We start from the raw sequence: 56,338 nt of genomic DNA on the forward strand, positions 1-56,338 counted from the left end.
CCTTACGGGCGTCTGACGCCCGTAAGGTGACCTTGACGGCGCTTCGGAGTGAGTCAGCGGTCGGCGATCGCGGCCTCCGCCGCCTGCAGCCACTCGCGCCACTGCGTCGCCTGCTCGTCGGCCTTCTTCGCGCGGCGCTCGTCGCCCGCCGCGCGGGCCTTGGCCGCCTGGCTCTCGAACTGCTCGAGGCGCTCGCGGAACTGCGCGGCCCGGGCCTGCGCCTCCGGGTCGGTGCGGCGCCAGCGGGTGTCCTCGGCCGACTTGACCGCGTCCTGGACGGCCTTCAGCCGGCCGTCGAGCTCGCGGATCCGCTCGCGCGGGACCTTGCCGATCTCGTCCCACTGCTCCTGGATCTTGCGCAGCGCGTTCTTCGCCGCCTCCAGGTTCGCCGCCGCGTCGATCTTCTCCGCCTCGACCAGCAGCTCTTCCTTGCGCGCGGCGTTCTGCGAGAACTCCGCGTCGCGCTCGGAGAACACCGAGGAGCGGCGGGCGAAGAACTTGTCCTGCGCCGCGCGGAACCGCTGCCACAGCGCCTCGTCGCTGTCCTTGGGCGCGCGACCGGCGGCCTTCCACTCCGTCATCAGGTCCTTGTAGCGGCCCGCGGTCTCGCCCCAGTCCTCGGACTCGCTGATGGCCTCGGCCTCGGCGATGAGCTCTTCTTTGCGCGTCTTGGCCGAGGCGCGCTGCTTGTCGAGTTCGGCGAAGTGCGACCCGCGACGCCGGTTGAACCCCTCGCGGGCCTTGGAGAACCGCTTCCACAGCTCGTCGTCGGTCTTGCGATCGACGCCCTTGACCGTCTTCCACTCGTCGAGGATCGTGCGCAGCCGGTCGCCCGCCGCCTTCCACTGGGTGGAGTCGGCGGCGATCTTCTCGGCTTCTTCGGCCAGCTCCTGCTTCCGGGCGACGGCGGCCGCGCGGGCCACCTCACGCTCCTGCTTCGCGCTGGCCAGCGCCTTCTCGGCGTGCCCGATGACGTACTCCAGCCGCGCGGCGAGCGCGGCCAGGTCGCCGACCACGGCGGCCTCGGCCAGCCCGTCCCGGATCTGCGTGGCGCTCGACAGCGCGTGCTTCGGGTCGCCGGCGCCGGAGGCCAGCCGGGTCTCCAGCAGCTCGACCTCGGTGCGCACGTCGTCGAAGCGGCGGGCGTAGTGGACCAGGCCCTCGTCGGGGCTGCCTGCCTGCCAGACGCCGATGGCGCGCTCGCCCTCGGCGGTGATGACGTAGACGGTGCCTTCGTCGTCGATGCGGCCCCAGGTGGACGGGGTGGACTCGGCGAGCGGCACGGGCGGGGCGGCGTGCCCGGCGTGCAGCGCGTGCGGCACCGGGTGCGGGGCCGGGGTACCGGTGGAAGTGTTCTCCTGGGCCATCGCAGGCTCCTTATCGCCTGTACGCCCGCTGGTGCGGGCGCCCCGCCGCGGAAGCGGGGCCGGGTAGTGCGGTCGTCACGGGCCGTGCTCGGATGCTACGGCCCCACGCGGCATTCAAGCAGCTCAGCGCGCACCGTGGTACTGGATGGGCCACTCGAAGCTCGTGATCCTACTTCCGGTGGACGCTCCGTGGCGGTCCGCCGGTATCGTCAGCCGCCGTGACCAGCCCCGCCGCACCGCCCGAGACCCGTCCCGTGGCGGTGGTCGGGCCGACGGCCACCGGCAAGACCGCGCTGGCCGTGGAGCTGGCCCTGGAGCTGGGCGGCGAGGTCGTCAACGCCGACGCGCTGCAGCTCTACCGGGGGATGGACATCGGCACCGCCAAGGCCACCGAGGCCGAGCGGCGCGGCGTCCCGCACCACCTGCTCGACGTCCTGGACGTCACCGAGACGGCGTCCGTCGCGGCCTACCAGCGCGACGCGCGGGCCGAGATCGAGCGGCTCCTGGCCGCCGGCAAGGTCCCGGTGCTGGCCGGCGGGTCGGGGCTCTACGTCCAGGCCGTGCTCGACGACCTGCGGTTCCCGGGCACCGACCCGGCCGTGCGCGCCCGGCTGGACGCGGAGGCGGTTTCCTTCGGCACGCCCGCGCTCTACACCCGGTTGAGTGAACGCGACCCGGCCGCCGCGGCCGCGATCCTGCCGACCAACACGCGCCGGATCGTGCGCGCCCTCGAAGTCATCGAGATCACCGGCGAGCCGTTCTCGGCGAACCTGCCCAAGCCCGGCCCGGCCCGCTACGGCACCGTCGTGGTCGGCGTCGACCGGTCGCCGGAGGAGCTCGACGAGCGCGTGAACGAGCGCGTCCGGCGGATGTTCGCCGCCGGGCTGGTCGACGAAGTCGGCGCGCTTCTGGAGCGCGGTCTGCGCGAAGGCAAGACGGCGTCGCGGGCGCTGGGCTACCAGCAGGTGCTCGCCGAGCTGGACGGCGAAGGCGACTTCGAGGCGGCCGCCGCGGCGACGGCGCAGGCCACGCGGCGCTTCGTCCGGAAGCAACGGTCCTGGTTCCGGCGCGACAAGCGGATCCACTGGTACGACGGCGCGGAGACCGGGCTGGCCGCACGCGTCCTGGATACCCTGGGCCGGTAATCTTGCCCCCATGGGCGGAATCGAGTTCTTGAAGGGGCACGGCACGCAGAACGACTTCGTGCTGCTCCCCGACCCGGCGGGACGCCTCGAGCTGACCGAGGCGAGGGTCGCCGCGCTGTGCGACCGCCACCGCGGCCTCGGCGCCGACGGCGTGCTGCGCATCGTCCGGGCCGCCGCGCTGGACGTCGAGTCCGCGGGCGAGTGGTTCATGGACTACCGCAACGCCGACGGGTCGATCGCCGAGATGTGCGGCAACGGCACCCGCGTCTTCGCCCGCTACCTCGTCGAAGCGGGGCTGGCGACCGAGGGCGAGTTCGTCATCGGCACCCGCGCCGGCGACCGCCCGCTGGTCGTGCACCCGGACCGCTCCGTGACGGTGGGGATGGGACCGGCGACGATCACCGGGACGTCGGTGACGGTGGTGGCCGGGCGGCCGTTTTCGGGCGTGGCGGTGAACGTCGGCAACCCGCACCTGGTGTCGCTGCTCGACGACGACGTCGCGGGCCTCGACCTGCGCGACCAGCCCGACTTCGACCACGACGTCTTCCCGCACGGGGTCAACCTGGAGTTCGTCAACCGCCTCGGCGAGGGCGCGCTGCGGATGCGCGTGCACGAGCGCGGGGTGGGGGAGACCCGGGCGTGCGGAACGGGCACGGTGGCCGCGGTGGCGGCGGCGCTGCACCTGGCGGGCACGGACACGGGAGCGTCCACGGTGGACATTCCCGGCGGCCGCGTCGAGGTGACGGTGTCGCGGGGTGATTCGACGCTGTCGGGCCCCGCGGAGATCGTGGCGCGCGGCGAAATCGACGAAGCCTGGTGGGCCGCCGCCGGTTCGTGACGGCGACCCACCGGCGTCAGCCGCCGATTTTCACTTCGAGCGCGAACTCGCCTTCGCGCGTCTCCACTGACGCGATCGCACCCGCGCTGCGGATGTCCGGCTCGATGCCGGCGAACCGCGCCAGCACGTCGGCCGGGCCGGTCACCGTCAGCGTTTCCACCGCCGAGCGCATCGACACCTTCGCGTCCGTCTTCGCCCGGCGCACCGCCGCGATCACCGCGCCCGCCAGCGTCAGCAGCTCCGGATCACCGTCGGACGCCGACGCGGTGGGCCAGGACGCCCGGTGCACCGAACCGTCGCGCCACCACGACCAGACCTCCTCGGTCGCGAACGGCAGGAACGGCGCGAACAACCGCAGCACCGCCGACAACGCCGTCACCAGCGCCGCCTGCGCCGAAGACGCTCCCGCGGGACCGCTGTCGCCGTACGCGCGGCCCTTCACCAGCTCGACGTAGTCGTCGCAGAACGTCCAGAAGAAGGTCTCCGTCACCTGCAGCGCCCGCGCGTAGTCCAGCGCCTCCAACGCCGCCGTCGCCTGCTCGATGACGACAGCCAGCGAAGCCAGCAGCGCCCGGTCCAGCGGCTCCACCGCCACCGCGGAAGGAGAAGGCACGCCCAGGCCCAGCACGAACCGGCTCGCGTTGAGCAGTTTCGTCGCCAGGCGGCGGCCGACCTTCATCTGGCCTTCGTCCACCGCCGTGTCGACGCCGGGGCGCGCGCTCGCCGCCCAATACCGCACCGCGTCCGAACCGAACCGCTCCAGCAGGTCCACCGGCGTCGTGACGTTGCCCTTGGACTTCGACATCTTCTTGCGGTCCGGGTCGAGCACCCAACCGGCGATCGACGTCTCCCGCCACGGCAGCACGCCGTGCTCCAGCTCCGCGCGCACCGCCGTCGAGAACAGCCAGGTGCGGATGATCTCGTGCGCCTGCGGCCGCAGGTCCATCGGGAAGACCCGCGAGAACAGGTCGTCGTCGAGGCTCCAGCGCCCGACGATCTGCGGCGTGAGCGACGACGTCGCCCACGTGTCCATCACGTCGGCCTCGGCGACGAACCCGCCCGGGACCCCCCGTTGCGCGGAGGTGAAACCCGGCGGGACGTCGCTGCTCGGATCCACCGGCAGGGAGTCCGGCAGCAGGCGCGCGTCGTAGTCCGGCTCGCCGGCGGGATCGAGCCGGTACCACAAGGGGATCGGCACGCCGAAGAACCGCTGACGGCTGACCAGCCAGTCGCCGGCCAGGTTCTCGACCCACGACGAGTAGCGCACCTTCATGTGCTTCGGCACCCAGTTCAGTTCCTCGCCACGCGCCAGCATCTTCTCCCGGAAGGAGGAGTCGTTGCCGCCGTTGCGCAGGTACCACTGCCGGCTCGCGACGATCTCCAGCGGCTTGTCGCCCTTTTCGTAGAACTTCACCGAGTGCGTGATCGGCCGCGGTTCCCCGTGCAGGGCACCGGCTTCGCGCAGCAGGCGCACCATGATCTCGCGTCCCGTGTGGACGGTCTTGCCCACCAGCGGCGCGTACGCCTCGGCCGGCACGCCGTGCGGCGCGTCGGGCAGGAACCGGCCGTCGCGGCCCAGCACCACCCGCGTCGCGAGCCGCAGCTCGCGCCACCAGGTGACGTCGGCGGTGTCGCCGAAGGTGCACACCATCGCGATGCCGCGGCCCTTCTCCGGGTCCGCCAAGTGGTGCGCCACGACGGGCACTTCGACGCCGAACACCGGCGTCCGCACCGTTTTCCCGAAGAGCGGCTTGAACCGCTCGTCGTCCGGGTGCGCCACCAGCGCGACGCACGCGGGCAGCAGCTCCGGCCGCGTCGTCGCGATCACGACGTCGCCGTCGGGACCGGTGAACGCGAGGTCGTGGAACGCGCCCGGGCGTTCGCGGTCCTCCAGCTCGGCCTGCGCCACCGCCGTCCGGAAGGTGACGTCCCAGAGCGTCGGCGCTTCGGCCTGGTACGCCTCGCCGCGGGCGAGGTTGCGCAGGAACGCGCGCTGCGAGATCAGCCGCGAGTCGTGCCCGATCGTCTGGTAGGTCATCGTCCAGTCGACCGACAGCCCGAGCCGCCGCCACAGCTGTTCGAAGACCTGCTCGTCGGTCTCGGTCAGCGTTTCGCAAAGCTCGACGAAGTTCCGGCGCGAGATCGCCACGACGTCCTTGCCCGGCTTTTCGGGCGGCCGGAAGCCCGGGTCGTAGGGCAGCGAAGGCTCGCAGCGGACGCCGAAGTGGTTCTGCACCCGGCGTTCGGTCGGCAGGCCGTTGTCGTCCCAGCCCATCGGGTAGAACACCTCGAGCCCGCGCATCCGCTTGAACCGCGCGAGGACGTCCGTGTGGGTGAAGGAGAAGACGTGCCCGATGTGCAGCGACCCGCTGACCGTCGGCGGCGGGGTGTCGATCGAGTAGATCTCGTCCCGCGTCTTCGTGCGGTCGAAGCGGTAGGCGCCGGTGGATTCCCATACGGGTACCCACTTGGCCTCCAGACCGTCGACACCGACCTTGTCCGGGACTTTCGGGCGCTCGAATGGGGTACTCATGAACCAACTCTAGGCGGCGCCGGAACCCGTTTTCGCCTCGGTCGGCAGATCGCGCATGTGCCGCAACGGAGAGAACAGCACCCACAACATCGCGGCGGTCTCCCCGGCGACGGCGACCCAGACCGCGCCGCGCAGGCCGAGCCACTCGCCGAGCCCGCCACCCAGCAGGCCGCCGAGCGGGATCGTGCCCCAGACGACGAACCGCACGCTCGCGTTCATCCGGCCGAGCAGCCGGTCGGGGCAGATCGCCTGCCGGTAGGAGACCTGCGCGACGTTGTAGACGATGAGCCCGAAGCCGCTGACGACCAGGCCGCACCCGGCGAGCCAGACCCGCCAGCCCGGCGCGGCGGGCGGCACCAGCAAGCTCGCCGGCATGGTGACCAGCGGGACGAGCCAGATCGCGCGCGACTGGCCGAGCCGCCGGGTGAGCGCGCCGGAGCACAGCGCTCCGAGGATCCCGCCCGCGCCGCCGGTGGACAGCAGCGCGCCGACCGCGACCGGCTGCAGGCCGATCGTCCGCGTCAGGAACAGCACCAGCACCGCGTTCAACGCGGCGTTGAAGAGGTTGGCCGTCGACGTGCACGCGACGATCGCGCGCAACGGCTTGTCCGAGAAGACGAACCGCAGTCCCTCGGCGATCCGGGGGAGGAGCCGGGACTGCCCCGCGGGTTCCGGCTCGGGTTCGACCGCGCGGATGCGGAGCAGGCACAGCGCCGAGGTGAGGTAGCCGAAGCCGGTGAGGAGCACGGTGCTGGCCGCGCTGACCAGCTGGACCAGCACGCCGGCGCCACTCGGCCCGGCGATCTGCGCGACCGACTGGACGGCCTGCAGCTTCGCGTTGCCCTCCAGCAGGCGCTCCCGGCCGACGAGCGAGGGCAGGTACGACTGGTAGGCGATGTCGAAGAACACCGTCGCGACGCCGGTGAACAGCACGACCAGCAGCAGCTGCACGAGGGTCAGCACCCCGGCCCACCAGGCAAGCGGCACGGTGAGCAGCAGCGCGAAGCGGGCGAAGTCGGCGGTCAGCATGACCCGGCGGCGGCGCAGCCGGTCGACCCACACCCCGGCGGGCAGGCCGAGCACCAGGAACGCCAGGGTCTCGGCGGCGGTCAGCAGGCCCATCTCGAACGGGGTCGCCGCCAGGGTGACCGCGGCGAGCAGCGGGATGGCGGTGTAGCCGATGCTCGTGCCGAACTGGCTGGCCGTGTCGCCGGCCCAGAGCCGCCTGAAGTCGGCGTGGAAGAAGAGGGACCCCCTGCGCATGGCCCGAGTGTGCCGCGAGTGATTGGAAAGTGTCAATCACTGTTCGCTCTAGGCTGTGCGCGTGCCCTCTGAGAAACGACGCGTCGCGACCGAAACCGAGGCTGCCGCCCTGGCCTCCGGAATACGGCTGCGCATCATCCGGTTGACTTTCTCGGAGGCGTTGACGAACAAGGAGCTCGCCGAGCGGCTCGGGCGGGACCCCGCGACGACCCTGCACCACGTGCGCAGGCTCGTCGAGACCGGGTTCCTGGTCGCGCAGCCGCCGCGCCGCGGAGCCCGGGGCGCCAAGGAAATCCCGTATCTTTCGACGGGGCTTTCGTGGACACTCGACTCATGCGGTGACAAGGACGTGGAGCAGGCGGTGCTCGAGGCCTATCTGGCCGAGATCGCCGAAACCGGATTCGAGGGCGTGCACCAGTCGCGCCTGGTCGTCCAGGTGTCCCCCGAGGAGCGGGCGGAGCTGCAGTCGCGGCTCAACGCCCTGCTCGAGGAGTTCCGCGCGCGCCCGCGCCGTCCCGGCGCCGAGCGCACCGCGATCTACCTCGCCACCTATCCCAGCACGTAAAAGTTCGGTTCCCGCGGCGAATCGTGGGAACATGGAGGCACGATGACAGAACAGACACACAACGAAGGCCACGACGACGACCTGTACGACGGAGACCCGTCGACCGGCGAAATGGAGCTCGAGGACCGGGCGTCGCTCCGCCGGGTCGCGGGGCTGTCCACCGAGCTCGACGACGTCACCGAGGTCGAGTACCGGCAACTGCGGCTCGAACGCGTCGTGTTGGTCGGCGTGTGGACCGAGGGCACCGCCCTGCAGTCCGAGGCGTCGCTGGCCGAGCTGGCGCGCCTGGCCGAGACGGCGGGCTCGGAGGTCCTCGAAGGGCTCATCCAGCGGCGGACCAAGCCGGACCCGGCCACCTACATCGGCTCGGGCAAGGTACGGGAAGTGCGCGAAATCGTCGGGTCCACCGGCGCCGACACCGTGATCTGCGACGGCGAGCTCTCGCCGGGCCAGCTGCGGCAGCTCGAAGAGAAGGTCAAGGTCAAGGTCATCGACCGGACCGCCCTGATCCTCGACATCTTCGCCCAGCACGCCCGGTCCAAGGAGGGCAAGGCGCAGGTCGAGCTGGCCCAGCTGCAGTACCTGATCCCGCGGCTGCGCGGGTGGGGTGCTTCGCTGTCCCGGCAGGCCGGTGGCCGCGCCGGTGGCGCGAACGGCGGCGTGGGCCTGCGTGGTCCCGGTGAGACCAAGCTCGAGACCGACCGGCGGCGGATCAACAAGCGCGTGGCGAAGCTGCGCCGGGAGATCGCCGCCATGGACACGATCCGCGAGACCAAGCGCGGGCGGCGGCTGGCCAACGAGGTGCCCAGCGTGGCGATCGTCGGCTACACCAACGCCGGCAAGTCGAGCCTGCTCAACGCGCTGACCGGGGCCGGGGTGCTGGTGGAGGACGCGCTGTTCGCCACCCTCGACCCGACCACGCGGCGCACGCAGACCGCGGACGGGCGCACCTACACGCTGACCGACACCGTCGGGTTCGTGCGGCACCTGCCGCACCAGCTGGTGGACGCGTTCCGCTCGACGCTCGAAGAGGCGGCGGACGCCGACCTGCTGGTGCACGTGGTGGACGGGTCCGACCCGGCGCCGGAGGAGCAGGTCAGCGCCGTGCGCGAGGTGCTCGGCGAGATCACGCGCAAACGCAAGGAACCGCTCCCGCCGGAGCTGCTGGTGATCAACAAGATCGACGCGTCCGACGAGGTCAGCCTCGCCCGGCTGCGGCACGCGCTGGCCGGCTCGGTGCCGGTCTCGGCGCGGACCGGGGCGGGCATCCCGGAGCTCGTCGAGGTGATCACCGAGCGCCTGCCGCGGCCGGAGGTCACCGTCGAGGTCCTCGTGCCCTACACGCGCGGCGAGCTGGTCGCGCGGGCGCACGCGGAGGGCGAGGTCCTCGAAGAGGAGCACGCCGAGGACGGCACGCGGCTGCTGGTGCGGGTCCGCCCGGACTTCGCCGCGGCTTTGCGCGAGTTCGAGACCAACTCGACCAGGGCCTGAGACGTCTACATTCCAGTGTGCGGACAGCGGGTTCGCACACTGGAATGTTTTCGGAGGTGGCTGGGTGCGCTGGGTGGTCGCTTTCGCGGCGGTTTTCTTGGCTCTGCTGAGCGGGCCGGTCCCGGCTTCCGCGGCTCCGGCTCCGGAGCCGTTGTGCACGATGAAGGACTCTCGGATCGGTGAACTGTCCGGCCTCGTCTCCGACGGCTCCCGGTTGTACGCGATCAACGACGGCGGCACGAAGGTCCAGGTGTTCGTCCTGGGGCGGGACTGCAAGGTCCAGAAGGTCCTCACGGACAAGACCGACCCCTTCGACGTCGAGGACCTGGCCCGGACGCCCGACGGCCGGCTGTGGCTGTCCGACACGGGTGACAACCAGAAGGGCCGGCTGACGGTCGCCCTGCTGGAGATGACTCCGCAGGGCAAGGTCACGGTGCACCGGCTCACCTACCCGGACGGCCAGCACGACACCGAAGCGTTGATCATGGACAAGGCGGGGACGCCGTACCTGATCACCAAGGACATCCTCGGCGAGGCTCGCGTGTACCGGCCCTCGGGACCGTTGGCCAGCCCCGGGCCGACCAACCTGGAGAAGGTCGGCACGGTGAAGATCTCGGAGACCGACACCCAGGGCGGCCCGGTGGGCTCGTTCGGCTCGGTCCTGGTGACCGGCGGCGCGTCTTCGGCCGACGGAAGCGTCGTGGCCTTGCGGACCTACACGGATGCTTACGTGTATTCGGCTCCGGACGGCGACGTGCCGGCGGCGTTGCAGCGGACGCCGGTCCGGATCCCGCTGCCGGGGGAGAAGCAGGGCGAGGCGATCGCGTTCGACCCGGACGGGACTCTGTTGTCGGGAAGCGAAGGGGTCGGCGAGCCGATCCGCGCGGTTCACGGAGCGGCCGCGTCGGCGCCTTCGGCTTCGGCGGCCGGGAATCCCGCTTCGAGCGCGAGCGGCGACGGGTCGTCCGACGGCGGGGGAGTGCCGATCCTGCCGGCGGCGGGGATCGCGGTCGCCGCGGTGGGGCTCGGGTGGTTCGGGTTCAGCCGGCTGCGCCGCCGCCGCGGCTGAGCGCCGGCTACCGGTTCCGGCCGTCCTTCGCGCGGTGCGGGGCGCGGCTGCTCGAGCCGCGCAGTCCTGCGCACCGCGCGAAGGGAAACCTCGACCGGCGCGGCGGCGGACAGGGCCGGGCTTCCCGTCCACCCGCCGCACCGCGGTCGGGCCGGCTACCGGATCTCGGCTCCCCACGGCCGAAGATCATCCGATCCAGTGAACCTTTCGAGCCGTGCGACAGCCCGAAAGGGACCGGTCAAAGGCGGCGCAGGACAGCGACCACCTTGCCGAGCACCGTCGCGTCGTCGCCGGGGATCGGCTCGTACGCCTCGTTGTGCGGCATCAGCCAGATGTGGCCGCCCTTGCGCTTGAACGTCTTGACCGTCGCCTCGCCGTCGATCATCGCCGCGACGATCTCGCCGTTGTCGGCGTCCGGCTGCTGCCGGACCACGACCCAGTCGCCGTCGGTGATGGCCGCGTCGATCATCGAGTCGCCCGTGACCTTCAGCAGGAACAGCTCGCCCTCGCCGACGATCTCCCGCGGCAGCGGGAACACGTCCTCGATGGCCTGCTCGGCCAGCACCGGGCCACCGGCGGCGATCCGGCCGACCAGCGGCACGTACGCCGCCTTCGGCATGACCGGCTGCTGGTCCATCTCGATGCCCATGGGGTTGTCGTCGGTCGCCGAAAGCACGCCGACCGCGCGGGGACGGTTCGCGTCCCGCCGCAGGTAACCCTTGCGCTGCAAGGCCCGCAGCTGGTGCGAGACCGACGACGTCGACGTCAGCCCGACCGCCTCGCCGATCTCCCGGACGCTCGGCGGGTAGCCGAACCGGCTCACCCAGCCGCGGATCACGTCGAGGACCTGCTGCTGGCGGACGGTGAGGGTCTCGTCGACGTCGTACACCTCCGGCATGGAGTGCACGCCGCCCCCGGGGGACCCACTGGTCCTGCCCGCCTTGTTCTCCTTCGCCACTGCGTCGCCTCCCAGACGTTCGCTGCACGTATCGCGCGCCGGCCGCCGCCCGCCGGGTGCGGGCAGCCTCGCCGGCGGCATCTGCCCGGCAGATGCCCTGGTCACCGACGTTAGCCCCCGGGCACGACGATTTCAAACATCTGTTCGATCGACACGCCGTGTCCGCTCGATTTTGTCGGTGGCAGGTGGTAGACCTTCGCACGGGCGTTCGATAGAACGCTTGTTCGACCTTGATCCACGGGCCGGCCCCGGCTCCGGATACGGGCGGACACCAGGGTTTCGAGGAGGTTCGGATGTCCATTCTGGCCGAACGCGGGCACGCCCGCCCGGCGACTCCGGTCCCGGCGCCACCCCGTCCCGTGCGCGTCCTGCGCGGTCGCCGCGGCGAGGTGCGGCGCCCGCCGACACGCGCACGCGTCGTCGCGGGCCGCCGCCCGGCCGGTGCCCCGTGCGCGGCGCCCCGCCGGGTGCCGGTGCGGTGGCCGTGGCTGGCCGGGCTCGCCGTCGCGACCTGCCTCGTGGTCGCCGGGCTGGGGCTTTTCGGTGGTGGCGCGGCCGCGAACGCGCCGGTGCCGGAGCAGACGGCCACGGTGTCGGTCGCCCAGGGCGACACCCTTTCTTCGCTGGCCGCGCGGTTCGCGCCGGGCAGCGACGCGAGCGCGGTCGTCGCCCGGATCAAGGAGCTCAACCGCCTGGACGAGGCCGTCCTGGTGCCCGGGCTGCCGCTGACGGTCCCGGTCGCCGACGCCGTTCCCGCGCCGTGACGCCGCCCCGCGCATGACCGCCCGGCGAGAATCACCCGCTCCGGTGAATCCGCCGATCGGGCGGGAAGTGGGTGTCGTGGCGGCGGTTCCGAGGTCCTCGGCGTGGCGGTCACGCTGCTCCACCAGGGTGACGCCGCCCCGGCCGCCGTGCCGCCGCGGTCCGATCTCGGTCGAAGCGCACCCGAGCCTCCGGCTCGTCCTCACCCGGGCGGGTCCCGCACCCGCTGTGTCGCTTGCGCACACCCCCTCCGAGTTCTACGCTCGCCCGCTATATGTAGTAGTTACACCGCTGTAGTTGGTCCACAGGTTGGGGTAGACTGGGCAGCAGTTGTCCACAGCTGGTCGGCTCTTACCCACCGGATGTCCACAAAACGATCACCAGGCGCAGGGGTGCGTGGTGGCCGCGTGGGCGTCGACCGGGGCGGCCGGCGACGAGGGGAAGGTGTTCGGCGGATGAGGTGCCCGTTCTGCCGGCATGCGGACTCCCGGGTCGTCGACTCCCGAGAGGTGGATGAAGGCCAGGCGATCCGCAGGCGGCGCTCGTGCGCGTCCTGCGGACGGCGGTTCACGACGTCGGAGACGATGGTGCTCGCCGTCGTCAAGCGGTCCGGGGTCACCGAACAGTTCAGCCGGGACAAGGTGGTGAGCGGCGTCCGCCGCGCCTGCCAGGGCAGGCCGGTCGACGACGACGCGCTGCAGCAGCTCGCGCAGCGCGTGGAGGAGTCGATCCGCTCCGCCGGTCTGGCGGAGATCCCGAGTCACGAGGTCGGCCTGGCCATCCTGGGCCCGCTGCGTGAGCTCGACGGGGTCGCCTACCTCCGGTTCGCCAGCGTCTACCGCTCGTTCTCCTCGGTCGAGGACTTCGAGAAGGAGATCGCCGATCTTCGTGAGGCCATTGCGGGTTCTGCTGCCCCGGAGGACAGCGATCAGCGAGCAGACGGCGATTGACCGTCCCGCTGCGGGAGTGAGGGTTCGACCGATGACCGAAACCGTGGGAACCGGCGCGGCCGCCGGCAAGAAGAGCAAGGCGGCCGGCGGGCTGAGCGTGAAGCGCGTCTTCACCACCGAGGGGAAGCACCCGTACGACCAGGTGACCTGGGAACAGCGCGACGTCGTGATGACGAACTGGCGCGACGGCTCGGTCAACTTCGAACAGCGCGGCGTGGAGTTCCCGTCGTCCTGGTCGGTCAACGCCACCAACATCGTCACCAGCAAGTACTTCCGCGGCGCCGTCGGCAGCCCCCAGCGCGAGCGCAGCCTCAAGCAGCTCATCGACCGCGTGGTGAAGTCCTACGTCAAGGGCGCGCGCGACCACGGATACTTCGCGACACCGCAGGACCTCGAAATCTTCGAGCACGAGCTCACCTGGATGCTGCTGCACCAGGTCTTCAGCTTCAACTCCCCGGTCTGGTTCAACGTCGGTACGGCGTCAAAGCAGCAGGTCAGCGCGTGTCAGCCGTACGACGCCCTGGTGAGCACGCCCGGCGGCGCCGTGCCGATCGGCCGTTTCGTCGAGCTGGACGCCGTGGGCGCCAAGGTCTACGACGCCCACGGGCTGACCAAGGTCGTCGCCACGAAGGCGAACGGCGTCAAGGAAGTCCTGCGGGTCACCACGAAGTCGGGTCACGTCCTGGACGTCACGGCCGACCACCTGGTGTGGCGGGCGAGGTCGGGCGGCGGCAAGTTCGTGCTGGCCGGAGACCTGCGGGTCGGCGACCAGCTCGAATGGCACCGCCGTAGCGCTTTCGGCGAAGAGGAGATCCGGGAAGCTGACATCGCCGAAGCCGCCCTCGCGGGCTGGCTGCAGTCGGATGGCTTCGTCGGTCAGTACCAGGGAACGAACCGCTCGCTCACGATCGAAGCGATGACCGTGAACGACGCCGAGCCGGCCTGGGTGCGCGACGCGCTCGACCAGGTCTTCCCGGACGTCCACCGCCACGAACGTCCCGTCGAGACCCAGGGCGAGACGCTCGACTGCCGCCGCACCCGGCTGTACGGCAAGGTTCTCGAGAGCTTCGTCGACGCATGGGGGCTGCGTGCCCGGGGGACCGACATGGAGGTGCCGGCGCACCTGCACACGGCGCCCCTCCCGGTCGTGGCCGCCTACCTGCGGAGCATCTTCCAGGCCGAGGGCTACGTCTCGGCGCGGGAACGGTCCACTTTGGTCGCGCTGGACATGATCGGCGAGGAGCTGGTGCGGGGCCTCCAGCAGCTGCTGGCCAGGTTCGGCATCTTCGCTCGCGTAGGCCGCAAGAAGGAGAGCCGCCCGGACCGGCACGACCTCTGGGGCATCCGGATCCAGAACGCCGGCGACCGGCGCATCTTCGCGGACGAGATCGGCTTCATCGATCCCGTGAAGACCGCGAAACTGGAGGCGTCGTTCGAGAAGCCCGGCCTGGCCGCCCACGAGACGAAGCGGCTGGAGATCGCCGCGATCGAAAGCCGCGGCGAGCTGCCGGTCTACGACATCCAGACCGAATCCGGTGAGTACCTGTCCGGGAACCTCCGCGTCCACAACTGTTTCATCCTCGCCGTCGACGACACGATGGAGTCGATCCTCAACTGGTACCGCGAGGAGGGCCTGATCTTCAAGGGCGGCTCCGGCGCCGGCCTGAACCTCTCCCGCATCCGCTCCTCGAAGGAGCTGCTGACCTCCGGCGGCACCGCGTCCGGCCCGGTCTCGTTCATGCGCGGCGCCGACGCGTCCGCGGGCACCATCAAGTCCGGCGGCGCCACCCGGCGCGCGGCGAAGATGGTCGTGCTCGACATCGACCACCCGGACATCGAGGAGTTCGTCCAGACCAAGGCGCGCGAAGAGGAGAAGATCAAGGTCCTGCGCGACGCCGGGTTCGACATGGACCTCTCCGGCGCGGACATCTCCTCGGTGCAGTACCAGAACGCGAACAACTCGGTCCGCGTGTCGGACGAGTTCATGCAGGCGGTCGAGAACGGCACCGAGTTCGGCCTGCGCGCCCGGCTCACCGGCGAGGTGATCGACCGGACCGACGCGAAGAAGCTGTTCCGCAGCGTGGCCCAGGCCGCGTGGGAGTGCGCCGACCCCGGCATCCAGTACGACGGCACGATCAACGACTGGCACACCTGCCCGGAGTCCGGCCGGATCACCGCGTCGAACCCGTGCAGCGAGTACATGCACCTCGACAACTCGAGCTGCAACCTCGCCTCGCTGAACCTGCTCAAGTTCGTCACGCCCGAGGGCACGTTCGACGCGCCGCTGTTCGCGCGCGCCGTCGAGTTCGTCATCACGGCGATGGACGTCTCGATCTGCTTCGCGGACTTCCCGACCGAGCCGATCGCCGACACCACGCGGAAGTTCCGCCAGCTCGGCATCGGCTACGCGAACCTGGGTGCGCTGCTGATGGCGCTGGGCCACGCGTACGACTCCGACGGCGGCCGCGCGCTCGCCGCGGCGATCACGTCGCTGATGACCGGCGTTTCGTACCGGCGCTCGGCCGAAATGGCCCAGGTCGTCGGCGCGTACGAGGGTTACGCGCGCAACGCCGAGTCACACCAGCGCGTGATGCGCAAGCACGCGGCGGCGAACGAGCTCGTCCGCACCTACCACGCCAACGACGCCGCGGTCCGCGCGCTGGCGACGCAGGAGTGGAAGAAGGGCATCGACATCGGCACGAAGCACGGCTGGCGCAACGCGCAGGCGTCCGTGCTCGCGCCGACCGGATGCCTGACGGCGGACACCCTGGTCACCACCGATCGTGGACTGGCGCGGCTGTCCGAACTCGGCGAGCTGTACGGCGATCGCTGGCAGGACGTCGGATTCACGGTCGCGACCGATGAGGGTCCGCGCCGCGCGACCCAGTTTTTCGTCAACGGCGAGGAGCCGACGCGCCGGATCGAAACCAAGGGTGGCTACCGGGTCCAGGGCACCCTCGCCCACCGGGTCAAGGCGGTGGATCCGGACACCGGGGCCTGGGCGTGGAAACGGCTCGCCGACATCCGGCCCGGCGATGTGCTGCCGATGCAGCTGGGCGGCCTGTTCGGTGAGCCGCGCATGGTGCCGCTGCCGGTGCTCGACCAGGCGTACTACGCCGGTGATCGCGATATCCGGGTGCCGGACGTGGTCGATGCCGAGCTCGCGGAACTCGTCGGCTACTTCGAAGGTGATGGCAGCCTGCACGCCAAGGGCATCCGGCTCTGCGTCGCCGACACCGATCTCGACGTCGTCGACCGCCTCCGGATCCTGGGCAAGGGACTTTTCGGGCTCGAACCCGTGGTCCGGCAGTGCGAGGGGTACCAGGAGGTGACCCTTCAGTCGGTCCGGCTGGCCCGCTGGTGGCAGGCCGCCGGGTTCGCGAAGGACCTGCCCGGCGCCGACCACACGGGCAAGGGATGGACGCCGCGCGTGCCGGCGACCATCCGGGAGACCAACGACCCGGAGATCTACGCGGCTTTCCTGCGCGGGGTGTTCGAGGCGGACGGCACAGTGCTCGAAGGGGTCCCGAGCGTCTCCACGTCGTCGGAACTCTTCGCCGAGGACCTTCGCACGCTGCTGCTCGCGGTCGGCATGGCGACCACGACGCGCCGGACGACCAGCGGTTTCGGCAGCCCGATGCTGCAGGTCCGGCTGCGCAACGTCGATCACGCGATGATGTTCGACGAGGTCGTCGGCTTCATGGGCGAACGCAAGGCGCGGCTGCTGGTCTGCCTCGAGCCGAAGGGATCGGCCAAGGGCGACCGGGTTCACCTGCCTCGCGAAGTGTGGGACGAGCTTGTGCCCTCCGGTCACGAATCTCGCGACGCCGTGGTGCATTCTCTGCGGAAGACCGGTGGTGTGGCCAGGATGCTGGCGCACCGGATCCACTCCGAGACCGGCGATCCGCGACTCGGCCGGGCGCTCAGGTACCTGTTCGAGCCCGTCGAAGCCAATGTGGACGGTGGTGTCCAGCCGACCTACGACCTGTCGGTGCCGGACAACGTCACCTACGTCGCCAACGGTTTTGTCAGTCACAACACCATCGGCTTCATGATGGACTGCGACACCACCGGCATCGAGCCGGACTTCTCGCTGGTGAAGTTCAAGAAGCTCGTCGGCGGCGGCTCGATGCAGATCGTCAACCAGACGGTGCCGCGCGCGCTCGAGGCACTGGGCTACCAGGCCGAGCAGGTCGAGGCGATCGTCGAGTTCGTGGCGCAGAACGGCCACGTCGTCGACGCGCCGGGGCTGCGGCCCGAGCACTACGAGGTGTTCGACTGCGCGGTCGGCGAGCGCTCGATCGCGCCGATGGGCCACGTCCGGATGATGGCCGCCGTGCAGCCGTTCCTCTCCGGCGCCATCTCGAAGACGGTCAACATGCCGGAGTCGGCGACGGTCGAAGAGGTCGAGGAGATCTACTTCCAGGGCTGGAAGCTCGGCCTCAAGGCCCTCGCGATCTACCGCGACAACTGCAAGGTCGGCCAACCGCTGTCCACGGCCAAGAAGGAGAAGGCGGCCGCGGAGCCGGAGAAGGTCGTCGAGTACCGGCCGGTGCGCAAGCGCCTGCCGAAGAAGCGCCCGAGCCAGACGGTGTCGTTCACCGTCGGCGGCGCGGAGGGTTACCTGACGGCGGGTTCGTACCCGGACGACGGCCTCGGCGAGATCTTCGTCAAGCTGGGCAAGCAGGGCTCGACCCTGGCCGGCGTGATGGACGCGTTCTCGATGTCGATCTCGGTGGGCCTGCAGCACGGCATCCCGCTCGAGTTCTACGTCTCGAAGTTCTCGAACCTGCGCTTCGAGCCGGCGGGCATGACCGACGACCCGGACATCCGCATCGCGACGAGCGTGATGGACTACCTGTTCCGCCGCCTGGCGCTGGACTACCTGCCGTACGAGAAGCGCTCGCAGCTGGGCATCCTGTCCGCGGACGAGCGCTCGGCGGAGGTGGAGGCCACCTACGGCGGCGGCGCGGGCGTCGACCTCGAGGCGTTGAGCTCCACGGTGGACTCCTCACCCGAGCCGCACGCGGAGGAGCCGGAGCACCCGCACCGCGAAGCCCAGACGACGACGGAGCTGATGGAGCTGCGCCTCGGCAAGGCGGCGGACGCCCCGCTGTGCATGACGTGCGGAACGAAGATGCGCCCGGCAGGCTCGTGCTACGCGTGCGAAGGCTGCGGCGCGACGTCCGGATGTAGCTGACGGCCGACGCTGACCCGGGTGGGTGCCACCCGGGTCGGCGGCAGGCTTGCCGCATCCTCACCGGCGGGCGAGGATGCGGCCCACCGCCCCGGCGGCCTCGTCCGGGCGCACCAGCACCGCGCTGCCGTCTGCGATTCCCGTGGCGCGCAACCATTCTTCGTCCTCGACGACGTGCACGTCGAAATCGCCCGTCGGTGGCTTTCCGGGACCGGTGAGCAAGGTCAGCCCCCTGCCGACCAGGTCCAAAGTGGACAGGCCGTCGGCGAGCCAGGCGTGGGGGAGCCGCGATCCGGGCGTCCCGTCGAGCACGGCGTCCTCGGTGGAGGGCAGTTCGGGCCGCGCGCCGAGCACCGCCGCCGAGTCGTAGCGGTAGCCGAGGTGGACCACCGGGGCGTTGACGACGCCGGCCGCCGCGTGGGCCGCCGCGGCGGCCGGGCCCTGCTCCCAGTGCAGCCGGGGGTCCGCCAGCCGCCGCAACGCCTGGTCGAGCACCAGCGCCGCCACCGGACGGCGTTCGGCTTCGTAGGTGTCCAGCAGTGCCGGACCGGCGGCGCCGTCGAGGACCGCGGCCATGCCGAGCGCGGCGCGCACCTCGCTGCGGCCGCCGTCGGCGACGACGTTCGGGCTGTTCGGCACGGCGGGCGGCGTGTCGGGCAGGTCGGCGGTGGCCAGGGTGGGGGCGGCGATCTTGCCGAGGGTGGCGGTGCGCCGCACGGCGACCGCTTCGACGGCGTCGGCGATCCCCACCTGCCGGAAGAACTCCAGGGTGCGGAAGCCGAGGCCGGTGGCGCGCGGGTGCGTGGACGGACCGCCGGCGCGTTCGACGACGAGCGCGGGCACGCCGCCGACCTGGCGCGCGTCGGCCGCCAGGTCCGCGCGACGCTGCTGCGGCACCCTGGCTGAGCGGCGAGATCCCCGGCCGTCCGGCCTACGTGTTCGGCACGGTGACGCAGGAGCTGGCGGAGCTGCAGGCCCAGCGCCGGTCGGGGCGGACGAAAGAACAGTGGCAAGCGAGCGTCGGGCCCTACATCCGCGAGGTCATCGCGAGCGGTGCGTTCCCCCAGTTCTCGCGCCGGGTGGTCGAGGGGGCGGACCGGAGCGCGGAAGAGGTCTTCGAGTTCGGCCTGGGCTGCGTGCTGGACGGCGTCGCGGCTCGCGCGCCGCGCTGAGCGGGAAAACACTTCCGGGAGGCACTAAACCAGTTCCCTTCGTGCGGCGTTCTTCGTGCGGAACCGGGGAGGGAACCGCCGATGGCCTCACTTGTCGCCGATCAGCGCGCGCAAGAAACCGAGAGATCTCCACGCGGCAGGCCGATTTCCGCCTGGTGGGTGCTCGGGGTCGTGCTCGCGATCTTCGCGTTCCTGGCCTGGCAACGCCGCTGGGTGTGCGACGACGGCCTGATCGTCCTGCGCACCGTGCAGAACGTGCTCGACGGGAACGGCCCGGTGTTCAACGCCGGCGAGCGGGTGGAAGCCAACACGAGCACGCTGTGGACCTACGTCCTGGCGCTCGGCGGGCTGCAGCCGTGGCTGCGGCTGGAGTGGGTGGCGGTCGTCGCCGGGCTTTTGTCCGCCGTCGGCGGCCTGTTCTTCGGGCTCGACGGCGCTCGGCGCCTGTTCCCGGGCCGGCACATCGGGCCGGCGGGCGCCCTCGTGGTGCTGGCGCTGCCGCCGTTCTGGGACTACGCGACGTCGGGCCTGGAGACCGGGCTCGTCACCCTGTGGCTGTCGCTCGCCTGGTGGCGGCTGGTCCGGCACGCGACCGGCGGCCCGGTCCGGAGCTGGCCCACCCTGCTGCTGCTCGGCTGCGGCCCGCTGGTGCGTCCCGAGTTCGCGCTCGTCTCCGCGATCACGTTCGCCGCGCTGGTGCTCGTGGTGCGCCCGGGATGGCGCCGCGGCCTCGGCTGGCTCGCGCTCACCGGCCTGATCCCCGTGGCGTATCAGGTGTTCCGGATGGGCTACTACGGGCTGATCACGCCCAACACCGCGCTGGCGAAGGAAGCGACGCAGGCCCGCTGGGACCGCGGGTGGCTTTACCTCGTCGAGCTGGTCGACGCCTACTGGCTGCTGATTCCGGTCGCGCTGCTGCTCGTCGTCGCCGTGCTCGCCCTGCGCGACCGTGACCGGACGACGCTCGTGGTCGTGCTCGCCCCGGTGGTCGCCGGCGTCGTGCTCGGGCTGTACGTCACCCGGGTCGGCGGCGACTACATGCACGCCCGGATGCTCCTGCCCGTGCTCACCTGCCTGCTCCTGCCGGTCATGGTCGTCCCGCTGACCCGGTGGACCACGCCGCTCGTGCTGGCCGTCGTGGCCTGGACGGTCACCAGCGCCGTCGGCCTGCGGCCGGTCTCCGCCGAGCAGCACAAGATCGGCGCGTACGGCATCAGCGACGCGCGCGTGTTCTGGGTGGACTCGACCGGCCACGGGCACCCGGTCACCGCCGAGGACGCCGCGCTGATCCCCGGCTACCTGCCCGAGCTCGCGGCGGCGCGCTCGCGGGTGAGCGGGCCGGTCGTCGCGGTCTCGGTGAACGGGGCGTGGGTGGTCTACCCGGCGACGCGAACGGTGATCTCCAGCCCCGGCGCGCTCGGGTTCCCGGGGCTGCTCCTGCCCCGGACCGAAACCGTGGTCGACGACCTGGGGCTCGCCGCCCCGCTCGCCGCGCACAGCCTGCCGGTCGACGGCCGGGCGGCGGGGCACCAGAAGGAGCTGTCGGTGGCGTGGACGATCGCGGACGCCGGGGCCGGCTCTCCCGAAGAGCTCGCGGCCGCGGGGAACGACGTCGTCTCCGCCGGTGAGATCGCGGCGGCGCGGAAGTCGCTCGCCCGGCCGGAGATCCGCGAGGTGCTCGACTCGGTGCGGGCACCCCTGACGTTCGGCCGCTTCTGGGACAACCTCGTCCACGCCTTCGGCCGAAGCCGGCTCCGCTTCGCCCCGGACCCGCTCGACGCCCAGTTCGGACGCTGAACGCGACCGAGCCGGGCCCACGTCGGTGCGGGCCCGGCTCGGTCGCGATCGGAGGGTCAGTCCTCGTCGTAGGAGTCGTAGTCGTTGTCGCCGTCGGACCAGTCGTGGTCGTGGGCGTCGGCGACCGCGGTGGTCGAGTACACCGCCGTCCCGGCCGGGCCGGCCGCCGTGTACCAGTTGTGGTAGCCGGCGTAACCCGGCACCGCGACCGCGTGGACGCCCTCGGACGACGCGCCGTCGGGGCCCGCCGCCAGGTGGCTCGACGCGTAGGCGGCGTGGTCGTCACCGGCGTAGCTCGCGACGTGCGTGGAGGTCGCGCCGTCCGGACCGGCCGAGTGGGACTCGTGGGCGTAGCCGGCGTCGTCGTCATCGTCGTCGTCGGTGTCGGCGACCGGCTGCGTGTAGGTGACGTGGTCCGCGGGCTCGACCGGGTCGGGGTGGGAGACGGCGTGGTGGTGGTTCACCGCCATGTGGTCACCGTCGTGGTCGCCGGTCCAGCCGTGCACGTGGTGCGTGCCGTTCCAGCCGTGGTCGTAGTCGTCGTCGGTGTCGGTAGCGGTCCAGCCGTCGTCGTCCCAGTCGTCGTCGGCATCGGACTGCTCGCTGTGGGTCACGGCCGCGCCGCCGATGCCGGCCACCGCGGTGTCTTCCTCGGACCAGTGGTGGCCCCAGTAGTCGTAGCCCTCTTCGGTGTCGGTGGTGCCCGCGCCACCGATGCCGGCCCAGGTCGCGGAGCTTTCGGAGCTCCCGTAGCTCCAGGGCTCATACGGGCCGTCGAGGGTGCCCGCCGACGAAGGAGCGGCGATGCAGAGCGAAATCGGCAGTGCGAATGCGCCCGCGAAAGCGATTCGTCGCAATGTGGACATGGTTGATCGGGGTTCCTTCCTGGCTGCGGTGCCCAGCGAATTTCGGGGTTTCGGGCACCGGGACAGAACATCTGCCCACTTCGGACCATACCCGGCGTTCCGACCATCTGACCTGCGTGAATACCCGATCGGTGTGGGGAACCCGCCCAGTGGAGGACAACGGTGAAGGGGGGTCGGAACAGCGTAGGCCGGGTGCGCGGAGATGTCGGCGTGAATGGTACCGAATCACTCGCTCAGGTAGTCCGATGTTTATTCGGAAATCGCCCGGGTTCAATTCGGCGGCGGCGAGCATTCCCGGCGAGTGCCGCTCGTCAGCTCCCGGCCTGGAGGATCCACTCCCGTCCGTCGGGGTCGCGGACGGTCATCTCCCGCGTTCCGAAGTGGGTGTCTTCGAAGGGGGAGACGACCTCGACGTCGGGCGGCACGTCGCTGCCGGTCTTGACGACGAGCTTCATCCCGGTGGGCCGGCTTTCGGGAACCTCGGCGACGAAGACGTAGGGCCCGTCGCCGTTGCGCAGCAGCCCCGAGTTGTGGTCGGTCGCGAAGTCGAGTTCGAACCCGAGGGCCTGGAAGAACTTGGCCGCCTTGCCCCAGTTGTGCGTCTCGAGGTACACGGCTTCGATGGTCATGGCTTTTCTCCTTCGGTGGCGAGGTACTGGCGAAGGGCCTCGGTGACGAGCGCCGACAGCGACTGCCCGGTGTCGACGGCGTGGTGCTTGATCTCCCGGACCAGGTCCACGGGGAGGTACACGTTGAACTGCTTGACGTCCTTGTCCGCCATGACAGAATGCTAGCATCCTAACTTGGTAGCGCGTCAACCTTCACCGGATCTCCACCGGAGCCGCTCGGGAAATCCACGGCCGCGCGGCAGGATCGGGCCCGATGAACTGGTTGCGGGAATTCGAGGCGGAAGCGGAGCGGCGACGGCGCGGGGAGGACCCGCCCTGGGCGCGCGGAGCCCGGCTGCACCCCGACGTCGCCAAGAGCGTGCAGCGGTTCCAGGTCGGCGAGGCCGGGGACGGCGCCAACCTCATCGCGAAAGCCGGCGACGGCGACTACCTCGCCGCGGTCAAGCTCTTCGTCGCCGAGGAGCAGAACCACGCGCGGATGCTCGCCGAACTCCTCACCGCCGCCGGAGTGCGCACGATAGCGACGCACTGGTCCGAGACCGTCTTCGTCCGGCTGCGGCGGGCGCTCGGGCTGCGGCTCGAGCTGATGGTGCTGCTCATCGCCGAGGTCGTCGCGCTGCGGTACTACCGCGCCCTGCGCGACGGCGCCGGCGACCCGCTCGTCACGCAGGTCGCCGCCCGGATCCTCGCCGACGAGGAGCGGCACGTGCCCTTCCACTGCCACCGGCTGCGGATCGGGTTCGCGGGCTTCTCCGCGCCGGTGCGCGCCGCGGTGTCCGGGGCCTGGCGGGTGCTGCTGCTCGGCGTCGCGGTCACCGTCGCCGCCGACCACGGCCCGGCGTTGCACCGGCTCGGCGTCGGACGGCTCGTCTTCGTCGCCGACGTCCTCACGGCCTTCGAAGCCGCCCTCGCGCTGATCCGCGGCGAAGAGCCGAAACCGAAGCGGGTGTACGTCCCGAAGCGTGCCCGGCCGCGGGGGCTCGACTAGAGAAGACCGGCCAGCTCTCGCAGCGACGCCGTGATCCGTTCCGGCGACACGCCCCGCCCCCGCTGGTGCAGGTACAGCTCCGGGGCGAGCGGCGCCAGCAGGACGTCGGCCAGCACGTCGGGGTCGGGCGCGCCCGCCGCCAGCACCTTGACGTGCGTGCGCCAGAAGCCGTACGCGCCCGTCGTGAAGCGGGAATGGCCCACCTCCGTGCCCAGCACCAGGTGCGCGTGCCGCTCCAGCAGCTCTACCATCGCCGCGTAGAACGCGGCCAGCCGCTCGGCCGGCGGCGCGCCCGGGCCCAGGGGCGGGTCGCCGCGCAGCAGCGACTCCTGCAGCTGCCGCTCGTGCTCGTCCAGCAGCGCGACGGCGATCGACGCGCGGTCCGGGTAGCGGCGGTAGAGCGTGCCGCGGCCGACGCCGGCCGCGCGGGCGATGTCCTCCATCGTCACGTCGGCCGCGCCGTGGGCGGTGAACAGCTCGTCGGCCGCCGCGAGGATCTTCGCGCGGTTGCGGGCCGCGTCGGCGCGTTCGGGCATGGCGGCAGCCTAGGGAATAAGCGGACGGGGCGTCCAGTTGACCTCAAGCGGACACCGCGTCCACTTGAGGAGGAATCGTGAGCCACCTGCTGCACCTCGACTCCAGTGCCCGCCGCGCGTCGTTCTCCCGAGAACTGTCCGCTCGCTACGCCTCGACCTGGGAGGGCACCCGCACCTACCGCGACCTCGCCGCCGACCCCGTCCCGGTGATCGGCGAAGCGTGGACCGAGATCTGCGACGCCCTGCTCACCGCGAGCATCACCGATCCCGCGCGCTACGCCGACGTCGTCGAGACGCCCGCGCAGAAGCAGGCCTGGGCGGTCGTCGAGCCGCTACTGGCCGAGCTGCTCGAAGCCGACGTCGTCCTGATCGGCGCGCCGATGTACAACTTCTCCGTCCCGGCCGCGCTCAAGACGTGGATCGACCAGGTGACGTTCCCGCGGATGTCTCTGGCGGGCAAGGCGTTCGTCATCGCCGGTGCCCGCGGCGGGACGTACGCGCCGGGGACGCCGAGAGCCCCGTTCGACCACCACGAGCGCTACCTGCGCGACTTCATCGCCGGGCACTACGACGTCGACGACGTCCGGTTCGTGCACGCCGAGCTGACCAACGCCCTGGTCGACCCGCACCTCGCCGCACGCGACGGAGAGCGGGCAGCGTCGCTCGAAGCGGCACTGAGGACGCTCTGATGGGCTGGGTGACGCTCGTCTTCGCCGGGCTCGTCGAGGTCGCCTGGTCGCAGAGCATCAAGCCCACGGAGAACTTCACGAAGCCGTGGCCGACGCTCCTGTGCTTCGTGCTCGGCGCCGCCGCCGTCTACCTGCTCTCGCGCGCGATGGACGCCGTCCCGGTGGGCACCGCCTACGCGGTGTTCACCGGGATCGGCGCCGTCGGCGCGATCGTGCTCGGCGTCGTCGTGACCAAGGACCCGCTGAGCGTCGGCCGGGTGGCCGCGCTGGCCCTGATCGTCGGGGGCGTCGTGCTCGCGCGGGTCACTTCGTGAGCTGCTCCCACAGGAACTCGAACACCAGCGCCCACTTGAACGCCAGCTGTTCGTTGTCGGCCGCGGCGCCGTGGCCGCCTTCGATGTTCTCGTGGTAGCGGACGTCGTGCCCCTGCTCGCGCATGCGCGCCACCATCTTGCGGGCGTGGGCGGGGTGCACGCGGTCGTCGCGCGTGGACGTCACGAACAGCGACGGCGGGTACGCGCGTCCACTGTGGACGTTCTGGTACGGGGAGTACTTCGAGATGTACTCCCATTCCGCGCCTTCGTCCGGATCGCCGTACTCGGCCATCCACGACGCGCCGGCCAGCAGCAGGTGGTACCGGCGCATGTCCAGCAGCGGCACCTGGCTGACGATCGCGCCGAACCGGTCCGGGTAGCGCGTCAGCATGACGCCCATCAGCAGGCCGCCGTTGCTGCCGCCCTGGATGCCGAGCCGCTCCGGCGTCGTGATGCCGCGCTCGACCAGGTCCGCGGCCACGGCGGCGAAGTCCTCGTACACGCGGTGGCGCCGCGCCTTGATCGCCTGCGTGTGCCAGCTCGGCCCGTACTCGCCGCCGCCGCGGATGTTCGCGACGACGTACGTGCCGCCGCGTGCGAGCCAGCCGCGGCCGATCATGCCGCTGTAGGACGGCGTGAGCGAGACCTCGAAGCCGCCGTAGCCGGTCAGCAGCGTCGGCCCGCCTTCGGCGCCGGAGGGCCGGACGACGAAGTACGGGATCTTCGTACCGTCCTCCGACGTCGCGAAGTACTGCGCGACGTCCATGCCCGAAGCGTCGAAGAACGCCGGAGCCTGCTTCAGCACTTCGACCTCTTCGCCGACGTGGCCGTAGCTCAGCGTCGACGGCTGGAGGAAGCCGCTGGAGTTGATCAGGTACTCGTCGCTGACATCGGGGTCGGTGTCGAAGATGTCCGCGCTGCCGAACTCCGGCCCGCCCGACAGCGGTTCCTCGGCCCAGCCGTCCGGGCCCGGCGTCAGGGTGCGCAGCTCGGTGCGGACGTCGCGCAGCGTGCCGAGCAGCAGGTGGTGGCGCGTCCAGGCCCAGTAGTCGAGCGAGGTGTGCTCGTCGGGGGCGAAGAGCGTGGTGAAGGCCCGGTCGCCGGCCATGAAGTCGTCGAACCGGATGCCGATCAGCGAGCCCGCCGGGTGCTCGGTGCCGCCGGTCGTCCACGCCGTCCGCGGCCGCACCAGCAGCCATTCGCGGTGGACCGACGCGCTCGCGTCGTCGGGGACGTCGATCTTGACCAGTCCGCCGGGCGTGCGCAGGTACAGCTCCGAGCGGTAGAAGTCGACGGCGCGGCTGACGAAGTCGCGTTCGAAGCCTTCGGTCGGGTCGTGCGACGCGCCGATCGAGACGTCCTCGGGCTTGCCCTCGTAGACCGTGACAGCCTCGACCAGCGGCGTGCCGCGGCGCCACTCCTTGGCCAGCCGCGGGTAGCCCGAGCTGGTCAGCGTGCCCTCGCCGAAATCGGTACCGACGTAGACGTGGTCTTCGTCGATCCAGCCGATCCGCGTCTTCGCCTCCGGCACGGTGAAGCCGCCCTCGACGAACTCGTGCGCGTCGAGGTCGAACTCGCGCACGACGGTGGCGTCCGCGCCGCCGCGGGACAGCTCGACCAGGCCGCGCCGGTAGCCCGGCCGCAGCACGGTGGCGCCCTGCCAGACCCAGTTCTCGCCCTCGGCCTCGGCCAGCGCGTCGACGTCGAGCAGCAGCTCCCACTCGGGCTCGGCGCGCCGGTAGGACTCCAGCGTCGTGCGCCGCCACAGGCCGCGCGGGTGGCTCGCGTCCTGCCAGAAGTTGTAGAGGAGCGCGCCGCGGCGGCGCACGTACGGGATCCGGTCGTCGGCGTCGAGCACCTGGCGCAATTCGTCGCGCAGCTCGGCGAACCGCGCGCCGCGGGTCAGCTCGGCCAGCGTCTCGTCGTTGCGGGCGCGCACCCAGCCGAGCGCGTCATCGCCGGTCACGTCTTCCAGCCACAGGTACGGGTCCTCGACACTCATGCCGACAGTTTCTCTTGCCAATGGTCCCGGTGGCCACCGGTCGGCGTTTTCGATTCGTGATCCTTCCCTCTTCGGTGGTCCGTATGCTGGTGCCATTGAGCAGGGGGAGAACGTGACCGACACCGACGGACCGGCTCCGCCGGGGCGCTCCGGGCCGCCATCACCGCCGCCGATGGTGGCCCGGTCACCGGAACCCGCGTGGGTGCCCGAGCCGAACCCGTGGGCGCCGAACTGGGCCGCCGCGCCGCCCGTCCCGATCGCCCCGCCGCGCAGCCGCCTCTGGGGCGCCGTCGCCGGGGTCATGATCGTCGTGCTGGCGATCTCGCTGATCGCGGCCACCATCCCGCACCGGGTCGACGGCCACGCGTTCGTGGCGCAGGGCGTCGACACCGGCCGCGCGTACAGCGGCGGCTCGGACGGGAAGCCCGCGAAGCCCGTGCCGGAGCTGGCCCGCAACCCACTGCTGTCCGACGCCATCACGCCCGGGCCCGCCACCTGCGCGCTGCCCGACCTCGGCCGGGCCGCCGCCCAGCTCAAGGCCTACTACGGGGCGCTCGCCGACTGCCTGGAGCAGTCGTGGCGCCCGGCGCTGCAGAAAGCGAACGAGCCGACGCTGACCGCCACCGTCTCGGTGACCCTGCCCGACCACAGCGCGTGCGGCGAAGCGCCGACGGAGAACGAAGCCGTCGCCTACTACTGCGGCGGCGACACCACGATCTACGCCCCGACCGACTGGATGCTGGCGGACGCGGGCCTCAACAAAGCGCGGCACATCGCGACGATCGCCCACGAATACGGCCACCACGTGCAGCGCGAGAGCGGCATCCTGTCCGCGGCGGCGGACAAGATGACCTCGCCGGACGAGGACAGCGCGGCCGACAAGGAGGTCGTCCGCCGGATCGAGCTGCAGGCGAACTGCTTCGGCGCGCTGTTCCTGGCGGCGGTCGCCGGCTCGGGCTCGGTCAGCCGGTCGCTGGCCAACGCCGCCGTCGCCGACTACGGCCGCGCCAACGACAGCGACACCCACGGCTCGCGCGCACACCAGCTGTCCTGGGCGAAGGCGGGCTACGACGTCAAGACGACGAAGGCGTGCGACACGTGGAGCGCCGCGCCCGCCGACATCAGCTGACGGTCCACGCCGGGTCGCGGCCGAGGAGGGCGAGGAACCGGCCGAGTTCGCTCGCCTCAGCCGAGACTTCGACGCGGTGCGCGAACGAGCCGTTCTTCTCGCGGCCTTCGTCCGGGATCCGCTCGGCCAGCTGCAGCGCGGCGCGCACGGCTTCGGCGTCCGGCTCGTAGGGCAGGCCGAGCGTGCGGGCCAGGTCCCAGCCGTGCGCGACGGTGTCGACGAGGTGCATGTGTGCGGCGATCGTGCCGGGGAACGTGCCGAAGTGGTTGATCGTGAGCTGCCGGTCCAGCACGGCGTCGTCGGCCATCGCGTCGAGGAAGTCGTCGACGGACGCCCGGTAGGCGGCGTTGGCGTCGTCGCCGAGGTCGCCGGCGTCCCAGTCCGGCGCCGAGCCTTCGCGGGCCGCGGTGGCGAAGGCGTGGTTCTCGCTGACCTGGTGGCGGAGGAGGTCGGCCAGGGTCCAGCCGGCGCACGGGGTCGGCCGGGCGAGGTCGGCGGGCGTCGCGGCGGCGACGAGCTTGTCGAGCACGAGCAGGCTGCGGCGGTCGAGTTCGCGGAGATCCATGCTTCGCACGCTAGGCGGGGGAGCGGACCACGAACAGTGCCAAATCCGGGCCACTTCAGGTGTGCCAATCTAGAGTGGCTCCGGTGGAGATCCACATCGACCTGACCGGGGAGCGCGGGCACCGGGACGCGATCTACCGGCAGCTGCGCGCGGCGATCCTGGACGGCCGGATCCGGCCCGGCGAGGCGCTGCCGCCGACGCGGGAGCTGGCGCAGCGGCTGGCGGTCTCCCGGACGACGGTCAGCGCGGCCTACGACCGGCTCACCGCCGAGGGGTTCCTCGCCGGGCGCGTCGGCGCGGGCACGTTCGTCACGGCGTCTTCCTTGACCCGCCCCGCGCCGTCCCCGGTATCGGGTGTCCGCCCGCTGCCGGAGTGGGACGCGGTGCCGTCGCCGCCCGCGCCGTTCGCCCCGGCGCCGGAGTTCGACTTCCGGCCCGGCGTCCCGGACCTGACGCGGTTCCCGTTCGACACCTGGCGCCGGCTCGTGACCCAGCGCCTGCGGGCGGGCCAGGCCGGCCTGATGACCTACGGCGACCCGCAGGGCCTCGCTTCGCTGCGCGCCGAGATCGCGCGGCACATCGGCGTCTCGCGGGACGTGCGGGCGAGCGCGGAGCAGGTCGTCGTCACCGCCGGGGCCCAGCAGACGACCGACCTGGTCGGGCGCGTGCTGCTGCGGCCGGGTGACCTGGCCGCCGTCGAGGACCCCGGCTACCCGCCGCCGCGGCTCGTGCTGGCCGCCCGCGGCGTGCGGGTCGCGCCGGTCCCGGTCGACGCGTCCGGAATCGTCGTCAGTGCCATCCCGGCGGGGACGCGGCTGGTGTACGTGACGCCGTCGCACCAGTACCCGCTGGGGCTGTCGATGTCGCTGGAGCGGCGGCTCGAGCTGCTCGACTGGGCCGAGCGCACCGACGCCGTGCTGATCGAGGACGACTACGACACCGAGTTCCGCTACACCGGGCGGCCCCTGGAACCGTTGCACAGCTTGGATTCCCGCGGCCGGGTCGTGTACGTCGGCTCGTTCTCGAAGGTGCTTTCACCCGCGCTGCGGCTGGGGTTCCTCGTCGCGCCGCCGTCGCTGGTGCCGGCGTTGGTGAAGGCCCGGTACCTCACCGACTGGCACGCGCCGAACGTCGAGCAGGCGGCGCTGGCGGCGTTCATGGCCGAGGGTGGTTTCGCGCGGCACGTCCGGCGGATGCGGAAGGTCTACCGCGCGCGGCACGAACTGCTGTCGAGTTCGCTCACCGCGTCGTTCGCGGATTTCCTGACCCCGTTGCCGTCTTCCGCGGGCCTGCACCTGAGCGCCACTTCGTCGTCGGATCCGGGCTTCCTGGTCCGGGCCGCGCGACGCCACGGCGTCCGGCTGTATTCGCTGGGGGACTTCGCCGTGGGCGAGCGGCGGCACGGGCTGGTGTTCGGTTACGGTGCGGTCGCGGCCGAGCGGATCGGCCCGGGACTGGCCCGGCTGCGGGCGCTGGCGGACGGGGGAGCGGCATGACCGACGACGTGATGGTGGCGATCGACGCCGGTCTGCGGCAGCACATCGGCGGCGACCGCGCGGGCGCGTACGCGACGTTCACGGCGTTGTGGGCGTCGATCGGGCCGGCCGGCGACCCGCTGCACCGCGTCGCGCTGGCGCACCACCTGGCCGACGTCTGCGACGACCCGGCGGAGGAGCTGGAGTGGGACCTGCGCGCGCTGGCGGCGGCGGACTCGCTGACCGACTCGCGGGCCCAGGAGTACCACTCGTCGCTGGCCGTGCGCGGGTTCTACCCGTCGCTGCACCTCAACCTGGGTGAGGACTACCGCAAGCTGGGTGATCTCCCGGCGGCGCGCGAGCAGCTGGACCTGGCCCGGCGCCGTCTCGACGCCCTGTGCGACGACGACTACGCGGCCGGCATCCGCCTGGCCCTGGACGGCCTGGCCGAACGCCTCGGCTGAATCTTTTTCATACCACGAATTCGCCCCGTTTGCCGGACTTTCGCGCACGTCCCGGTGCCCTTACCCTGTGGTGATCCAGCTCACCGACGGGAAGGATCGCCATGCGGATTGCGGATCTGCTGCGCAAGAAGGGGTCGGCAGTCGCAACGGTCACCCCGGAGACCACGGTGACCGCGCTGCTGGCCGGCTTGGCCGAGAACAACGTGGGCGCGATGGTGGTGGTGTCCCCGGAAGGGTCGATAGCGGGCATCGTCTCCGAGCGCGACGTGGTACGCCGCTTGAACGAGCACGGCCCGGGCCTGCTGGACGGGCCGGTGTCGGAGATCATGACGAAGCTGGTGGCGAGCTGTGGTCCGGAGGACTCGGTGGACCAGCTGTCGATCCTGATGACGGAGCGCCGAATCCGCCACGTACCAGTCCTGGCCGACGGCCGTCTCGCGGGCATCATCTCGATCGGGGACGTGGTGAAGAACCGGATGGAGGAGCTGGAGAAGAGCCAGGAACAGCTGGAGGCCTACATCTCCCAGGGCTGACTTCCGGACGACTGTGCAAGAACGGCCACGGGTGTTTCCCCCGACGCGGGGCGAGCACCCGTGGCCGTTTCGGATCGAGTCGCTACTGCCCGACGGGCGGGGAGTGAGGCAGATTGGCTGCCAGGGTCTCGAAGTAGCGCCACTTCGCCCATTCCCGCCGGTTGCCGATGACGTAGAGACGCCGTTTGGCCCGGCTGACCGCGACGTTGAGCAGGTTGGGTTTGCTCGACGCCCACTTGCGGGCACCTGGGCGGTCCGGGGCACTGCCGAGGACCAGGATGACGATGTCGGCCTGCTTGCCCTGCGCGGTGTGCACCGTTCCGGCCACCAGTCCCCGGTGGCGCCCGGACCGGAGGGTGATCTGGCGGGCGATATCGCGGAACGGTCCGATGACCATCACCTCGGACATGTCGAAGTCCAGCTTGGTCAGCGTGTCGAGGATGCGGTCGAGTTGACGGCCCTCCTCCGGGATCCAGTGGCCCTGGGCACCACTGCCGGCGACGTCGATCCACTTCGACACCGGCAGCTTCGGATAGTTCTCCGTGAATTTCTTGCCCAGGGCCGGGGGCGTGCCTTCGATCATGAGACCGTCGTAGGCGACCGTGTTGACGATGTCGAACATCGGCCGGTCACAGCGTCGATGCACCGTCAGTGGCACGCCCACCCACGTCTCGCCGTCGTCGTCGCGCAGCCAGGTGCCCAATGACGTGAGCCGGTCGGCCAAGCGCTGGACCGAAGTTTGACTGGTCAGCCACTGTTCGTCGACGCCGAGTTCGGTGCGGATGGCCTGTTCGGCGCGGAACGGCAACGTGGTGATCGGTTCCAGCTGGAGGGGATCGCCCACCACGACGGCGCGTTGCGTCCGCCACAAGGCGCCGACGGCGTTCTGCGGAGTCGCCTGACCGGCTTCGTCGATGAGGAGCCAGCCCAGGGCTTCCTTGTCCAGAGGGCCGAACAGGCGGGCATAGGAGGCGAAAGTCGTGGACACCACCGGCACGACGAAGAACAGGCTTTGGCAGGCGACGAGCACCGCATCGGCGGGGGCGTCACGGGGCGCGTCGCCGTTGAGGACATCCATGGCGGCCTGCAGGTTGCACCGCACCTCGGTGGCCGCGTGCCGCAGGAAAGCCTTGTGCAGCGCCATGGCCGCGAACATCAGCTCGGTTCGCGCCGTGTTCCACTCCGCGTCGGTCCACAGTGCGCTCGATTCCCGGCGTTCGCGGTCATTCCACCAAGCGTCGTCGGGAAAGTGCGGGCCGAGCGCGTCCATTGGTTCCGCCAGCTGTTCGTCGAGCTCGGCGAGCTCCCTGTCGCTGGCGCGCACGCGGCGTTCGGCGTCCGCTTGAGCTTGGCGGGCAGCGGAAAGCTCCTGGTCGATGCGCGTCAGATCCCGCCGCGCCGCGATGAGCGGTTCGTATTCGACTTCGGGCAGCGGGATTCCCTCGGCCAGCGTGGTTCGCGCGCTGTCGAGTTCTTGGACCGCGACGTCGAGCGTTCGTTGAGCGGTTTGGATCTCCCATTGGGCGGTGTCGCGATCGCGCTGTGCGGCGGCCAGCTCCTGCCGGGCCGCGGCCACCTGGTTCGCCAGCCAGTCGTCCCGCCAAGCCCATTGCTTGCGGGCCCCGCCGAGCGTGCGCAGCTGATCCCAGGCTCCTGGCAAAACGGATCGGTGAGCGAAATGAGCCCGCTCTCGCTCGGCCAACTCGGACTGCCACGTTCGCACCACGCGTTCGGCCTCGGTGCGACGTGCTGTCCCCACTCGCGCGAGATCCGCCTGACGTGCCTGGACGTTCCGCTCCGCGAGTTCATGGCGGCCGCGAGCCGCTTGTTCCTGCTCGGCTTGCAGGGCCCGGGCCACTCCGAGCGCTTCGCCGGCTCGGATCATCTCCTCGTCGACCGCGGCCGTACGTCGTGCTTGCGCCGACGAGACTCGCCCGACGGCGGCCGATACGTCTTCGCGCGAGCGGACCACCTGCTCTCGCAGCTTCAAGCGGCGAAGAACCGCCTGGTGGGTTTCCGACCGGCTGGTGCGTAGGGCTTCAACGCGGGCTTCGGCGACACGGAACTCCGCGACAGCCGCCGCCCAGGACTGTTCCGGCACCTCCTGTTCGTAGCCCTTGAGGACGGACAACAGGCCGTGCCATTCGTCGTCTTGCGTGGCAGGGTCCGGAGTGTGGTACCAGAAGGTACTGACGAACCGGCTGCGGTTGGCTTTGTTCCCCAGCCTGGCCGCCACCAGCGCCCAAGCCCGCTGACCCGCTGGTTCGCCGTCCGGCTTCCGCGGTTCGGCGTCCGGTTCCGGCGCCAGCAACGCGGAGGCGATGGCGGGAAAGTAGTCGACGGCGGCGGCGCGGTCCGCCCAGAGCTCATCGATGGCGTCGGCGGCCGGGATTTCGTCGGTGACGTTCTGCACCGCTCCGTTGTTCGCCGACGCGACCACCATCTCGAAGCCGGTGAGCGCAGGACGCCAATGGGACAACACGCGGGTGCGTTCCCCGGTGCGCCAGCGTGATTTCCGGCCCGTGAAGGCAGCGCGGGGCTCGGTCAGCGCGGCCAGTTCGCGGGCCCGGCCCACCACCAGTCCGGCGATGAGATCGCGCAACATCGTGGTCTTGCCGGTGCCGGGAGGGCCGTTGACGCCCATGACGCCCGCCGAGCCGGCCGTGAGCAGTGCCGAGCTGACGGCCAGCTGCTGGTTCAGGGCCAGTGCGTGCGCCGGTTTGCTCGGCCAGCGTCCGGCCGGCACGGCGTCGGGTGCCGTCGTGGCCAGCACGATCCCGGCCCGGTCACGCACGTCGACGCGGTGAGCGGTGCGGATTTCGGCGTTCGGGAGCAGGTAGTCACGCAGCGCGGCACCGACGTTCCCCTTGGCGGTCTCCTCGCCGACGAGCCCCAGGTCATCCATGATGAAACTGTTGAGGAAATCGTGGCCGGCCGCGTTGTCGGCCTTGCGCCGGGAGACGATCTGGCTGCTGATCCGGACCTCCGGGCAGGACAGCACCCCGATCGTCCCGGCGGCGGCGATGGCGACGGCGAGACACCCGCCGAGTGCCTCGTGGTCGAGCACGTGCGGGACGTACTGCGGAACGTCGCCCTCCGTCTGCAGCTCGTCGGTGACCACGTCACGCCAGGCACGCGAAAAGTCGCGCGTGTCGTCCCGGAAGAACGTCAGCCAGTCGGGGTCGCAGCTCCGGTCCCGCACCAACCGGCCGGTGGCCCAGGCGCAGCTGGAAAGGACCTCCGAGTCGAGCAAGGCCCGTCCGTCCTGGTCGACGACGAAAGCGGCGACCGCGCTGTTCCCGGCCGGGCGTTCGTCGTAGCTGTCCTTGTCCGGCTCGAAGACGCGTGAGAGCACGTCGAAAACCTCATCGAGGCGGTAAACGCCCAGATAGACGACGTGCCGCCAGGTCTGCTGGGGCCGCAGCTTCCGGCTCGCGAGGTCGTGCTCGGGTTCCCACGGCAGCGGCTGCCCCGGGCGCACGGTGAACACCAGCTTCTCGCGACTCGGTTTGTCCACTTTCTGCGGGCTGAACATTTCCACGGATCGCCAGAAGTCGACGATCTTCGCCCGCGCTGCGTCCGCCCCCGATTTCAACCCGGCTCCGATCCCTTGATTCCGTCGCTTCGCCAGCGCCGGACATCGTAGCGGTTTCGAGGGCATTGTCCGGCCGTTTCGGTAATCGGGCCGAGATCGACCTACTCACGCCAGCCGGAGAGTTCGACACCCTTCGCGACATCCACCCGGTACGACAACGTCACCGTCTTGGTCTCACCCGCCGGCACCGTCAGCTTCCACGTGACCTCACCCAGCTCCGCCGTCTCCACCGGCTCCGGCGACGTCTTCACGTCCTTCACCGTCACCGTGTCATCCCGAGAAACCGGCGCCTGGTCCAGCACCGTGACCTCAGCCTCCCGAGGCCCATGGTTACCAACGGAAATCCGATACTCCGCCTCACGCCGCTTCTGTCCCGACAAAGTCGCCTTCGAAGCGGTCCGCCGGACCAGCTCCCGCTCCACCCGGATCCGGTCGTCCACCCCCAGCGCCAGCTCCAACTCCTCGCCAGGCGCCCAAGCCTCCAAAGAAGTAGTCCCCACGAACTCGGCGTCGTGGAACACCGAAGCCCGCCCCGGCCGCAGAGCAAAAGACGAAGAGTTCACGACCGTGGCCCGCAGATAAGCCTCCTCCGCCAGCACCGGCGCGGTCACGTAACCCAAAACAGCCGTGAGCGAAAGCTCGGCCAGCGTCGTCCGGTGCCCTTGCGCCCCCGACGGCACCGCCACCGGACGCGACGGCCGGTACGTCACCGCCGTCGTCCCTTGCTCGACCGCCGCGAACTTGGGTGCCATGGCCGGAGCCGCGGCCGCGAACCGAGCCATCCGCGCGCCCTCGGGAATCCCGCCGCCCGAACCGCCGTACGCCCCCGCAGGAGTCGGCGGCACCGGGTGGACGCGGTCCAGGTACCACGGCGAAAGCTCCGGCACCACCACCGAAACCGCCGGCCGCGCCGTCGACAGCGCCAGCTCGCACTCCGGCCAATCTTCGCCCGTGTGCTGGCTGACCAAGCCGTACGACATGACCGTGACGTCGGTACCGCGGACCCGGATGTCGTACCCGGGCTCCCAGTTCGCGCCGGGGACCACATAGGACAGTTCCAGCTCCGCCGACCCGGAGACGTCCGAGATCTCCAGCTCCACCACCACCGACGTACTATCCTCTTCGGACCGCGCGCTGTGCGACTCGATCCGGCGGTCGAGCGCCGCGAGGTCCTCGCGCAACCGGGCGATCCGTTCCGCGAAAGCCCGCCGGGACTTCAGGGCCGCGGCCAGCCGCGCACTCAGCGCGTCGGTCACCTCGGCGACGCGCGACGGCTCGGCGGTCCCGGCCGCCAGCGCCTTCGCGAAGCTGCCGCCACTGCGCTTCGCGAGCGAAGTCAGCAGATCCACCTTCATCGCTTCGGCCGCTTCGTCGTCCACGACGCCGTCGAGCGTCGCTTGGTCCGCGCGCCGCTGCTCCACCAAAGCGCGTAAGGCCGCGTCGGCCGGGGAGGAGTGCCGTTCGGTGCGCACGTCGACGCCTGTGATCAGCGCGGGGCCGGTTCCGGTGACGCGCACCGAGCCCGGGTCGAGCGACAGGGGGAGCCCGGCGAAGGTCAGGCGCGGCCCGTCGTCGAGCGGGGCCTTGCCCCGGCGGGTGATCCGGGCCTGCTGCGGGTAGACGGTCACGGCGGCGATCGGCGCTTCCACGGTCGGCATGCCCCCGACGTTAGTCTCTTGACACTCCCGAGGCCGGAGCGGAAGTCTCGACACTCGTCCGCTTCGCCCGGCTTGGGGGTTTGATGCTCGGGGGTTTGATGAAAGCCGCACGAACCGCAGTCCTGCTCCTCGCCCTGGCGACCCTGCCGCTCACGGCGGTCACGGCCGAAGCCGCGGACCCGCCCGGCCCGGTTTTCACCGGCGGCCAGGCGCAGCCGGTGTTCGACCCGGCCGACGTCGTCCGCGAGGACGTCTGGGTCACCGCCCCCGTCGACAGCGACCACGATGGCTCCGACGACCTCGTGCACGCCCAGGTCGTGCGCCCGCGCGCGACGCAGCAGGGGCTGAAGGTCCCCGTCGTCTACCAGGCCAGCCCGTACTTCGCCGGCGGCAACGACGTCGCGAACCACGACGTCGACGTCGAGCTGTACGCGCCCGGCCACGTCCGCGCCCCGGAAGGCCCGCGCGTCGCCGCGCACGGCGTCGGCCCCGCCACCCCGATCACCTGGCGCTACCAGGACTACTTCACGGCGCGCGGCTTCGCCGTCGTGTACGGCGAGTCGCTCGGCACCGGCCTCTCCACCGGCTGCCCGACCACCGGTGACGTCAACGAGACGATCGGCGCGCGCTCGGTCGTCGACTGGCTCAACGGCCGGACGCCCGCCCGCGACGCCGCCGGCGCCGCGGCGAAGGCGGACTGGAGCACCGGCAAGACCGGCATGATGGGCGTCTCCTACAACGGGACGCTGCCCAACGCCGTCGCGAGCACCGGTGTCGAAGGCCTCGAGACGATCGTGCCGATCGCCGCCATCTCGAGCTGGTACCAGTACTACCGCAACGACGGCGCCGTCGTTGCGGCCGGCGGGTTCCAGGGCGAGGACGCCGACGTGCTGGCCGAGTACGTCTACACCCGCGAAGACCGGCAGGTCTGCCGCCCGGTGATCGACGGCCTGACCCGCGACCAGGACCGCGTGACCGGCGACTACACGCCGTTCTGGGACGTCCGCAACTACCGCAACGACGTCGCGAAGGTGCACGCGTCGGTACTCGCGGTGCACGGCCTCAACGACTGGAACGTCAAGACCGATCAGGTCGCCGAGTGGTACGAGGCGCTGAAGGCGCACGGCGTCGAGCACAAGATCTGGCTGCACCAGTCCGGCCACGCCGACCCGTATTCGCTGCGGCGCGACGTCTGGCTGGCGACGTTGAACAAGTGGATGTCGCACTACCTCTACGGCGTCGACAACGGGATCCAGAACGAGCCGAAGGCGACGATCCAGCGCGAAGACCTGTCGTGGACCGACGAGGCCGACTGGCCGGCGCCCACGACGTCCGACGTCCGCGTGTACCCGTGGCCCGGCGGCAAGTCGAAAGGTGCCCTCGACACGCGCAACCCGGTGCCGGGCGCGGCGGCCGTCGAAACCCTCGCCGACGACTCGTCGAAGACGATCGAGCAGCTGGCCGGCCTCGCGTCGTCGGGTAACCGGCTGCTGTACGCGACTTCGGCGGCGAAGCAGTCCGTACGGCTCTCGGGCACCGCGCGCGCCGACGTGGCGCTGGCCTTCGACCGGCCGGCGGCGAACGTCTCCGCGATCCTGCTCGACCGGGCTCCCGACGGCACGTCCCACGTGATCAGCCGCGGCTGGACCGACCCGCAGAACCGCACGTCGCCGGCCCGGACCGAGCCGATCACGCCCGGCCAGACCTACCGGATCGGCGTCGAGCTGATGCCGAAGGACTACATCCTGGCGGCGGGGCACCGGCTGGAGTTCCTGCTGGCGTCCAGCGACCACGACTACACGCTGCGGCCGAAGCCGGGCGCGGGGCTGGCGCTCGACCTGACCAAGACGTCGGTGACGCTCCCGGTCACGGGCGGCAAGCCGGCCCTGCGAGCCGCGTTCGGCTGATGCTGCCGGAGCACCTGGACGCCGACGTCCGCACGCTGTGGGACTACCACGACCTGCGGCACGAACCACGGCGGTCCGACGCCGGGATCGGGTTGGGCAGCCGCGATCCCGGCGTCGACGTCGTGTGCGCGTCGAAAGCGGTGTCGTTCGAGGACCACCTGACCGGCGAAGAGGACGCCGACCGGGTGATCAGCATGCTCGTCGGCGAGACGCAGCGGATCACCGAGTACGCGGCACGGGGCTTCGCGATCCCGCAGGACTTTCCGCACGGTGTCGAGCGCGCGTTCGGCCGGCTGGCCGCGGCCGGATTCACCCAGCGACTGCTCTAGTCCGCGATGCCCGTCCGGTAGGCGAAGGCGACGGCCTGCGCGCGATCCCGCAGCCGGGCCTTGGTGAACAGGTGGTTCACGTGGGTCTTCACGGTCGCCTCGCTCACGACGAGCGTGCGCGCGATTTCCGTGTTCGACAGGCCCGCCGCGATCAGCCGCAGCACTTCGATCTCGCGGGCGGTCAGGCCTTCGATCTCCTTGACCCGCTGGGGCGTGCTGCGGGTGGCGGCCTCGACGAGCCGCCGTTGCAGCTCGCCGTCCACAGTGGACTGACCGGCGGCCGCCGAGCGCAGCGCGCGGGCGATCGCCTCGGCGTCGGCGTCCTTGGTGAGGAACCCGCGGGCGCCGGCGCGCAACGCGGCCAGCAGCGACTCGTCGTCGGCGTACGTGGTCAGCACGACGACCTCGGTGCCCGGGTGCTCGGCGCGGATCCGCTCGGTGGTCTCCACGCCGTCGCAGCGCGGCATCCGCAGGTCCACGAGCACGACGTCGGGGTGGTGCTCGGCCACGAGCTCGAGGGCGGCCAGGCCGTCGGCGGCGGCGCCGACCACCTCGACGCCCGGCAGCAGCCCGAGCAGCGTGACCAGGCCTTCCCGGACCACCGCCTGGTCGTCGGCCAGTACGACGCGCAGCGTCACGCCGGCACCGTCAGGTGAATCCGCCATCCGTCCTCCCCCGGCCCGCTCTCGAAGCGCCCGTCGAGCAGCGCGACCCGTTCGCTCATCCCGCGCAAACCGTAGCCTGCCGCCGGCGCGTCCAGCGGCCGCCTGCCCTGCCGGTCGGCGACGGTCAGCGCGACGCTGCCGGAGCCGTAGTCCAGGGTGACGTCGACCTCGGCCCGCGCCGCGTGCTTGCGCGTGTTGGCCAGGGCCTCCTGCACCGCGCGGACCAGCGCGGTGCCGACCGCCGGGGCGAGCTCACGCGGCTCGCCCTCGACCGTCAGGTCGGCCCGGGCCCCGCTGTCCAGCCGGTAGGCGGCCAGGAGGTCCGCGATCGTGCGTTCGACCGGGACGGCGTCTTCGCGCAGCGCGGCGACGGCCTTGCGAGCCTCGGCAAGGCCTTCCGACGCCAGCTTCTGCGCCCGTTCGATCTGGGCGACGGCGTCCGGGCTCGCCCCGTCGCGCACCAGCATGAGCCGCGCGCCCTGCAGGTTGAGGGACAGCCCGGCCAGCGAGTGCGCCAGGACGTCGTGCAGCTCGCGGGCGATGCGGGCGCGTTCGGCGAGGGCGGCGGCGCGCGTGTGCTCTTCGGTGGCCGTCTGCGCGCGGGCCAGCGCCAGTTCGGTCTGCTCGATCCGGGCCAGCCGGGTCCGCCGGTTCAACCCGAGCAGCACGATCACGGCGACGATCGCGTACGTCGGCAGCGCGCCTTCCCAGGCGTGGTGGTAGCCCGCCCAGAACGAGATCGCGGCGAGGTCCAGGGCGACCGCGAGGATGATCGGCACCTTCGGCTGCCAGAGCACGACGAAGAACGTGGTGCTGAACATCGCCACCGAGGCCCAGCTGTTCGGCACGATCGCCCACAGGGTGCCCGCGGCGGCGATCACGGCGAGGGTCACGACCGGCACGAGCCGGTGCCCGCTGCTGACGCCCTGGATCCACAGGAGCGGGAGCGACAGTGTCAGGGTGATCCCGATCAGGACCCACGAGAGGGTGTTCGCCCGGGCCATCGCGGCGAACATCGGCACCGCGATGAGTCCCCAGCGCACCCAGTCCTGGGCCTGGGGAAACCGGTGGAATCCGGCTTGTCGGATGATCATCTTCGGGGAGCCTCCGCGGGTGCTTGTACGGAAAATGTACCGACGCGGGCTTCCCTTCGTGGTGTCGAGATGTCCCGTTCGTCAGGAGGTTCGCCCATGTCCAGGTTGCGACGGCTCGCCGTGTTCGCCGCCGCCGCGGCGCTGCCCGCGCTCGGCCTCACCCTCGCCGGCTCGGCGGCCGCGTCGGCCGCGCCGAACTTCCAGGTGCCGTTCAAGTGCGGGGTCACCGTGACCGCGGCGACGTTCAGCGGCCACAGCCCCGAGTACTCGGTCGACTTCCAGAAGTCGGGCATCACGGGCATGCCGGTGCTGGCCGCGGCGTCCGGCACGGTGACGCGGGTCGCCGACGAGGGCAGCACGAGCTACGGCAAGTGGATCGAGGTGGACCACGGCAGCGGCTGGCGCACCCGGTACGCGCACCTGTCCGCGCAGGAGGTCTCGGTCGGGCAGTCCGTCGCCGGCGGCAAGGAGCTCGGCAAGGCGGGCGCGACCGGCGGGGTCACCGGCCCGCACCTGCACTTCGAAGAGCGGCTGAACGGCGTGGTGCAGAAGGCGAAGCTGAACGGCGTCGCCGTGCCGTACTACGCGCACACGAACTTCACCAGCAAGAACAACTGCGGCGGCAACCCGTACTCCGCCGAAGAGGTCTGCGGCTCGGGCTTCTCCGTCGTCGACCAGCAGGCGCTGGCCGGCTCGTCCGGCACCGCCTACCTGCTGTACAACGCCTCGACCAAGGCGAACTGCGTGACGACGTTGAAGGCGACGTCGCTCGGCACGGCCAGCCCGGTCTCGGCGTTCCTCGAGGTCCAGGGATCGGCGCGGGTGACCGATTCCGGCAGCTTCACCTACTACGCCGGGCCGGTGAAGAAGACGGCCGAAGCGACCTGCGTGAAGTGGGGCGGCTCGGTGGGCAGCAACACCTATGAAAGCGGTTTCGAGCACTGCGGCTGAGCCGGGCTCGTCGGTGGGGCCGGGCACTCTAGCCCGCCCCACCGACAGGAACCCGCCGTCCGGCCGTCCGCCGGCCGGTTCCGTCCACATCGGCCCCGCCCATCCACAGATTTGCCGCCACCGCCCCAGCCGGCCCCGTCCTGCCCCACGCTGGAGGCATGACCACCACCACCCCGACCGGCCGGCCGCCGGTCGACCTCCGAAGCCCCGCGCAGCTGCTGGCCGCGCTCCCTTACCTGATCGGGTTCCGGCCCGCGAACTCCGTCGTCCTGCTCGGCCACCGGGCCCCGGCGGGCAACCGCCTGGGCCTGGTGCTGCGCGGCGACCTCCCGCGTCGCGAAGACCGGGCGCACCAGGCCCGGGCGCTCGCTCCGCGGTTCACCCTGGCCCCGCACACGGGGGTGACGCTGGTGGTGGTCGGCGGCCGGCGAAGACCCGGCAGCCCGCCGCCGCACGCGGGCTTCGTCGAGCTGCTGGCGGACGCCCTGGGCGAGGTCGGCCTCCCGGTGCTGCACGCGATGTGGGCGGCGGACATCAGTGAAGGGGCGGCGTGGGGTTGCTACGCGGACCCGGACTGCGGCGGCGAGCTGCCGGACCCCCGGGCGACGGTGACGGCGGCGGTCGCGACGGGCGGCGGCTCGGTGGCGTTCGACAGCCGCGCCGAGCTGGAGTCGCTGCTCGCGCCACGTTCGCCGGAAGCACTCGCCCGCCGGGCCGAATCGCTGGCCCGGCTGCCGTCGCCCCGCTGTCTCGAGGTTTCCGAGGCGGCGTCGTCGATCCGGGCGGCGTTCGAGCGCCAGCTGCGCGGCTCAGGGCCACCGACGGACGAGGAAGCGGTCTCGCTCGCGAACGCCCTCTCGCTCCCGGAGATCCGGGACGCGTGCCTGGGCATGGCGGTCCCACCGCACAGCCCGGCCGCGCGCGAGGCGGAGCGCCTGTGGCTGACGCTGGTCCAGGAGCTCCCGGCCCCGGAGCGAGCGGAAGCGGCGGCCCTGCTGGGGTACACGGCCTTCATGCGCGGCGACGGCACGTTCGCGGGCATGGCACTGGAGAACGCGCTGGCGGCGAAGCCGGACCACGTGCTGGCCGGGCTGTTGAAGACGGTGCTGGACCAGGGCATGCCGCCGGGGCAGCTGCTGGGCCTGGCGTTGACGGCGGACCCGACGGGCTTGTCCGGCTTCGGCTTGACCCCAGCGGATTTCGGGGAGCCGGGTGCGTGCCTGCCGCTGGGTGTCGCGTGTGGACGTTCGGAGTCCGCCGCCGAGCCGGGCTGAACGGGGCGCGCGTGCGTCCGGCACTTTCCGCGCTCAGTCGCGCCAGGCTGCGGACTACCGCTGCCTGGCGCGGCCGGCGACCTCAGCCCTGCCGAGCCTGGGTGAAAGTCCAAGCGTCCCGCACGATCCGGGTCAGCTCCGTCCGCTCCGGCTTCCAGCCCAGCTCTTCCCGAGCCCGGTCGCTGGCCGCCACGAGCACCGACGGGTCGCCTGCCCGCCGCGGTGACACCTCGGCCGGGATCGGGTGGCCGGTGACCTCGCGGCACGCCTCGATCACCTCGAGAACGGAGAACCCCGTGCCACTGCCCAGGTTGTAGATGCGGTGCGTACCCGCCGTGGCGTGCTTCAGCGCCAGCAGGTGCGCGTCCGCGAGGTCCGCGACGTGGATGTAGTCGCGGATCGCCGTGTGGTCCGGCGTCGGGTAGTCGTCGCCGAAGATCTTGATCTGTTCGCGGTCGCCCGTGGCGACCTGGAGGACGAGGGGAATGAGATGGGTTTCCGTGGTGTGGCGCTCCCCGAACGCGCCGTACGCGCCCGCGACGTTGAAGTACCGGAGGCTCACCGCGGCCAGCCCGTGCGCGGCGGCGAAGCTGGTGATCGCGTGGTCGATGGCGAGCTTCGTCGCCCCGTAGGTGTTGGTCGGCCGGGCCGGCGCGGACTCCGGGATCGGCGACTGCTCCGGCTCCCCGTAGGTCGCCGCGGTGGAGGAGAACACCAGGCGCGGCGTGCCGTGCTCGCGCATGGCCTCGAGCAGCCGCAGCGACGTGACGACGTTGCCTTCCCAGTACTTCGCCGGCTCCGTCATCGACTCGCCGACCAGCGACTTGGCCGCGAAGTGCAGCACGCCGTCGAAGCCCTCGCGCAGCAGGCTGCCCGCCACCTCGGCGGCGTCACCCTCGACGAACCGCGCGTCCGGGTGGACGGCGTCGGCGTGCCCGGTGGACAGGTCGTCGACGACGGTGACCTGGTGCCCGGCCTCGATCAGCCGGGCGGCGCAGACACTGCCGACGTACCCGGCTCCGCCCGTGACAACCAGCTTCAGGGCGTTGCTCTGCTCCGACACATCCAGGCCTTCCTGCCGAAAGTGGTGACTGTGCGCCACAGTCTTCTCCCTCGGCGACGCACGGGTCCGCGCGGGGGTTGCCCCGAGCGGACCCACGCGGCCTCAGACCTGGTCGCGCCCTGCCCCGCGCGAAGGCACCGCCGTGAACATCCGCGGCCGCCGGTAACCGGCCTTCTCGTACGCCGCTTCGACGGCCGCCTTGACCCCGTCCAGGTCGGCGTCGCGGACCAGCGCGATCGCCGAGCCGCCGAAACCGCCGCCGGTCATCCGGGAGCCGAGCGCGCCGGCCTCCCGGGCCGAGTCGACCGCGAGGTCCAGCTCGGCCGTGGAGATCCGGTAGTCGTCGCGCATGCTGACGTGCGAGGCGTCCAGGTACGGGCCGATGTCCGCCAGCCGGCCGGCGCGCAGCAGCTCGACCACTTCGAGGACCCGCTGGTTTTCCGTGACGACGTGCCGCACGAGCGGCACCAGGTCGTCGGGCAGCCGGTCGAGGGCCGCGGAGAGCCCTTCGACGGTGATGTCGCGCAGCGCCTTGACGCCGAGCAGCTCGGCGGCCCGTTCGGTGCCGCGGCGACGCTCGCCGTACCCGCCCTCGGCGTGCGAGTGCTTCGTGCGGGTGTCCATGATCAGCACCTGCAGTCCGGCGTCGGCCAGACCGAACGGCACCTGCTCCTGCTCACCCGACCGGACGTCGAGGAACAGCACGCAGGACTCGGTGCAGCAGAGGGACGCCGTCTGGTCGAGCAGGCCGGTGGGCGCGCCGACGAAGTCGTTCTCCGAGCGCTGGACCCACCGCGCGACCTCGGGCCGCGTCGGGACGCGGTCGCCGGGCGTGCCCAGCTCCAGCCCGGCCAGGCCCAGCAACGCCAGCGATACCGCGCACTCGAGCGCATGGGAGGAGGAGAGCCCCGCCCCCGACGGCACGTCCCCGGCGACGACCAAGTCGGCGCCGGCCGTGAAGCCCTGGTCGCGCAGCACCCAGGCGACGCCCGCCGGGTACGCGGCCCACCCGTCGACGGTGCCCGGCGCCAGGTCGGCGATCTTGAGGTCGCCGGAGCGCTGGAGCTGGCCGTCGTCGCCCAGGGTGGCCACGGACAGGACGCCGTCCTCGCGGGGGGACGCCGCCGCGGCCAGGCGGTGGGGCAGGGCGAACGGCAGCACGAAGCCGTCGTTGTAGTCGGTGTGTTCGCCGATCAGGTTCACGCGCCCCGGCGCGGACCACACGCCGGCGGGCTCGCCGCCGTGCACCGTGCGGAACGCCGCCGCGGCCTCCGAAGCCGGGCTCACCTGGCCAGCGCCAGGACGGCGTGCAGCGCGGAGCTGGCGACCTGGGCGGTGGTGTCCCCGCCGGTGACCTCGACGGTGCCGCCGTTGGCCCGGCCGATGGTGACCGTGCCGCCCGGCACGATGCCGACGGACTTGAGCTCGGTCATCAGCGACTCGTCCAGCTGGACGTGCTCGGCGATGCGCCGGATCTCGACGCGGCCGCCGCCGGTGCGGGCGAACTCGTCGAGCCGGACGAGGTCGGCCTCGGCCGGCGGTGCCGGGTCGCCGTCGCCCAGCTTGTCCAGACCGGGGATCGGGTTGCCGTAGGGGGAGGTGGTCGGGTGGTCGAGCAGCTTGACCAGCTTGCGCTCGACGGCCTCGCTCATCACGTGCTCCCACCGGCACGCCTCGTTGTGCACGTGCTCCCACTCGAGCCCGATGACGTCGACGAGGAGGCGCTCGGCCAGGCGGTGCTTGCGCATGACGGCGATGGCCAGTTCGCGGCCGTGGTCGGTCAGCTGGAGGTGCCGGTCGTCGGCGACCACGACCAGCCCGTCGCGCTCCATGCGGGCGACGGTCTGGCTCACGGTCGGGCCGCTCTGCTGCAGGCGCTCGGCGATGCGGGCACGCAGCGGAACGACACCTTCTTCTTCGAGCTCGTAGATCGTACGCAAGTACATCTCGGTGGTGTCGATGAGATCGTTCACGCTGTCCCCTTCGTCCGCGTCGCTCATCGTAGTCGTTGACCCCGACAGCGGCGGCGGCCCTGGGAGATACCGCGCCGATGGTTACCGATCAGACCGGCGGCCGCGGCGGAAACCGGCACCCAGCGGATCCGCTGCGGTCCGTCTTCGCCTGCTTTCGGCCAGATCGGTCACAACGCGCCGGTGACGGATATGTCCGCACCCCGGCGCGGCCGGGCGGGCGGCGGCTGGAAGATGGGAGGCATGCGTCCGCTGATCAGCACCACCGACCTCGCCGCCGCGCCGGCCGGCCCGGCGGGGGACCGGCCCGTCGTCCTCGACGTCCGCTGGCGGCTCGCCGGGCCGCCCGGCGCCGATTCCTACCGCGAAGGCCACGTGCCCGGCGCGGTCTTCACCGACCTCGACCGCGTCCTCGCGGGCGAGCCGGGCGAGGGCGGCCGGCACCCGCTGCCCGACCCGGCCGGCCTGCAGCGCGACCTGCGCGCGGCCGGCGTGCGGGAGGGCTCGCCGGTGGTGGTCTACGACGACGCCGACGGCTCGGTGGCCGCGCGGGCGTGGTGGCTGCTGCGCTGGGTGGGCCACGACGAGGTGGCGGTGCTCGACGGCGGTTACGCTGCGTGGATCGCCGGCGGTCACCCGGTGAGCACGGAACCGGCGCGGCCGGAGCCGGGTGACGTCACGGTCCGCCCGGGCGGCATGCCGGTGCTCGACGCGGACGAAGCGGCGGCGCTGGCCCGCGACGGCCTGCTCCTCGACGCCCGCGCCACGCCGCGCTACACGGGCGAGACCGAGCCGGTCGACCCGCGGGCGGGGCACATCCCGGGCGCGGTGAACGCACCGTTCGCGGGCCACACGGACGACGACGGCCACTGGCGCGCGCCCGAGGAGCTGGCCGCCCGGTTCGCGGACCTGGGCCTGCGCCCGGGCGAGCCGGTCGGCGCGTACTGCGGCTCGGGGGTCACGGCGAGCTCGGTGGTCCTCGCGCTGGAGCTGGCGGGCCACCCGGGCGCGGGGCTGTACGCGGGCTCGTGGTCCCACTGGTCCCGGGACCCGCACCGCCCGGCGGCGACGGGCGCCCTCCCCGGCTGACGGGACCCGGCGAAAAGCCGTGAAGGCCCCCTTGACGGCCCAAGATGCCGGTAAGGAGGCCTTCACGGCTTTCACCGCGTGCCGGAGCGGGTCTTCGAGTCCACGGACTCCCACGATCGGCACTACAGTCGACCGCATGTCGCCGGCTGTCGTTTGGGACTCCGCCCTGCTGGGTTACGACCTGGGCGGGGACCACCCGTTCAACCCCGTCCGGCTGGAGCTCACCGTCCGGCTGGCCACCGAGCTCGGCGTGCTCGACGACGTCCCGCTGCTCGTCCCCACCGGCGCCGGGGACGAGGAGCTGCTCCGCGTCCACGCCCCCGAGTACCTCGCCGCCGTGCGGGAAGCGCCGCTCGTCGGGTGGGACGTCGGGCACGGGCTCGGGACCTCCGACAACCCCGTCTTCTCCGACATGCACGACGCCTCCGCCCTCGTCGTCGGCTCGACGCTGCTCGCCGCCCGGAAGGTCGCCGAAGGCGAAGCCACCCGCGCGGTCAACATCGCCGGCGGCCTGCACCACGCCATGCGCGACCAGGCGTCCGGCTTCTGCGTCTACAACGACTGCGCCGTCGCCATCTCGTGGCTGCTCGACCACGGCTTCGACCGCATCGCCTACATCGACACCGACGTCCACCACGGCGACGGCGTCCAGGCCGCCTTCTACGACGACCCGCGCGTCCTCACGATCTCGATGCACCAGCACCCCTTCACGCTCTGGCCGGGCACCGGCTACTCCGCCGAGACCGGTCGCGGGAAGGCCGACGGCACCTCGGTCAACGTCCCCCTGCCGCCGCGGACCCGGGACCCCGGCTGGCTGCGCGCCTTCACCGCCGTCGTCCCGTCGCTGCTCGCCGACTTCGAGCCGCAGCTGCTGTTCACCCAGTGCGGCGTCGACTCGCACGAGGAAGACCCGCTGGCCGACCTCTCGCTGAGCGTCGACGGGCACCGCACCATCTACACCACCCTCCGCGACCTCGCCGAGACGTACGCGGACGGCAAGTGGATCGCCGTCGGCGGGGGCGGGTACCAGCTGATCCGGGTCGTCCCGCGGTCGTGGACGCACCTGATCGCCACCGTCCTCGACCGGGACGTCGCCCCGGCGACGCCGCTGCCGCCCGGTTGGGTCGAAACCGTCTCCAAGGCCGCCCCGAACGCCGAACTGCCCCGAGCGATGACCGACGACCGCGAAACCGAGTTCAAGCCGTGGGGCGACGGCGAGGACGACCCGGTCGACGTCGCCGTCCGGGACACCCGCCGGGCCGTCTTCCCCTTGCACGGCCTCGACCCGGACGACCCCAGGGACTGACGATGGCCGGCCGGGACCCCTTCGACTACCCCCGCGACTGGGAGGCTGACGTCGTGCTGTCCGACGGCGGCACCGTCCACCTCCGCCCGATCGTCCCCACCGACGCCGACGGCCTCGTCGCCTTCCACGGCAAGCTGTCCGAGCGCACCCGCTACTTCCGCTACTTCGGCGCCTACCCGCGGATCCCCGAGAAGGACCTGAAGCGCTTCTCGACCGTCGACCACCACGACCGGGTCGCGTTCGCCGCCTTCCTGGGCGACGACATCGTCGCGGTCGGCCGGTACGAGCGGCTCGACCACGGGCCCTCGGCCGAGGTCGCCTTCGTCGTCAGCGACGCGCACCAAGGCCGCGGGCTCGGCTCGATCCTCCTGGAACACCTCGCCGCGGCCGCGGCGGAGTGCGGGCTGCGCCGGTTCGTCGCCGAGGTCCTCGCCGAGAACGCCGCGATGGTGCGGGTCTTCCGTGACGCCGGCTACCAGGTCAGCCGCGAGTTCGAGGAAGGCGTGCTGCACCTGGAGTTCGACATCGACCCGACCGAGGAGTCCCTCGCGGTCGCGCGCTCGCGGGAGCAGGCCGCCGAGGCACGCAGCGTGCACAACCTGCTGCACCCGACGTCGGTCGCGGTGATCGGCGCGTCCGCCGAGCCGGGCAAGGTCGGCCACGTCGCCTTCGTGAACCTCCTGGCCGCCGCGTTCACCGGCACCGTCTACCCGGTCAACCCGGAGCACCGCTCGATCCGCGGCGTCCGCGCGTACCCGTCGGTGCTGGACATCCCGGACTCGGTCGACCTGGCCGTCGTCGCGGTGCCCGCCGAGGCCGTCGAGTCCGTTTTGGACGCTTGCCTCGCGAAGGGCGTCAAGACGCTGCTGATCCTCTCGAGCGGCTTCGCCGAAGCCGGCCCCCGTGGCCTGCACGCGGAACTGCGGCTGGTCGGCGAGGCGCGGGCGCACGGCATGCGCGTCGTCGGCCCGAACGCGCTCGGCGTGCTGAACACCGCACCCGGCGTCCGGCTCAACGCCACCCTCGCCCCGCGGCTGCCCGTGCGCGGGCGCACCGGGTTCTTCTGCCAGTCCGGCGCGCTGGGCACCGCGATCCTCGCCGACGCCGAGTCGCGCGGCCTCGGCCTGTCGACGTTCGTCTCGGCCGGCAACCGCGCCGACGTCTCGGGCAACGACCTGCTCCAGTACTGGGAAACCGACCCGGACACCGACCTCGTGCTGCTGTACCTCGAGTCCTTCGGCAACCCGCGCAAGTTCGCGCGGCTGGCGAGGAGGCTCGCGCGGACGAAGCCGATCGTCGCGGTGAAGTCGGGGCGGCACGCGGTGCGCCCGCAGCTGGCCGCGACCTCGACGGAGATCGACGAAGCCAGCGTCCAGGCGCTGTTCGAACAGGCCGGTGTCGTGCGCGTGGAGTCGCTGGCGCAGCTGTTCGACACCGCGCTCGTGTTCGCCCACCAGCCGCTGCCCGCCGGGCCGCGGGTCGCGATCGTCGGCAACTCCAGCGCGATCGGGCTGCTGGCCGCCGACACCGCGCGGATGCAGGGCCTGCGGCTCGCGTTCGACCCGGTGGACGTCGGCCCGCAGGCCGGCCCGGAGGACTTCGCCAAGGCGGTCGGCGAGGCGCTCACCTCGCCGGACACCGACGCGCTGGTCGTCGTGTTCGCGCCGCCGGTGGCCATCCCCGGCACGGCGTACGCGCGCGCCCTGCGCGAAACCGTGGTCGAACTGGGGCAGCGCAAGCCGATCGTCTCGACGTTCCTGGCCGCCGAAGGCGTTCCCGACGAACTGGCCGTGTCGACCGGCGACGGCGTGCCGACCCGCGGCTCGATCCCGTCGTACCCGAGCCCGGAACGCGCGGTGAACGCCCTCGTCCGGGTCATCCGGTACGCGGCGTGGCGGCAACGCCCGCAGGGCACGCTCGTGACGCCGTCGGGGATCCACACCGAACAGGCGCAGGTGATCGTCCGCGAGCTCCTCGAAGCCGAGGACGGCCGGACGACGCTGCTGTCCGACACCGACGTCGTGCGGTTGCTGGGCTGCTACGGCATCGACGTCGTCCCGTTCCGCGTCGCGTCCACAGTGGACGAAGCCGTCGCGGCGGCGGCCGAGCTGGGCTACCCGGTGACGCTCAAGGCCGTCGACGAGCGGCTGCGCGGCCGGCCCGACCTGGCGGGGGTGCGGCTCGACCTGTCGTCGGCCGACTCGGTGCGCACGGCCTACGAGTCGCTGCGCGAGATCTCCGATGACGACGACGTGTACGTCCAGCGGATGGCGCCGAAGGGCCTGTCGTGCGTGATCGGGCTGCAGGACGACCCGTCGTTCGGCACGCTCGTGTCGTTCGGGCTGTCCGGGCTGGTCAGCACGCTGCTGGGCGACCGCGCCTACCGCGCGGTGCCGCTCACCGACATGGACGCGGCCACGCTGCTGCGCGAGCCGCGGACGGCGCCGCTGCTCACCGGCTACCGCGGCGACGAACCCGCCGATCTCGCCGCTCTGCAGGACATGGTGCTGCGCGTCGCCGCACTGGCCGAGGACAACCCGGAGGTACGGTCCCTGGTGCTCGACCCGATCCTGGCGTCGCCGGACGGCGCCTTCGTCGCCAATGCCCGTCTCGTGCTGGGGCCGCCGCCGTCGCGGCCCGACACCGGCCCGCGGCGCCTGCGCGCCATCAACCCCCTGGACTGAACCGTGCTGACCGAACTGCTGACGCGGCACGCCGCGGACCTGCCCGGCGCCGTGGCCCTCGTCGCGCGCGGTGACCAGGTCGAGGTGGCCGCCGTGGGCTCCGCCGACGCCGAGGGCACCGTGCCTATGGCGCGCGACTCGCTGTTCCGCGTCGCGTCGCTGACCAAGCCGATCGTCGCCGCGGCGGTCATGCTGCTCGTCGACGAGGGCGAGCTCGCGCTGGACGACCCGATCGCGCGGTGGCTGCCGGAGCTGGCGTCGCCGGTGGTCGTGCGGACGCCGGCCGGGCCGGTCGACGACGTCGTGCCCGCCGTCCGCCCGATCACGGTGGCCGACCTGCTCACCTTCCGCTGCGGGTACGGCCTCGCGGCGGACATGACGCTGCCCGCGGTCGACCTGCTGCTCCAGGTGCTGGGCCACCCGGCGGCGGCACCGCGGGCCCTGGCGCCGGACGAGTGGACGGCCGCGCTGGCGCAGGTGCCGCTGCTGCACCAGCCGGGGGAGGCGTGGCTCTACGACACCGGTTCGGACATCCAGGGCGTGCTGATCGCGCGGGTGTCGGGCCGGCCGCTCCCGGAGTTCCTGGCGGAACGGCTGTTCGAGCCGCTGGGCATGGCCGACACCGGGTTCGCCGTGCCGACCGCGGCGCTGGGCCGGTTCACCAGCGCGTACCGGCCCGGCGACGCGGGGCTGCGGCTGATCGACTCGCCGGAGGGCCGGTGGAGTGCCGCGCCGCCGTTCCCCTCCGGCGCGGCGGGCCTGGTTTCGACGGCTGACGACCTGCTCGCGTTCGGCCGGTTCCTGCTGGCCGAAGGCACGGTCGGCGACCACCGGCTGCTGACGCCGGGCTCGGTGCACCGGATGACGGCCGACCACCTGACGCCGGCCCAGCGCGAGGCCGGACGCGTGTTCCTGCACGGCCAGGGCTGGGGGTACGGCGGTTCGGTCGACGTCGAGGCGAAGCAGCCGTGGGAGATCCCGGGCCGCTACGGCTGGGTCGGCGGCGCGGGCACGTCCTGGCACCTGTTCCCGGCGACGGGCACGGTCTCGGTCCTGCTGACGCAGGTCGAGATGACGAGCCCGGAGCCGACCCGGCTGATGCGCGAGTTCTGGACGTACGCGGCAAAGCCGTGAAGGCCACCTTGAGGAACTTGAAGTTCCTCTAAGGTGGCCTTCACGCACTTCAGGCGTCGGTGGCGAGGTGCTCGCCCAGGGCCAGCAGCTGCGGGGTCGCCGGGCCCAGCAGGAACTCCAGGCGCTTCGCCGCCGTGAAGTACCGGTGGACCTCGTGGTCCACGTCGATGCCGACGCCGCCGTGGACGTGGACCGTCGTGTGGGCCACCCGGTGGCCCGCCTCCGCCGCCCAGAACTTGGCCGTCGCCACCGCTTCCGCCGCCGGGAGGTCCGAGGCCAGCCGCCACGCCGCCTGCAGGGACGTCAGCCGCACCGCCTCCACGTCCACGTACGCGTCCGCGAGGCGCTGGCGGACCGCCTGGAAGCCGCCGATCACGTGGCCGAACTGCGTGCGCTCGGCCGCGTACGCCGCCGTCAGCTCCAAAGCCCGCTCGACCACGCCGAGCTGCTGCGCGCACACCCCGGCCGTCCCGCGCAGGCGCAGCCATTCGCCGATGTCGCCCAGCGAAACCCCGGGCACGCCGGACAGTTCCAGCAGACAGGCGTCCGCGTGGTCGGTCGTCCGCTGCGGCCGCACCGTCACGCCGGGCGCCGAAGCGTCGACCAGGAAAACCTCGCCGGAAGCGGCCACGAGGAAGCCGTGGGCGAACGCGCCGAAGTGCACCGCGGTCTGGGAGCCCGAAAGCACGCTCTCCGAAGCGGTGAAACCGGACAGCGCCACCGCTAGAACGCGTTCTCCCCGCAGCACCGGCAGCACCCAGCGGTCCACCAGCTCCGGCGTGCCGAACTCGGCCAGCGCCGACGCCGCCATCGTGATCGACGGCAGGTACGGGACCGCCGCCACCGCGCGGCCGATCTCGGTGAGCACCGCGCACTGCTCCAGCAGGCCGAACCCGCCGCCGCCCAGCGACGACGGCAGCGCCGCGTCGAGCACGCCCGCCTGGCCCAGGGCCGTCCACAGTGGAGCGTCGAAGCCGCCGGTGCCGTGCGGGTCGTGGCCGGCCTTGTCGGCGAGGATCCGCCGGGTCAGCGCGGCCAGGTCGGCCGACGCCTCGGAAGGGGTGAAGTCCATGAGACGCTCCTAGCGCGTGACAGGCAGGCCGAGGGCGGTCGCGGCGATCATGTCCCGCTGGATCTCGTTGGTACCGCCGCCGAAGGTGAGGATCAGCGCCGAGCGGTGCAGCCGCTCGATCCGCCCGGCCAGCAGCGCGCCCGGCGAGCCGTCGCGGACGACGGCGGCCGCGCCCAGCACCTCCATCAGCAGGCGATAGGCCTCGATCGCGAACTCCGTGCCGTACACCTTCGTCGCCGACGCCTCCGCCGGGCCGAGCTCGCTCGCCGCGGCCGCCCAGGCGATCCGCCAGTTCCGCAGCTTGAGGTACTCCGCGCCGGCATGCACCCGCGCGAGGTGCAGCCGCACCCATTCCTGGTTGATGGCGCCGGTCTCCTTCGCCCAGGCCACGACGTCCGCGAGGGCCTTGCGGACGGGCGCCGACGACGTCAGCGCGACGCGCTCGTGGTTGAGCTGGTTGGTGATCAGCGGCCAGCCCGCGTTCTCCTCGGCGACGCGCGCCGACACCGGCACGCGCACTTCGTCGTAGTAGGTCGCGCTCGTGCCCGCGCCCGCCACGGTGCGCACCTTGGTCCAGGAGAACCCGGGCGCGGACGTCGGCACGATCAGGATCGACAGGCCGCGGTGCTTCTTCGCGTCGGGGTCGGTGCGGACGGCGAGCCAGACGTAGTCGGCGTACTCGATCAGGCTGGTCCACATCTTCTGCCCGGTGACGACGTACTCGTCGCCGTCGCGCACCGCGCGCGTCCGCAGCGACGCCAGGTCGGTGCCGGCCTCCGGTTCGGAGTAGCCGATCGAGAAGTGCAGCTCGCCGGCGGCGATCTTCGGCAGGTAGAACGCCTTCTGCTCTTCGGTGCCGTAGCGCATGATGGTCGGCCCGACGGTGTTCACCGTGAGGAACGGGACCGGCACCCCGGCGACGGCCGCCTCGTCGGTGAAGATGAGCTGGTCGAGCATCGGCCGGCCCTGCCCGCCGTACTCCTTCGGCCAGCCGAGCGCGAGCCAGCCGTCCTTGCCCAGCTGCCGGACGATCTCCTTGTACGCCAGGCCGTCGCCGTACTCGTCGCCCGCGCGGAGGCTTTCCCGCCGCTCGGGCGTCATCAGCTCGGCGAAGTACTCCCGGAGCTCCGCGGCCAGTGCCCGCTGCTCCGGTGTGTAGTCGATCCGCACCCGTCACCTCGATCCGGCGTTATAGTAGAACCTGTTCTAGTTGTACCAGGACTCACGCGGCGGAGGAAGCATGGAGATCGGCGTCGATCGTTCGCTCTGCGAGGCGAACGCGGTGTGCGTGGGGTTCGCGCCGGACGTCTTCGACCTGGACGACGACGAAGAACTCGTCGTCCAGCCGGGACCGATTCCGGACCATCGGATAGAACATGTTACAGATGCCGTGAAAGGTTGCCCGAAGAACGCCCTGTTCATCGCTAGTTAGCGGCGTTCACTGAAGGGCTTGCTCTGGACAAGAACAGATTCTAGTGTAGGCCCGGTCACAGGACTCGATGAGGAGGCCGCGCGTGAGCCTGACGGGCAGGACAGCGATCGTCACGGGCGCCGCCGCGGGCCTGGGGCGGGCCGAAGCGCTCGCTCTGGCCGGGCGGGGCGCCACCGTCGTCGTCAACGACATCGGTGAGCCGAAGGACGTCGTCGAAGAGATCGAAGCCGCCGGTGGCAAGGCCGTGGCGGTCGCCGGCGACGTGGGGGAGCGGGCCACCGCCGACGCACTCATGGCCGCCGCCCTCGACCTCGGCGGGCTCGACATCGTCGTGAACAACGCGGGCGTGCTGCGCGACAAGATGCTCTTCTCGATGTCCGACGACGACTGGGACACCGTGCTCCGCGTCCACCTGCGCGGCCACTTCCTGTTGTCCCGCAACGCCGCCAAGTACTGGCGCGACAAGTCCAAAGAAGACGGTCAGCCGGTGTACGGGCGCCTGGTCAACACGGCGTCCGAAGCCTTCCTGATCGGCTCACCCGGCCAGCCCAACTACGCCGCGGCGAAGGCGGGCATCACCGCGCTCACCATGTCGGCCGCCCGCGGCCTGGCCAAGTACGGCGTCCGCGCCAACGCGATCTGCCCTCGCGCGCGGACGGCGATGACCGAGGGCGTGTTCGGCGCGGCTCCCGAGAACACCTCAGCGGGCGCCGACCCGCTCTCGGTCGAACACGTAGCGCCGTTTGTCGCCTATCTCGCCTCACCTGCGGCCGAGCACGTCAACGGCCAGGTGTTCATCGTCCACGGCGGCACGGTGTCGCTGGTCGAAGCGCCGCGGATCGAGCGGCGCTGGTCCCTCGACGAGCTCGAAACCTCCGTGAGCGCGTTCTTCGCCGAACGCGACCCCGGCCGGATGTTCGCCGCCACCGAAATCCTGGGAGAGTCATGAGGCTGGACGGGAAGATCGCCCTGATCACCGGCGCCGCGCGCGGCCAGGGCGAGGCCGCCGCACGCGCGTTCGTCGCCGAAGGCGCGAAGGTCCTGATCGCCGACATCCTGGACGACGAGGGCAAGCAGCTCGCCGCCGAACTCGGGGAGCAGGCCGTCTACCAGCACCTCGACGTCGGTGACGAGGACGGCTGGGTCACCGCCCTCGACCGGGTCACCACCGAGTTCGGCGCGCCGAACGTGCTGGTCAACAACGCGGGGATCCTCCATTTCTCGGAACTCGGCAAGACGAAGCTGGCCGATTACGAACGCGTCATCCGGGTGAACCAGATCGGGGCGTTTCTCGGGATGCGCTCGGTCGTTGAACCGATGACCGCCGCCGGCGGTGGCTCCATCGTCAACGTGTCCTCTGTGGAGGGACTGGCCGGGATGCCCTACCTCGTCGCCTACACCGCGAGCAAGTTCGCCATCCGCGGGATGACCAAGGTCGCCGCGATGGAGCTCGGGAAGAAGCACATCCGCGTCAACTCGGTCCACCCCGGCGCGATCGACACGCAGATGGTCGAGACCGCGGCGGGCGGGCAGAAAGTCGACATGTCGTACGTCGGGAAGAAGGTCGCGCTCGGCCGCGTCGGGCAACCCGAAGACGTCGCGAAACTGGTGCTGTTCCTGGCCAGCGACGAGAGCGCGTACTGCACGGGAGCGGAGTTCGTCGCGGACGGCGGTGCCACGGCGTCGCACGCCCTCAACCTCAGCTTCTGAAGCTTCCGACGGAGATCAGTTAACACCGCTAACGAAAATCGGGCACCGGGTATGGAGAACACTCGGAGGTCAGCGACGACCTACTGGGAGGTGTGGTGAGCGAGAGCA

General features: G+C 71.6%; 48 protein-coding genes and 1 pseudogene (1 of these 49 cut by a window edge). 29 read left to right on the plus strand and 20 right to left on the minus strand.

Annotated features, from left to right (window positions below):
• Positions 1-53: 53 nt before the first annotated feature.
• Complete coding sequence (locus AB0N03_RS42490) at positions 54-1,367, minus strand: DUF349 domain-containing protein (RefSeq protein ID WP_364385038.1); 1,314 nt, start codon at positions 1,365-1,367, stop codon at positions 54-56.
• A 218-nt stretch (positions 1,368-1,585) separates the two neighbouring features.
• Between AB0N03_RS42490 and miaA the strand changes: the two genes are divergently transcribed.
• Positions 1,586-2,512, plus strand: a complete 927-nt coding sequence (gene miaA, locus AB0N03_RS42495; RefSeq protein ID WP_364385041.1) for a tRNA (adenosine(37)-N6)-dimethylallyltransferase MiaA — start codon at positions 1,586-1,588, stop codon at positions 2,510-2,512.
• A gap of 10 nt (positions 2,513-2,522) precedes the next feature.
• A complete protein-coding gene (gene dapF, locus AB0N03_RS42500) occupies positions 2,523-3,350 on the plus strand; it encodes a diaminopimelate epimerase (RefSeq protein ID WP_364385044.1) in 828 nt (275 codons plus the stop codon).
• 16 nt (positions 3,351-3,366) lie between these two features.
• Here the strand turns inward: dapF and valS are convergent, their stop codons facing one another.
• Both valS and AB0N03_RS42510 read right to left on the minus strand, forming a co-directional pair.
• Positions 3,367-5,883 carry a valine--tRNA ligase gene (gene valS, locus AB0N03_RS42505; protein ID WP_364385047.1) on the minus strand — a complete coding sequence of 839 codons (2,517 nt, stop codon included), beginning with the start codon at positions 5,881-5,883 and terminating at the stop codon, positions 3,367-3,369.
• A gap of 9 nt (positions 5,884-5,892) precedes the next feature.
• Positions 5,893-7,146, minus strand: a complete 1,254-nt coding sequence (locus AB0N03_RS42510; protein WP_364385050.1) for an MFS transporter — start codon at positions 7,144-7,146, stop codon at positions 5,893-5,895.
• 61 nt (positions 7,147-7,207) lie between these two features.
• On the opposite strand from AB0N03_RS42510, the gene AB0N03_RS42515 reads away from it, so the two are divergent.
• The 3 genes from AB0N03_RS42515 (at position 7,208) to AB0N03_RS42525 (ending at position 10,271) form a co-directional block, all read left to right on the plus strand.
• The gene (locus tag AB0N03_RS42515; RefSeq protein ID WP_364385053.1) at positions 7,208-7,711 is read left to right on the plus strand and encodes a winged helix-turn-helix domain-containing protein; all 504 of its coding nucleotides are present in this window, start codon (positions 7,208-7,210) and stop codon (positions 7,709-7,711) included.
• Positions 7,712-7,753: 42 nt separating this feature from the next.
• Positions 7,754-9,202 carry a GTPase HflX gene (gene hflX / locus AB0N03_RS42520; RefSeq protein ID WP_364385056.1) on the plus strand — a complete coding sequence of 483 codons (1,449 nt, stop codon included), beginning with the start codon at positions 7,754-7,756 and terminating at the stop codon, positions 9,200-9,202.
• Positions 9,203-9,266: 64 nt separating this feature from the next.
• On the plus strand, positions 9,267-10,271 hold the full coding sequence (locus AB0N03_RS42525; protein WP_364385059.1) for a hypothetical protein: 1,005 nt from the start codon (positions 9,267-9,269) through the stop codon (positions 10,269-10,271).
• A gap of 238 nt (positions 10,272-10,509) precedes the next feature.
• On the opposite strand, the gene lexA is transcribed toward AB0N03_RS42525, so the two are convergent.
• Entirely contained in the window at positions 10,510-11,169 is a 660-nt protein-coding gene (lexA, locus tag AB0N03_RS42530) for a transcriptional repressor LexA (RefSeq protein ID WP_364385062.1), read from the minus strand.
• Between the two features lie 353 nt (positions 11,170-11,522).
• On the opposite strand from lexA, the gene AB0N03_RS42535 reads away from it, so the two are divergent.
• From AB0N03_RS42535 to AB0N03_RS42545, 3 genes and pseudogenes are all read left to right on the plus strand, one after another.
• The gene (locus AB0N03_RS42535; protein ID WP_364385065.1) at positions 11,523-11,993 is read left to right on the plus strand and encodes a LysM peptidoglycan-binding domain-containing protein; all 471 of its coding nucleotides are present in this window, start codon (positions 11,523-11,525) and stop codon (positions 11,991-11,993) included.
• Positions 11,994-12,446: 453 nt separating this feature from the next.
• Positions 12,447-12,941 (plus strand): transcriptional regulator NrdR, encoded by a 495-nt coding sequence (gene nrdR, locus AB0N03_RS42540; RefSeq protein WP_364385068.1) that lies wholly within the window; start codon positions 12,447-12,449, stop codon positions 12,939-12,941.
• Between the two features lie 91 nt (positions 12,942-13,032).
• Positions 13,033-18,141 (plus strand): annotated as a pseudogene (locus tag AB0N03_RS42545) (adenosylcobalamin-dependent ribonucleoside-diphosphate reductase); the annotation flags it as partial.
• Positions 18,142-18,198: 57 nt separating this feature from the next.
• Here AB0N03_RS42545 and AB0N03_RS42550 read toward each other — a convergent pair.
• Positions 18,199-19,035: an FAD-dependent monooxygenase gene (locus tag AB0N03_RS42550; protein ID WP_364385071.1), complete on the minus strand. Its 837-nt coding sequence runs from the start codon at positions 19,033-19,035 to the stop codon at positions 18,199-18,201.
• Between the two features lie 38 nt (positions 19,036-19,073).
• On the opposite strand from AB0N03_RS42550, the gene AB0N03_RS42555 reads away from it, so the two are divergent.
• Positions 19,074-19,310, plus strand: coding sequence for a TetR/AcrR family transcriptional regulator C-terminal domain-containing protein (locus tag AB0N03_RS42555; protein WP_364385074.1), 237 nt, complete (start codon positions 19,074-19,076; stop codon positions 19,308-19,310).
• A gap of 81 nt (positions 19,311-19,391) precedes the next feature.
• Complete coding sequence (locus AB0N03_RS42560) at positions 19,392-21,107, plus strand: hypothetical protein (RefSeq protein WP_364385077.1); 1,716 nt, start codon at positions 19,392-19,394, stop codon at positions 21,105-21,107.
• A 56-nt stretch (positions 21,108-21,163) separates the two neighbouring features.
• Here AB0N03_RS42560 and AB0N03_RS42565 read toward each other — a convergent pair whose 3' ends face one another.
• The 3 genes from AB0N03_RS42565 to AB0N03_RS42575 form a co-directional block, all read right to left on the minus strand.
• On the minus strand, positions 21,164-21,973 hold the full coding sequence (locus AB0N03_RS42565) for a hypothetical protein (RefSeq protein WP_364385080.1): 810 nt from the start codon (positions 21,971-21,973) through the stop codon (positions 21,164-21,166).
• Positions 21,974-22,284: 311 nt separating this feature from the next.
• Positions 22,285-22,602 carry a VOC family protein gene (locus AB0N03_RS42570; RefSeq protein ID WP_364385083.1) on the minus strand — a complete coding sequence of 106 codons (318 nt, stop codon included), beginning with the start codon at positions 22,600-22,602 and terminating at the stop codon, positions 22,285-22,287.
• Positions 22,599-22,754, minus strand: a complete 156-nt coding sequence (locus tag AB0N03_RS42575; protein ID WP_364385086.1) for a ribbon-helix-helix domain-containing protein — start codon at positions 22,752-22,754, stop codon at positions 22,599-22,601. Before AB0N03_RS42575 ends, AB0N03_RS42570 begins: the two co-directional genes overlap by 4 nt.
• Before the next feature lie 101 nt (positions 22,755-22,855).
• On the opposite strand from AB0N03_RS42575, the gene AB0N03_RS42580 reads away from it, so the two are divergent.
• Positions 22,856-23,590 (plus strand): ferritin-like domain-containing protein, encoded by a 735-nt coding sequence (locus tag AB0N03_RS42580; protein ID WP_364385089.1) that lies wholly within the window; start codon positions 22,856-22,858, stop codon positions 23,588-23,590.
• Here AB0N03_RS42580 and AB0N03_RS42585 read toward each other — a convergent pair.
• The gene (locus AB0N03_RS42585) at positions 23,587-24,126 is read right to left on the minus strand and encodes a helix-turn-helix domain-containing protein (RefSeq protein WP_364385092.1); all 540 of its coding nucleotides are present in this window, start codon (positions 24,124-24,126) and stop codon (positions 23,587-23,589) included. The genes AB0N03_RS42580 and AB0N03_RS42585 overlap by 4 nt on opposite strands.
• Before the next feature lie 77 nt (positions 24,127-24,203).
• On the opposite strand from AB0N03_RS42585, the gene AB0N03_RS42590 reads away from it, so the two are divergent.
• On the plus strand, positions 24,204-24,815 hold the full coding sequence (locus AB0N03_RS42590; protein ID WP_364385095.1) for an NAD(P)H-dependent oxidoreductase: 612 nt from the start codon (positions 24,204-24,206) through the stop codon (positions 24,813-24,815).
• Entirely contained in the window at positions 24,815-25,129 is a 315-nt protein-coding gene (locus tag AB0N03_RS42595; protein WP_364385098.1) for a multidrug efflux SMR transporter, read from the plus strand. The genes AB0N03_RS42590 and AB0N03_RS42595 overlap by 1 nt, the downstream gene beginning before the upstream one ends.
• On the opposite strand, the gene AB0N03_RS42600 is transcribed toward AB0N03_RS42595, so the two are convergent.
• Entirely contained in the window at positions 25,119-27,131 is a 2,013-nt protein-coding gene (locus tag AB0N03_RS42600; protein ID WP_364385100.1) for a prolyl oligopeptidase family serine peptidase, read from the minus strand. The two genes, AB0N03_RS42595 and AB0N03_RS42600, sit on opposite strands and share 11 nt — an antisense overlap.
• 172 nt (positions 27,132-27,303) lie before the next feature.
• Here AB0N03_RS42600 and AB0N03_RS42605 point away from each other — a divergent pair, with 172 nt between their 5' ends.
• On the plus strand, positions 27,304-28,260 hold the full coding sequence (locus tag AB0N03_RS42605) for a neutral zinc metallopeptidase (RefSeq protein ID WP_364385199.1): 957 nt from the start codon (positions 27,304-27,306) through the stop codon (positions 28,258-28,260).
• Here AB0N03_RS42605 and AB0N03_RS42610 read toward each other — a convergent pair.
• Positions 28,253-28,825, minus strand: a complete 573-nt coding sequence (locus AB0N03_RS42610) for a TIGR03086 family metal-binding protein (RefSeq protein WP_364385103.1) — start codon at positions 28,823-28,825, stop codon at positions 28,253-28,255. The genes AB0N03_RS42605 and AB0N03_RS42610 overlap by 8 nt on opposite strands.
• Positions 28,826-28,908: 83 nt before the next feature.
• Here AB0N03_RS42610 and AB0N03_RS42615 point away from each other — a divergent pair, with 83 nt between their 5' ends.
• The 3 genes from AB0N03_RS42615 (at position 28,909) to AB0N03_RS42625 (ending at position 31,297) form a co-directional block, all read left to right on the plus strand.
• Positions 28,909-30,321, plus strand: a complete 1,413-nt coding sequence (locus AB0N03_RS42615; RefSeq protein WP_364385106.1) for a PLP-dependent aminotransferase family protein — start codon at positions 28,909-28,911, stop codon at positions 30,319-30,321.
• Positions 30,318-30,764 carry a hypothetical protein gene (locus AB0N03_RS42620; RefSeq protein ID WP_364385109.1) on the plus strand — a complete coding sequence of 149 codons (447 nt, stop codon included), beginning with the start codon at positions 30,318-30,320 and terminating at the stop codon, positions 30,762-30,764. Before AB0N03_RS42615 ends, AB0N03_RS42620 begins: the two co-directional genes overlap by 4 nt.
• A gap of 101 nt (positions 30,765-30,865) precedes the next feature.
• Positions 30,866-31,297, plus strand: a complete 432-nt coding sequence (locus tag AB0N03_RS42625) for a CBS domain-containing protein (RefSeq protein ID WP_364385112.1) — start codon at positions 30,866-30,868, stop codon at positions 31,295-31,297.
• 82 nt (positions 31,298-31,379) lie between these two features.
• Here the strand turns inward: AB0N03_RS42625 and AB0N03_RS42630 are convergent, their stop codons facing one another.
• Positions 31,380-34,814 carry an AAA domain-containing protein gene (locus tag AB0N03_RS42630; RefSeq protein WP_364385115.1) on the minus strand — a complete coding sequence of 1,145 codons (3,435 nt, stop codon included), beginning with the start codon at positions 34,812-34,814 and terminating at the stop codon, positions 31,380-31,382.
• Positions 34,815-34,993: 179 nt separating this feature from the next.
• Complete coding sequence (locus tag AB0N03_RS42635) at positions 34,994-36,550, minus strand: DUF4139 domain-containing protein (RefSeq protein ID WP_364385118.1); 1,557 nt, start codon at positions 36,548-36,550, stop codon at positions 34,994-34,996.
• A 98-nt stretch (positions 36,551-36,648) separates the two neighbouring features.
• On the opposite strand from AB0N03_RS42635, the gene AB0N03_RS42640 reads away from it, so the two are divergent.
• Both AB0N03_RS42640 and AB0N03_RS42645 read left to right on the plus strand, forming a co-directional pair.
• A complete protein-coding gene (locus AB0N03_RS42640; protein WP_364385121.1) occupies positions 36,649-38,457 on the plus strand; it encodes a Xaa-Pro dipeptidyl-peptidase in 1,809 nt (602 codons plus the stop codon).
• Positions 38,457-38,786, plus strand: coding sequence for a hypothetical protein (locus AB0N03_RS42645; RefSeq protein WP_364385124.1), 330 nt, complete (start codon positions 38,457-38,459; stop codon positions 38,784-38,786). The genes AB0N03_RS42640 and AB0N03_RS42645 overlap by 1 nt, the downstream gene beginning before the upstream one ends.
• Here AB0N03_RS42645 and AB0N03_RS42650 read toward each other — a convergent pair.
• Both AB0N03_RS42650 and AB0N03_RS42655 read right to left on the minus strand, forming a co-directional pair.
• Positions 38,783-39,424: a response regulator transcription factor gene (locus AB0N03_RS42650; protein WP_364385202.1), complete on the minus strand. Its 642-nt coding sequence runs from the start codon at positions 39,422-39,424 to the stop codon at positions 38,783-38,785. The genes AB0N03_RS42645 and AB0N03_RS42650 overlap by 4 nt on opposite strands.
• Positions 39,421-40,545, minus strand: coding sequence for a histidine kinase (locus tag AB0N03_RS42655; RefSeq protein WP_364385127.1), 1,125 nt, complete (start codon positions 40,543-40,545; stop codon positions 39,421-39,423). Before AB0N03_RS42655 ends, AB0N03_RS42650 begins: the two co-directional genes overlap by 4 nt.
• Before the next feature lie 96 nt (positions 40,546-40,641).
• Here AB0N03_RS42655 and AB0N03_RS42660 point away from each other — a divergent pair, with 96 nt between their 5' ends.
• Together AB0N03_RS42660 and AB0N03_RS42665 are read left to right on the plus strand one after the other, a co-directional pair.
• Entirely contained in the window at positions 40,642-41,496 is an 855-nt protein-coding gene (locus AB0N03_RS42660; protein WP_364385130.1) for a M23 family metallopeptidase, read from the plus strand.
• 158 nt (positions 41,497-41,654) lie between these two features.
• Positions 41,655-42,770, plus strand: a complete 1,116-nt coding sequence (locus AB0N03_RS42665) for a DUF4192 domain-containing protein (protein ID WP_364385133.1) — start codon at positions 41,655-41,657, stop codon at positions 42,768-42,770.
• 82 nt (positions 42,771-42,852) lie between these two features.
• Here the strand turns inward: AB0N03_RS42665 and galE are convergent, their stop codons facing one another.
• The 3 genes from galE to AB0N03_RS42680 all read right to left on the minus strand — a co-directional run bounded on the left by galE (position 42,853) and on the right by AB0N03_RS42680 (position 45,833).
• Positions 42,853-43,833 carry a UDP-glucose 4-epimerase GalE gene (galE, locus tag AB0N03_RS42670; protein WP_364385136.1) on the minus strand — a complete coding sequence of 327 codons (981 nt, stop codon included), beginning with the start codon at positions 43,831-43,833 and terminating at the stop codon, positions 42,853-42,855.
• 102 nt (positions 43,834-43,935) lie between these two features.
• Entirely contained in the window at positions 43,936-45,120 is a 1,185-nt protein-coding gene (galK, locus tag AB0N03_RS42675) for a galactokinase (protein ID WP_364385139.1), read from the minus strand.
• A complete protein-coding gene (locus AB0N03_RS42680) occupies positions 45,117-45,833 on the minus strand; it encodes a metal-dependent transcriptional regulator (RefSeq protein WP_364385142.1) in 717 nt (238 codons plus the stop codon). Before AB0N03_RS42680 ends, galK begins: the two co-directional genes overlap by 4 nt.
• A 213-nt stretch (positions 45,834-46,046) precedes the next feature.
• Between AB0N03_RS42680 and AB0N03_RS42685 the strand changes: the two genes are divergently transcribed.
• The 4 genes from AB0N03_RS42685 to AB0N03_RS42700 all read left to right on the plus strand — a co-directional run bounded on the left by AB0N03_RS42685 (position 46,047) and on the right by AB0N03_RS42700 (position 52,016).
• Positions 46,047-46,892, plus strand: coding sequence for a sulfurtransferase (locus AB0N03_RS42685; protein ID WP_364385205.1), 846 nt, complete (start codon positions 46,047-46,049; stop codon positions 46,890-46,892).
• Positions 46,893-47,028: 136 nt separating this feature from the next.
• On the plus strand, positions 47,029-48,198 hold the full coding sequence (locus tag AB0N03_RS42690; RefSeq protein ID WP_364385145.1) for an acetoin utilization protein AcuC: 1,170 nt from the start codon (positions 47,029-47,031) through the stop codon (positions 48,196-48,198).
• Between the two features lie 2 nt (positions 48,199-48,200).
• On the plus strand, positions 48,201-50,882 hold the full coding sequence (locus AB0N03_RS42695) for a GNAT family N-acetyltransferase (RefSeq protein ID WP_364385148.1): 2,682 nt from the start codon (positions 48,201-48,203) through the stop codon (positions 50,880-50,882).
• A 3-nt stretch (positions 50,883-50,885) separates the two neighbouring features.
• Positions 50,886-52,016, plus strand: coding sequence for a serine hydrolase domain-containing protein (locus AB0N03_RS42700; protein ID WP_364385151.1), 1,131 nt, complete (start codon positions 50,886-50,888; stop codon positions 52,014-52,016).
• A 49-nt stretch (positions 52,017-52,065) separates the two neighbouring features.
• Here the strand turns inward: AB0N03_RS42700 and AB0N03_RS42705 are convergent, their stop codons facing one another.
• Positions 52,066-53,088 (minus strand): acyl-CoA dehydrogenase family protein, encoded by a 1,023-nt coding sequence (locus tag AB0N03_RS42705; protein WP_364385154.1) that lies wholly within the window; start codon positions 53,086-53,088, stop codon positions 52,066-52,068.
• A 9-nt stretch (positions 53,089-53,097) separates the two neighbouring features.
• The gene (locus AB0N03_RS42710; RefSeq protein ID WP_364385157.1) at positions 53,098-54,258 is read right to left on the minus strand and encodes an acyl-CoA dehydrogenase family protein; all 1,161 of its coding nucleotides are present in this window, start codon (positions 54,256-54,258) and stop codon (positions 53,098-53,100) included.
• Between the two features lie 70 nt (positions 54,259-54,328).
• Between AB0N03_RS42710 and AB0N03_RS42715 the strand changes: the two genes are divergently transcribed.
• From AB0N03_RS42715 to AB0N03_RS42730, 4 genes are all read left to right on the plus strand, one after another.
• A complete protein-coding gene (locus AB0N03_RS42715; protein WP_364385160.1) occupies positions 54,329-54,520 on the plus strand; it encodes a ferredoxin in 192 nt (63 codons plus the stop codon).
• A gap of 82 nt (positions 54,521-54,602) precedes the next feature.
• Positions 54,603-55,469 (plus strand): 3-oxoacyl-ACP reductase, encoded by an 867-nt coding sequence (locus AB0N03_RS42720; RefSeq protein ID WP_364385163.1) that lies wholly within the window; start codon positions 54,603-54,605, stop codon positions 55,467-55,469.
• Positions 55,466-56,230, plus strand: a complete 765-nt coding sequence (locus AB0N03_RS42725) for a glucose 1-dehydrogenase (protein ID WP_364385166.1) — start codon at positions 55,466-55,468, stop codon at positions 56,228-56,230. Before AB0N03_RS42720 ends, AB0N03_RS42725 begins: the two co-directional genes overlap by 4 nt.
• Positions 56,231-56,325: 95 nt before the next feature.
• On the plus strand, positions 56,326-56,338 hold the 5' end (the start) of the coding sequence (locus AB0N03_RS42730; protein WP_155542112.1) for an ABC transporter permease. The gene runs 776 nt beyond the window's last position; the window shows 13 of its 789 coding nt (coding positions 1-13); its start codon is at positions 56,326-56,328; the stop codon falls past the right edge of the window.

This window comes from Amycolatopsis sp. NPDC051061 (assembly GCF_040682935.1).
Taxonomy (GTDB): Bacteria; Actinomycetota; Actinomycetes; order Mycobacteriales; family Pseudonocardiaceae; genus Amycolatopsis.

Excerpts from the sequence above, each read along its gene's own strand:
- AB0N03_RS42490 (WP_364385038.1), bottom strand. The coding sequence starts at position 1,367 with ATGGCCCAGGAGAACACTTCCACCGGTACCCCGGCCCCGCACCCGGTG.
- dapF (WP_364385044.1), top strand. The coding sequence starts at position 2,523 with ATGGGCGGAATCGAGTTCTTGAAGGGGCACGGCACGCAGAACGACTTC.
- valS (WP_364385047.1), bottom strand. The coding sequence starts at position 5,883 with ATGAGTACCCCATTCGAGCGCCCGAAAGTCCCGGACAAGGTCGGTGTC.
- AB0N03_RS42510 (WP_364385050.1), bottom strand. The coding sequence starts at position 7,146 with ATGCGCAGGGGGTCCCTCTTCTTCCACGCCGACTTCAGGCGGCTCTGG.
- hflX (WP_364385056.1), top strand. The coding sequence starts at position 7,754 with ATGACAGAACAGACACACAACGAAGGCCACGACGACGACCTGTACGAC.
- lexA (WP_364385062.1), bottom strand. The coding sequence starts at position 11,169 with ATGCCGGAGGTGTACGACGTCGACGAGACCCTCACCGTCCGCCAGCAG.
- AB0N03_RS42535 (WP_364385065.1), top strand. The coding sequence starts at position 11,523 with ATGTCCATTCTGGCCGAACGCGGGCACGCCCGCCCGGCGACTCCGGTC.
- nrdR (WP_364385068.1), top strand. The coding sequence starts at position 12,447 with ATGAGGTGCCCGTTCTGCCGGCATGCGGACTCCCGGGTCGTCGACTCC.
- AB0N03_RS42560 (WP_364385077.1), top strand. The coding sequence starts at position 19,392 with ATGGCCTCACTTGTCGCCGATCAGCGCGCGCAAGAAACCGAGAGATCT.
- AB0N03_RS42565 (WP_364385080.1), bottom strand. The coding sequence starts at position 21,973 with ATGTCCACATTGCGACGAATCGCTTTCGCGGGCGCATTCGCACTGCCG.
- AB0N03_RS42570 (WP_364385083.1), bottom strand. The coding sequence starts at position 22,602 with ATGACCATCGAAGCCGTGTACCTCGAGACGCACAACTGGGGCAAGGCG.
- AB0N03_RS42575 (WP_364385086.1), bottom strand. The coding sequence starts at position 22,754 with ATGGCGGACAAGGACGTCAAGCAGTTCAACGTGTACCTCCCCGTGGAC.
- AB0N03_RS42580 (WP_364385089.1), top strand. The coding sequence starts at position 22,856 with ATGAACTGGTTGCGGGAATTCGAGGCGGAAGCGGAGCGGCGACGGCGC.
- AB0N03_RS42585 (WP_364385092.1), bottom strand. The coding sequence starts at position 24,126 with ATGCCCGAACGCGCCGACGCGGCCCGCAACCGCGCGAAGATCCTCGCG.
- AB0N03_RS42595 (WP_364385098.1), top strand. The coding sequence starts at position 24,815 with ATGGGCTGGGTGACGCTCGTCTTCGCCGGGCTCGTCGAGGTCGCCTGG.
- AB0N03_RS42600 (WP_364385100.1), bottom strand. The coding sequence starts at position 27,131 with ATGAGTGTCGAGGACCCGTACCTGTGGCTGGAAGACGTGACCGGCGAT.
- AB0N03_RS42605 (WP_364385199.1), top strand. The coding sequence starts at position 27,304 with ATGGTGGCCCGGTCACCGGAACCCGCGTGGGTGCCCGAGCCGAACCCG.
- AB0N03_RS42610 (WP_364385103.1), bottom strand. The coding sequence starts at position 28,825 with ATGGATCTCCGCGAACTCGACCGCCGCAGCCTGCTCGTGCTCGACAAG.
- AB0N03_RS42620 (WP_364385109.1), top strand. The coding sequence starts at position 30,318 with ATGACCGACGACGTGATGGTGGCGATCGACGCCGGTCTGCGGCAGCAC.
- AB0N03_RS42625 (WP_364385112.1), top strand. The coding sequence starts at position 30,866 with ATGCGGATTGCGGATCTGCTGCGCAAGAAGGGGTCGGCAGTCGCAACG.
- AB0N03_RS42635 (WP_364385118.1), bottom strand. The coding sequence starts at position 36,550 with ATGCCGACCGTGGAAGCGCCGATCGCCGCCGTGACCGTCTACCCGCAG.
- AB0N03_RS42640 (WP_364385121.1), top strand. The coding sequence starts at position 36,649 with ATGAAAGCCGCACGAACCGCAGTCCTGCTCCTCGCCCTGGCGACCCTG.
- AB0N03_RS42645 (WP_364385124.1), top strand. The coding sequence starts at position 38,457 with ATGCTGCCGGAGCACCTGGACGCCGACGTCCGCACGCTGTGGGACTAC.
- AB0N03_RS42655 (WP_364385127.1), bottom strand. The coding sequence starts at position 40,545 with ATGATCATCCGACAAGCCGGATTCCACCGGTTTCCCCAGGCCCAGGAC.
- AB0N03_RS42660 (WP_364385130.1), top strand. The coding sequence starts at position 40,642 with ATGTCCAGGTTGCGACGGCTCGCCGTGTTCGCCGCCGCCGCGGCGCTG.
- AB0N03_RS42665 (WP_364385133.1), top strand. The coding sequence starts at position 41,655 with ATGACCACCACCACCCCGACCGGCCGGCCGCCGGTCGACCTCCGAAGC.
- AB0N03_RS42680 (WP_364385142.1), bottom strand. The coding sequence starts at position 45,833 with ATGAGCGACGCGGACGAAGGGGACAGCGTGAACGATCTCATCGACACC.
- AB0N03_RS42685 (WP_364385205.1), top strand. The coding sequence starts at position 46,047 with ATGCGTCCGCTGATCAGCACCACCGACCTCGCCGCCGCGCCGGCCGGC.
- AB0N03_RS42690 (WP_364385145.1), top strand. The coding sequence starts at position 47,029 with ATGTCGCCGGCTGTCGTTTGGGACTCCGCCCTGCTGGGTTACGACCTG.
- AB0N03_RS42695 (WP_364385148.1), top strand. The coding sequence starts at position 48,201 with ATGGCCGGCCGGGACCCCTTCGACTACCCCCGCGACTGGGAGGCTGAC.
- AB0N03_RS42705 (WP_364385154.1), bottom strand. The coding sequence starts at position 53,088 with ATGGACTTCACCCCTTCCGAGGCGTCGGCCGACCTGGCCGCGCTGACC.
- AB0N03_RS42715 (WP_364385160.1), top strand. The coding sequence starts at position 54,329 with ATGGAGATCGGCGTCGATCGTTCGCTCTGCGAGGCGAACGCGGTGTGC.
- AB0N03_RS42725 (WP_364385166.1), top strand. The coding sequence starts at position 55,466 with ATGAGGCTGGACGGGAAGATCGCCCTGATCACCGGCGCCGCGCGCGGC.